Source organism: Mycobacterium sp. E3305 (assembly GCF_001666785.1).
Classification (GTDB): Bacteria; Actinomycetota; Actinomycetes; order Mycobacteriales; family Mycobacteriaceae; genus Mycobacterium.
In genome coordinates, this window is the sequence record NZ_LZJA01000035.1 from 1 (window position 1) to 45,953 (window position 45,953).

Sequence of the window (45,953 nt, forward strand, 5' to 3'; positions counted from 1 at the left end):
TCGCGGCCAACCCCGACGAACGCGATGCCCGGATCCGCATCGTCGACGAGTTCACGCGGCGCCACCCCGACATCAAGGTTCGTCCGGTGCTTTCGGCCCCGGGCGTGATGCAGCAGCTGTCGACGTTCTGCGCCGGCGGCAAGTGCCCGGACGTCTTGATGGCGTGGGATCTGAGCTACGCCGAGTTGGCCGCGCGCGGCGTGCTCCTGGACCTCAACACGATGCTGTCCCGCGATCAGGCCTTCGCGGCCGGGTTGAGATCCGATGGCATCGGGGCGCTGTACGACACCTTCACGTTCAACGGAGGCCAGTACGCGCTTCCCGAGCAATGGTCCGGCAACTACCTGTTCTACAACAAGCGGCTCTTCGCCGAGGCCGGGGTCCCCGCGCCGCCCACTTCGTGGCAACAGCCGTGGGGCTTCACCGAATTCCTGAACACCGCCACCGCGCTCACCAAGCGAAACGGAACCGGGCGAGCCGGCCAATGGGGGTTCGTGAACATGTTCGTGTCGTACTACTCGGCCGGGCTGTTCGCGATGAACAATGGGGCGCCGTGGTCCGCCCCGCTGAAGAACCCGACTCACTTCAATTTCGGTGACGATGCCTTCACGGAGGCGGTGCAGTTCTACGCCGACCTGGCCAACAAGCATAAGGTCGCGCCCAACGCCTCCGAGGTGCAGTCGATGTCGACGCCGGACCTGTTCGCGACGGGCAAGGCGGCCATGGCGATGGGCGGCCACTGGCGATACCAGACCTTCATCCGGGCCGAGGGCCTGGACTTCGATGTCACGTCGTTGCCGGTGGGGCCACGACGGCAGGGGCAGGCCGCTCACTCCAACATCGGCTCCACCGGACTGGCCATCTCCGCCAGCAGTCAACGCAAGGAACAGGCGTGGGAATTCGTGAAATTCGCGGCCGGCCCCGTCGGGCAGGCGTTGATCGGTGAATCCAGCCTGTTCGTTCCGGTGCTGCAATCCGCGCTCAACTCGCCCGGATTCGCCGCCGCACACCGCAACGTCGACAACCTCACCGTGCTCACGCAGGGCCCGGCCTATTCCGAGGGGCTGCCGGTCACCCCGGCGTGGGAGAAGATCGTCGCCTTGATGGACCGCAGTTTCGGGCCCGTGCTGCGCGGATCGCGGCCCGCGACATCGCTGGCCGGCCTGGCGCCCGCCATCGACGAGGTGTTGCGCACCCCATGACATCGGTCGAAACCAGCCCCGCCACCCGCAAACCCGCCCGGGGCGCGGGCCCCTGGCGCCGGCGCGCCTGGGCCGGCCGCCTCTTCGTGGCGCCGAACCTGGCGGCCGTCGCGTTGTTCATGCTTTTCCCGCTGGGATTCTCGCTCTACATGAGTTTTCAGCGGTGGGACGTGTTCAGGCCACCGAAGTTCGTGGGCCTGAAGAACTTTCAGGAGCTTTTTACCTCCGATCCGCTCTTCCTCATCGCCATCCGCAACACCGTCATCTTCACCCTCGGGACGGTCGTGCCGACCATCGTCGTCAGCCTCGTCGTGGCCGGTGTGCTGAACCGCAAAGTCAAGGGCATCGGCATCTTCCGTACCATCGTCTTTCTGCCGCTGGCCATCTCGTCGGTGGTGATGGCGGTCGTCTGGCAATTCGTCTTCAACACCGACAACGGGCTGCTCAACATCATGCTGGGCTGGGTTGGGGTCGGTCCGGTGCCGTGGCTGGTCGAACCCCGCTGGGCCATGGCCTCACTGTGCATCGTCAGCGTGTGGCGCAGCGTGCCGTTCGCCACCGTCATCCTGCTCGCGGCGATGCAGGGCGTTCCCGAGACCGTCTACGAGGCGGCCCGCATCGACGGGGCTGGCGAGATACGGCAGTTCACCTCCATCACGGTGCCGCTGATACGTGGGTCGATATCATTTGTCGGCGTCATCTCGATCATCCACGCGTTCCAGGCTTTCGACATGGTGTACGTCCTCAACGGCGCGAATGGCGGGCCCGAAACCGCCACGTACGTCCTGGGCATCATGCTGTTCCAGCACGCGTTCTCCTTCCTGGAATTCGGGTACGCGTCCGCGCTGGCGTGGGTGATGTTCGCCATCTTGCTGGTGCTGACCGTGGTGCAGCTGCGGATCACTCGGCAACGGTCCTGGGAGACTTCTCGTGGCCTCAGCTGAGCGCCTGTTCACGCGCAACGTCGTCCGCGCAGTGCTGGTCTACACCGCGCTGATCGCCATCGCCTGGTGCTGGTTGTTCCCGATCGCCTGGGCGGTGTCCGGTTCGTTGAAGAGGGAAGGCGAGATCACCGAGCCGAAGCTGCTGCCGGCGCACCCGCGCTGGTCGAACTACACCGAGGTGTTCTCGCTGATGCCCTTCGCGCGGATGTTCTTCAACACCGTGCTGTACGCCGGGTGCGTGACCGCCGGGCAGGTCTTCTTCTGCTCGTTGGCCGGATACGCGTTCGCGCGATTGGAGTTTCGCGGACGCGACACGTTGTTCGTGCTGTATCTGGGCACGCTGATGGTGCCGCTGACCGTGACCGTGATCCCGCAGTTCATCCTGATGCGGACCGTGGGGTGGGTCGACACACCCTGGTCCATGATCGTGCCGGGCCTGTTCGGCAGCGCTTTCGGCACCTACCTGATGCGTCAGTTCTTTCGGACGCTCCCAACCGACCTGGAGGAGGCGGCGATACTCGACGGTTGTTCGCCATGGCAGATCTACTGGCGAATCCTGTTGCCCCACGCCCGTCCCGCGGTCATGGTGCTCGCGGTGCTCACCTGGGTCAACGTCTGGAACGACTTCCTGTGGCCGCTGCTGATGTTGCAGCGCAACAGCCTGGCCACGCTGACACTCGGCCTGGTACGACTGCGGGGGGAATACGTCGCGCGCTGGCCGATCATCATGGCGACGTCGATGCTGATCATGCTGCCGTTGGTGCTCATCTACGCCATCGCACAACGGTCCTTCGTCAGGGGCATCGCCGTCACGGGACTCAACGGATAAGGCATGGCCTCAGTAACTTTCGAGCAAGCGACGCGGCGCTACGCCGGAACGGATCGCCCGGCATTGGACAGCCTCGACCTGGAGGTCGGCGACGGCGAATTCGTCGTGCTGGTCGGCCCGTCCGGATGCGGAAAGACCACCTCGCTGCGGATGGTGGCGGGGCTGGAGACGCTGGACTCCGGCCGCATCAGGATCGGCGACCGCGACGTCACCACCGTCGATCCCAAGGACCGTGACGTGGCGATGGTCTTCCAGAACTATGCGCTCTACCCGCACATGACCGTCGCGCAGAACATGGGCTTCGCCCTGAAGATCGCCAAGACACCGAAGGCAGAAATTCGTGACCGCGTCCTGGACGCGGCCAAACTGCTTGACCTGCAACCCTATCTGGACCGCAAGCCCAAGGACCTCTCAGGCGGGCAGCGCCAGCGGGTGGCGATGGGACGGGCGATCGTGCGGCGCCCGCAGGTCTTCCTGATGGATGAGCCGCTGTCGAACCTCGACGCGAAGCTGCGCGTGCAGACCCGCAACCAGATCGCGGCGCTGCAGCGGAGGCTGGGCACCACCACCGTCTATGTCACCCACGACCAGGTTGAGGCGATGACCATGGGGGACCGCGTCGCCGTGCTGCGCGACGGCGTGCTACAACAGTTCGCCGCCCCTCGCGAGCTGTACCGCAACCCGGTGAACGTCTTCGTCGCGGGGTTCATCGGGTCGCCGGCCATGAACCTGTTCACGCTGCCGATCGTTGATTCCGCTGTGTCGTTGGGGGATTGGCACATCCCGCTACCGCGGGAGCTCGCCGACCCCGCGAGTGAGGTCGTCGTGGGGGTGCGCCCCGAGCATTTCGAGCTGGGCGGTCAGGGCGTCGAGATGGAGGTCGACGTGGTCGAGGAGCTGGGGGCCGACGCCTACCTGTACGGCCGAATCACCGGTTCCGGCAAGGTCATCGATCAGCCCGTCGTGGCGCGTGCCGACGGGCGCCGGCCGCCGGAGAAGGGCAGCCGGGTGCGCCTGCACCCGGAACCGGGGCACCTGCACTTCTTCGGCATCGACGGCCGACGAATCTGCTGAGGGGGGTATGGCTATGCCCGACGTGAGCGCATCCCGCGCCGACCTGGTTTGCGAAGGTGGCGGCGTCCGGGGCATCGGGCTGGTCGGCGCGGTCGACGCGCTGACCCAGGCGGGCTACCGGTTCCCACGGGTCGCGGGCAGCAGCGCGGGCTCGGTCGTCGCGTCGCTGGTGGCGGCGCTACAGGTCGCGGGCGAACCGCTGAGCCGGCTTGCGGAGGTGATGCGGTCGATCGACTACCGGAAGTTTCTGGATCGCAGCGTGATCGGGCGCGTACCGCTGATCGGCGGCGCGCTGTCGCTGCTGGTGTCCGACGGCGTATACCGCGGGGCCTACTTGGAGCGGCTGCTCGAGGGACTGCTCGCCGACTTGGGCGTGCGGACCTTCGGCGACCTGCGCACCGGCGAAGAGCCGCAGCAGTTCGCGTGGTCGCTCGTGGTGACGGCCAGTGACCTGTCCCGCCGTCGGCTGGTGCGCATTCCCTGGGATCTCGGTTCCTACGGCATCGACCCCGACGACTTCCCGGTGGCCCGTGCCGTGCACGCCTCGTCGGCGATTCCGTATGTCTTCCAACCCGTCCGGGTGGGCGGCGCCACGTGGGTCGACGGTGGCCTGCTGTCCGACTTCCCGGTGGAGCTGTTCGACCGCCCGGGGGCGCAGCCGCGCTGGCCGACATTCGGGATCCGGCTGTCCGCGCGTCCGGGGATCCCGCCCACGCATCCGGTTCATGGTCCGGTCTCGTTGGGAATCGCGGCGATCGAGACGCTGGTGAGCAATCAGGACAACGCCTACATCGACGATCCGTGCACCGTTCGCCGCACCATCTTCGTGCCCGCCGAGGAGGTCAGCCCAATCGACTTCGACATCGCCGCCGAGCAACGCGACGCCCTGTACCAACGGGGAGTGCAGGCGGGCCAGGAATTCTTGCGGACCTGGAGCTACCCGGACTACCTGGCGGCCTGCGGCGGCCCGGGGAAGGGCGGGACTGCGCAGAGCCAGAATCCGCGGTGAAGGCTATCCGCGCGCGCAGCGGATCTGATTGAGGCGGTGCTCAATCCGCTCGACATCGGCGGGCAACGGCAATTGGTTGGTGACACGCGTGATTTCCACGCCGATATCAACGGGGTTGATCGGCCAGAATTGGCGTCTCATGAGTTTGGTTGCGATGGCGCGGATCTCGTCGTCGGAAAGTCGCCGGCGAGCCAGGGCCGCCAAGGGGGAATATCCGGTCGTCGGCATGCCGGCGGGGTATCCGGCCCGCACGAAAGCAACGATGCTCGACACCCACAGGGCCAGATCCATCATCCCACCTCGCTCACCGCCGCTTGAGAATTGGCGGCAGATCTTACGACTAGCAACGTACCATCGGCAACGTCATCAGCTCGGTAACGCCACACAGTTAAAACGCACTTTTTACACGCCCGCGAAGTCCGAAAACGAAAAGCGATCTTCGCCACGATGCGCCCTGGCGGGCGCGCCCTAACGACGTTTGACCGCAAGGCTTTCTACTATGGCCGCGTGGCTGATCGCTATGGAACCGATGTCCTTGCCGCGGGCCGGCGCAAGCCCCGCTCGACCGAGCACCCGGCCGAGCTCGGCCTGGTGGTCGAGGACGCGCAGACGGGCTACGTCGGTGCGGTGGTGCGAGTCGAGTACGGGCGGGTCGACCTGGAGGACCGCCGCGGGCACGTGCGTGGCTTCCCTTTGGGCCCAGGCTATTTGCTCGAGGGCCGTCCGGTGATCCTCACGGCGCCACGCCGTGCGGCGCCGGCCGGTTCCACGCGAACGGCGTCGGGCTCGGTGGCAGTTCCGGGCGCCCGCGCACGGGTCGCCCGCGCCAGCCGGATCTACGTCGAGGGCCGCCACGATGCCGAACTCGTCGCGCAGGTGTGGGGCGAGGACCTGCGGATCGAGGGGGTCGTCGTCGAGCACCTCGGCGGCGTAGACGACTTGGTGGACGTGGTGGCGGAATTCGCGCCCGGTCCGGAATGCCGGCTCGGTGTGCTCGTGGATCACCTCGTCGCGGGTTCCAAGGAGGCACGGATCGCCGATGCCGTGCGGCGGGGACCTGGTGGCGCCCACACCCTGGTGGTCGGTCATCCCTACGTTGACATCTGGCAGGCAGTCAAGCCCGAGCGGCTCGGCCTGGCGGGCTGGCCGGACGTGCCGCGCCACATCGAGTGGAAACACGGCGCATGCCAGGCGCTCGGCTTGCCGCACGCGAGCCAGGCGGACATCGCAAGGGCCTGGCGCCATATCCGTTCCCGGGTGCGCGATTGGAATGACCTCGAGCCGGCGCTGATCGGCCGGGTCGAGGAACTGATCGACTTCGTGACTCAGCCGGGCCCGTGACCGACCGGCGTCCGGCCGGGGGAAGACGCTGTCGTGGATTAGCGCTGGCGGCAGCGGCCTTGGTCGTCGCGGCGGCGACCGCCTGCGGTCCGTCCGGTCGCGAGGTGAGCCGCGGGACGCCCGGCGGCCCGAGCGCGGTGAAGGTGACGCTCGCCAACGGGGGCGGCAAAGACGCCTGCACGGTGGACAACGCGAACGTCGCCGCCGGCCCGGTGACGTTCACGGTCGCCAACACCGATGCGCCCGGCATCAGCGAAGTCGAGTTACTCAGGGGTGAGCGGATCGTCGGCGAGAAGGAGGACCTCGCTCCCGGGTTGGCCCCGGTGTCGTTCACCGTGACTCTCGATGGCGGGCCCTATCAGCTGTATTGCCCCGGCGCGGTGGACGAATACCAGACGCTGACGGTCACGGGCCGGGCGGCGCCGGGGCTGGCCGGCGGCGTCGCGGACTCCCTCGACAGCGCCACCAAGGACTACGCGGCGTATGTCGTCCAGCAGATCGGTCAGCTCGGCGACGGGGTCAACGCACTCGACGCGGCGGTGCGGGCGGGCAACATCGACGCCGCGAAAGCCGCTTACGCCAAAGCGCGCCTGTTCTGGGAGCGTTCCGAGTCCGCCGTCGAGGGCTTCATCTTGCTGGGTTTCGCGGTCGGCGACAACGCGGGCCGCCTCGACTATCTGATCGACATGCGCGAGTCCACTCCCGTCGACGCCAAGGTCGGCTGGAAGGGGTTCCACGCCATCGAACGCGACCTGTGGCGGGGCGGAGCAATCACGCCCGGGACGCAGGCCCTCAGTTCCGAATTGGTCGGCAACGTAGCCAAGTTGACCGCCATCGTCGCCCTCCTGCAGTACAAGCCCGAGGACCTGGCCAACGGCGCCAGCGACCTCGTCGAGGAGATCCAGAACACCAAGATCACCGGGGAGGAGGACGCTTTCAGCCACATCGACCTCGTCGACTTCTCCGCCAACGTGGAAGGCGCTCGGCAGGCCTACGCATCGCTGCGGCCCGGGCTGGAGAAGATCGACGGCAATCTGGTCGCCCAGATCGATCGCGAATTCCACACGGTGCTGGCCACTCTGGACGGATACCGCGATCCGTCTGAGTTGGGTGGCTTCCGGACCTACACCGCGGCGCTGCAAGCCACCGACGCCGCCAAGCTGACCGCGGTCATCCAGCCCCTGCACCAGAGCCTGTCGGCGGTCGCCCCAAAAGTGGCTTCGGCGGGCTGACCATGAGCGAGGTCACGGCCAAACCCGATGAAGGCGAGGCGGTTTCGCGTCGGCGTATGCTCGGTGGCGCCGTCTTGGCCGGGCTCACCGGCGTCGCCGGGGGAGGGGTGGCCGGTTACGCGCTGGCTGCCGGACACGATGGCGGCGCGGCCGGCGGCGGCGACGACGACGTCGACTTGCGCCACAGTTACCCCTTCTACGGCCAGCTGCATCAGGGTGGAATCGCCACGCCGCCACAGCGTTACGCCATGTTCATGTCATTTTCGCTGGCCGCCGGAGCCCAGCGCGCGGAGCTGCAAACGCTGCTGGCACGCTGGTCGGCCGCGGCCGCGATCCTGCAGCAGGGAAAGCCGGTCGGCACCGTGCAGCCCCGGGTCGACGTGCAGCCACCTGTCGATACCGGCGAGGCGGTCGGACTGAGCCCGGCCAGCCTCACCGTAACCATCGGGTTGGGACCGTCGCTGTTCGGCGACCGGTTCGGGCTCGCCCTGCGCCGACCCGCCGTGTTCACCGAGTTGCCCCCGCTCAACGGGGACAACCTGGACCCCCGCCTGCGCGGCGGCGAACTGTCCGTCCAAGCTTGCGCCGACGACCCGCAGGTCTGCTACCACGCCGCGCGAAACCTGGCCCGCCTGGGCCGCGACGTCGTCTCGCCGTCCTGGGCGGTGCTGGGATTCGGACGGGCCTCAGCCGGCCCGGGCCAACACACCCCGCGAAACCTGCTGGGATTCAAGGACGGAACCCGCAACGTCGTCACCGATGCCGAGTACGACCGATTTGTCTGGGTCCGCGACAGTGACCAGCCGTGGATGAACGGCGGAACGTATCAGGTGGTGCGCAAGATTCGGATGCTGCTCGAGACATGGGACGTCGACCGCATCGGCAATCAGCAGCGGATATTCGGCCGTACCAAAGAAGAGGGCGCACCCCTGAGCGGCGAGGGCGAATTCGATGCCCCCGATTTTGCCGCCAAGGGCGGCGACGGCAACCCGCTCATCGATCCGATGTCCCACGTCGCCCTGGCCGCCCGCGAGAACAACGACGGCGTCATGATCAGGCGCCGGTCCTACAACTACACCGACGGCCTCGACGCCAACGGCCAGCTCAACGCCGGGCTGCTGTTCGTTTCGTATCAAAAAGATCCGCAAGATTTTATCCGCCTGCAGAACCGGTTGGGCGCCCACGACCTCCTCAACGAATACATCCGCCACATCGGCTCAGCTATCTTCGCGGTGCCACCCGCGCCCGCCGAAGGCCACTACATCGGGCAAAGCCTTTTCGGCTAAGCAAATCTCGCCGAGCGCGGGTCGCCGTCGGGTGGGGCCGCGTTTCGGCTGTGTGAGCAGTCGTGTCGGTCAGGTAAATCAAAACCCTCCGCCGTCACGCATCGGCCGCCGCCGAGCACTAACTCCGTGAAGCCGCAAGATCAGCGAGAACGGAGGGATCACATGACCGACGCGCTAGTCATCGACGCCGAAGGCCTCGACAAGCTGTCGTGTAACGCCAGGGCCAACCCGGAGACCGGCAGGAAGACCCTGAAAGCCAAGACGGTCTGCGAAACCGGATTCCGCAACATGACCTACGTCCGCGACCTGGCGCCGATGCTGGTGGGTGAGCCGCCTGCCCTGCTCGGTGACGACTCCGCGCCCAACCCCTCCGAGACCGCCCTGGCCGCCCTGGGCTCGTGCGTCTCGGTGGGCCTGCTGGCGAATGCGACGCATCGCGGGGTCACCCTGACCAAGATCGAGGTCGAGATGGAGGGCGACATCGACATCTCCGCGGTGTGGGGCGTGGGCGACACCCCCGAGGGGAAGCGCCTCGGCTTCAGCGCGGTGCGCTGCAGGGTGACGCTGGCCGGAGACGCCGACGAGGCGACCCTGAAGGAGATTCACGACAACGCCATCGCCTGGTCACCCGTCGTGAACACGTTCCGCAACCCGGTCGCCGTCGACTCGACGCTGGCCACGGAATAGCCACGGGGAAGCTGCTGTGGCAACGGTATTGACGAAGCCCGCTCTCGCCGAGGCCATCAAGTTGGCCCGCGCCAAGCGCGGGCTGAGCTGGGTGAAAATCGCAGAATCCATCGGCAAGGACCCGGTGTGGACGGTCGCGGCGTTACTCGGGCAGCACCCGATGACGGCCGGCGACGCGTCAACGGTCGCGGCACTGCTCGGCCTCGACGACGAGGCTGTCGCTGTCCTGCAGCTGATGCCGTATCGGGGTTCGGATGCGACCATGACGACAGACCCGACGATCTACCGATTCCATGAGGCGCTGACCGTCTACGGCCCGGCGATCAAGGAACTCATTCACGAGGAATTCGGTGACGGCATCATGAGCGCGATCAACTTTCAGCTGAGCGTGCAGCGGCGCCCGCACCCCGAGGGCGACAGAGTGGTCGTCACTTTCGACGGCAAGTTCCTCGACTACGCGTGGAAGCACTCGGCACAGGAGGTTTTATGACGGCGACGATGAACCCGGCGGCCGGCCAGCTGGATGCCGGACTGTTGGAGGACATTCGGGCCCACGCCGGGGGACTGGACCGGGGGGAGCATCAGTCCCGCCGCAGCTTCACCGCCCTGGGCGCGGCCGGGCTTCTCGGGGTGGGCGCACCCGCCAACGCCGACGGCAGGCTGCCCGAGATGGCCGAGGTGATCCGGCGTATCTCCGGGGAATGCATGAGCACCGGGTTCTCGTTGTGGGCGCACCGAATGGCGGTGGAATACTTGCTCACGGCGGCAACGCCTTTCAGCGTCGACGCGGCTCAGTCACTGCTCGCCGGCACCACGCCGGGGGTGACCGGCATGGCGTCGGCGTTCAAGGAGGCGGCGGGCTGCGGCAGCGTCGAGTTGACGGCCACGCCGATCGAGGGCGGCTACCGGGTGTCCGGTCCGATCAGGTGGGCGAGCAACCTGTACCCCGACTCGACCATGGTGACCGCGGTGCGCACCGATGCGGGCGAGCGGCTGATCGTGGCCCTGCCGTTGAACACGGCGGGGGTGGTGGTGGGCGATCACTTCGAGCTGCTGGCAATGGGTAGCACCGCCTCGTCATACCTGAACCTGACCGACGCGCCCGTGCCCTCGGCCCAAGTGTTGTCCCGAGACTTCGAGGGATTCCTACAGGCGGTCCGCCCGACGTTCCTGGTCCTGCAGTCCGCCATGTGCTTGGGTCTCACCAGGACCGCGGTGGAGCAGGCCAAAGGCGGCCTCGGCGGCGTCAACTCGGTGTTCGCGGCGGAGGTCGACAACGTCGCGGAGAAGCTCGCCACCGCGGAGGCCACCCTGGCGGGTCTGGCCGCGGCGGTGGGCGGGGATGACCCGCCCACCAAGCGGGAGCTGTTGTCGCTGCGCCTCGCCGCGGCCGAGCTGTCCAGCGCCAGTGCCGATCTCGAGATCCGCACCGCCGGCGGCAAGGGCTACGCGAGCAGGACATCGGCGAGCCGCCGCTACCGGGAGGCGGCGTTCATTCCCGTCCAGTCCCCGTCGGAAGGGCAGTTGCGCTGGGAGCTGGCCGCATGCGGCTGAGTGCGAGACGATGGTGACCCCGGTGGCGGTGCCGCCGGGTGGCACCGAATCCGAACGGGCGGTCGGCGGCATCCCGCTGGCTAATCTGGTGCGCGACTTTCACCGGCCGATGATCAATTTCGCGCGCACCATGGTGGATTCGCCGGCGGTGGCGGAAGAGGCGGTGCAGGAGGCGTGGGTGCAGGTCCTGCAGTCCGCGGATTCCTTCGAGGGCCGTTCGTCGGTCGGGACGTGGCTGTTCGGGATCGTCAAGAACACCGCCTCGCGGCACCGGCGCCGGGAATCCCGCATTCGCGACCACGAGGTGCTTTCCGCGGAAGACGTGGACCCCCTGGCGGGCCGCATGCATCCCGCCGGCCATCCCGATGCCGGGCACTGGAGCCTTCCACCGTCCCGGCGCTTCCTGCCGGAGGACCGCACCGTGGAGAACGAGCTCGTCGGTTACGTCCGCACCGCGCTGGACGCGCTGCCGGAGCGGCAACGGCAACTGGTCATCCTGCGTGACATCGTCGGCACCCCGGCCGAAGAGGCCGCCGAACTTCTCGAGCTGACCGCCGAAGGGCAGCGCGCGCTCCTCTACCGCGCCCGGGGAAATCTTCGCAACGAATTGGAAAAGCGGTATCGCCGATGACCGTGCACGACAACACTGTCCCCGCGATCGACTGCGTCGACTTCGTCCGACTGGTGGATGAACTCGTCGATTCCGACCCCCGGCAGTGGGGCCCCATCGTCGCCAAGCACCTCGACGAGTGCCCCCCATGCCTGGTCTACCTGCAACAGATGCTCGACCTCAGGATCCTGCTCAACCACGTCTTCGAAGGGGAGAGGCTCAGCGATGAGCACATCTCGGGGGTCATCAACGCGATCAACGCTTTACGGAAGGACGAGCACCCATGACGATCAATGCGCCGGCGCCGCAACTGGATGGCAAAGCGTCACCACCAAAGCTGTTCGCAGACATCCCGTCTGACACCAAGGCGACGATCCCCGACGATCCGTTCGAGCCGCTGAGCGTGGGCGCCATGGTCGACCGGGTGGCCGCCATGGCGGTCGAGAAGGCTACGCACCCGTGGGCGTTCCTGATGCGTTCCCTGGTCGGCGGCGTGATGGTCGCGTTCGGAGCGCTGCTGGCGCTGATGGTGAGCACCGGGGTCAAGTCCCCGGGCATCGCGAGTTTGCTGATGGGGCTGGCGTTCGGCATGTCCTTCGTCCTGATCCTGGTGTCGGGCATGTCTTTGATCACCGCCGACATGGCCGCGGGATTTCTCGCCGTCCTGAATCGCACGATGAGCGCCGGTAATTATGCCTTCCTGGTCGTCGTGGGCCTCATCGGCAACGTCCTCGGCGCGCTGCTTTTCGTCACCGTTTGCGGCGCCGCGGGAGGCCCGTATCTGGGTGCCTTCGCCGAGCGGGCCGCTACCGTGGGCACCCAGAAGGCCGGCCAGCCCTTCTTGACCGCACTGCTCCTCGCCGTCGTGTGCACCTGGTTTCTGCAGACCTCGATGTGCATGTTCTTCAAGGCCCGCAGCGACGTCGCCCGAATGGCATTCGCGTTCTACGGCCCGTTCGCGTTCGTCATCGGCGGCACGCAGCACGTGATCGCCAACGTCGGCTTCCTCGGTATTCCCCTGCTGCTCAACCTGTTTCACCCGGCGGCCCCCCGCAGCACGATCGGTTGGGGATTCGGCGACCACGGCTTGCTCACCAACCTCGGCGTGACCACCGTCGGCAATCTGATCGGCGGGACATTGTTTGTGGCGTTGCCCTTCTGGGTCATCGCGCAGCTGCAACGGAAAGCCGTCTGACCGGCGAGTGACCGTAGCGTTAAGGGCGCCTTAACGCCACGCCGGTAACAGCCCTCCGTCCCGGTGGTTAGGGACTTAAGCCTCACGACCCACGCCCGTCGGGTTTATAGCGTCGTCGGTGATGGAGGGAGAACGAAATGTCAGCACCTGACCAACAGCGCGGCATCGTCGTCGCGGTCGACGGCTCGACGGCATCGAACGCGGCGGCACGTTGGGCCGCGCGCGAGGCGGCCATGCGGAAAGTTCCACTGACCGTCGTCCACGCGGTGACGACGCCCACCGCCACCTGGCCGCCGGTCCCATACCCCGACTCTCTGGCAGTGCGGCTGGAAGACGAGGGCAAGAAGGCGATCATGCACGCGATCAAGCTCGCCGAGGAGGCGCTAGCGGCGGACCGTGAGATCGCGATCAACCGGGAACTCGTGTATTCCAGCCCCGCGCTGGCCCTGATCAAGATGTCCGACGAGGCGGAGATGGTCGTCGTCGGCACGGCGGGACGCGGGTTACTGGCGCGTGGCGTGCTGGGCTCGGTCAGCGCGACGGTGGTGCGGCACGCGAATTGTCCCGTCGCGGTGATCCATGGGGACGACCTGCCGGACAACGGGGACGCTCCCGTTCTGGTGGGGATCGACGGCTCGCCGGCCTCCGAGCTCGCGACCGCCGTCGCGTTCGACGAGGCTTCCCGGCGCGGCGTCGACCTGATGGCCTTGCACGCATGGAGCGACATCGCGATCAGCGAACTCCCCGAAGCGGATTGGTCGTCACTGGAAGAGGAGGCCCAGCGGAGCCTCGCCGAGAACCTGGCCGGTTGGCAGGAGCGCTATCCCGATGTGACGGTGCAGAGGTTGGTCGAACGCGACGCGCCGGCCCGGCAGCTTGCCGAAAAGTCGGAATTCGCCCAGCTTCTCGTCGTGGGCAGTCACGGCCGTGGCGGCTTGTCCGGCATACTCCTGGGATCGGTCAGCAACGCCGTGCTGCACTCGGTACGGATACCCGTGATCGTCGCCCGGCCGTCCGCGTCCGGCTGACGCTCGCCGGGCGACAGGGCGGTGGCGGTCCACGCGCAAAGGGCGGCCAGGTCGCGCCCGGCGCGCGCCACCGTTCGGTCGGGGCGCACCAGCGCGGCGGTGACGCGACCCCGCCGCAGCCACGTCTCCAGAGCGCTGCCGGGGTCGGCGACCAGCACGGTGACGTCGCGCCGCCGCAGGGCGGCCTCGTCGGAGGCGCCGGGGCGAGTGACGGCGATCAACGCGAAACCGGTGCCGAGGACGTCGTCCACCCGTCGACCGTCGTGCAGCGGCGGGTTGGGGCACAGCGTGCCCGGTAGCTGATGCGGTCGCCGCGATTTACACACCCACGCTGAGCGGTGCAGCGGCGGCGTTGTGGAGTCGACGACCTTGTCGCGCAGGCCGGGGATGAGCCGCAGCCGCGGCAACAGCGCCCGGCGCGCTGCGTTGCCAAGGTGGCCGCCGCCGGTCATCGCCCAGCCGATACTCAGCGCGAGGCGAATCATGTAGCGAGCGTGCGGCTTTCGTTCGCGCTCATAAGTCTCGAGCACGTCCGGGGTAAGGGCGCCGCGGTGGACCCCGGCGATCTTCCAGGCGAGATTGTCGGCGTCGCGCAGCCCGGCGCCCATGCCCTGGCCGATGAACGGGGGAGTGAGGTGCGCCGCGTCGCCGAGGAGGAAGACGTTGCCGTTGCGCCAGCGGTCGGCGATCTGTGCCCGGAACGTGTACTCGGCGACCCGCACCAGGGTGAGCTCGGCGACGGGTACGGTGCTGGTCCATGGTTTGATCAACGGTCGCAACCGCTGGAGCGTGCCGAAGTCCGCCGCGGTTTCGCCGGCGAGCAACTGAAACTCCCACCGGTAGCGGGCCGGCCCGATGCGCATGTACGTTCCCGCGCGATCCGGGTCGCACACTTGGTGCACCCCGTCCCACTGGCCCAGGTCCGCCTCGCTGGCGATGTCGACGACCAGCCAGCGTTGCTGAAAGTTCAAGTCCCGCATGGTCGAACCGATCCGTGCCCGCACCAGGCTGTTGGCGCCGTCGCAGCCCAGCAGGTAGTCGGCGTCGACGTGGTGGCGCCCACCGTCTGAGCGGTCGGTGAACGTGACGCGGATGCGCGTTCCGTCCGCCACAACGTCGGTGACTTCTGCGTTCCCGCGCAGTTCGGCATTGGGATGGCGCTCGAGGTTGGCCCGCAGCAGGGTCTCCAATTCCGGCTGGTCGAACATGTTGGCCTGCGGGAAACCGTGCACGCTGTGCTCGGGGTCGCGGTTGAATTCGGCCAGAGTGCGGAACCGGCTGTCCACCAACCGCAAACCCAGCGTCGGCCGTGATATCGCTGCGAACTCGCCGGCCAACTCGAGGCGGGCGATGATGCGATAGATCTCGTCGTCCAGATGCACCGCTCGTGGCTGGGGGTACACGTCCGTCCAGCGATCGAGCACCAGGCAATGGACGCCGCACTGCGCCAGCCGGGTGGCCGCGGTGACGCCGGTCGGTCCGGCGCCGACGATGACAACGGGTACCCGCCGCGTAGCCGGGGTCGTCATGTGTATCGCACTGGGGTGCGCTGCGTTCCGAGATCGATGGCGCCGTCGTCGGTGGCCACCGACGCCTCGACGATGTCACCGTCGTGCAGGTAATTGCGGTTGGCGGCCTGCCGCGAGAAGAACATCTTCCATTTGAGTCCCGGCGGCAACAGGTTTCCGACGAACTGTACCGGCTTCGGTGGGGCGCTCAGCGCGGTGCCGACCGGGGTGCCGGTGAGCACCAGGTCACCCGGGGCGAGTTCTTGGAACTGCGTGAGCGACTGCAGCGCCTGCAGTGGCCGGTACAGCATGTCGCCCTCGACGAGCGCGTTCTGGCGTTCCTCGCCGTTGACGCTGAGGCGCAATCGCAGGTCACCGAAGCGCTTGAGCTCGTCGGCGGTGAGCAGCACCAGTTCGGGGCCGACCGGGGTGAACGTCGGATACGACTTGGCCTCGTAAAACTGGGTCTGGGGGAGTTGGACGTCGCGCGCGGAGACGTCGTTGGTGACCACCAGCCCGGCGACGAAATCGCCGAGGTTGGCGTCCGAGATGGTGGTGCCGATCGGGACGGCGCGGCCGATCACCAGGCCGATCTCGACTTCGTAGTCGAGCAGCTTCACGTGCGGGGGCTTGACGATGTCGTCGAACGGCCCGGTGATGGAGGCGGACGCCTTGCGGAAGAAGGTGAGGGGGATGGACGCCGGATCCATGCCCGCGTCTTTGACGTGCGACTCGTAGTTGGTCATCTGAGCTATCACCCGGCACGGCCGGGTCACCGGTGAGACCAAGGCGAGGGTGTCGAGGGCGACGGCTTCGGTTTTCGTCGCCGCACTCTCGATGGCGGCCCGGTCGGCCAGCAACGCGGCGGTGGTGGTGGCGGTGGTGTCGATTCTGACTGCGCCCTCGGCGGTTTTGAGCCACCAGGCGCGGTCGGTTTCGGAAGCGGTGTGCAGCACGGAAAGGGTCATGAGGTAGGAACTTTCAGTAGGCCGATCAGGCGGTTGAAATCGAATTCGTTGTGCGAGCGGAGGGCGGTCATCATCGAAACCAGTTCCCGGCGTGCCGACTTGGGGTCGGTTCCGAGGAAATCTCTGCTTGCCGGCGGCCCCCACTGCGCCAACCCGGATGCGGTGAAGGGCGCCCAGCCCGGGTCGAGCGTGTTGTCGAACAGGTCGCCATCGGTGAAGTGTTCGAACAAGTCGCCGTCGGGGTCGCGCCAGTAGTCGAAGATCTGACTGCCCTGGATGTGCCTGCCGATTCCCCAGGACCGGGAATAGCCGTGCGCGCCAAGGTATTCGCCGCCAGCAGCCAGCGCGTCGAGATCGCTGACCTGATAGGCCGAGTGCACGTAGCGGTTGGCCGGCCCCAGGGCCATCGCCAGGGTGTGATGGTCGGCCGGTATCGAACCGCGGTCGCAGCGAATGAAACTCATCGCCGGGCCGCGGTGCCGCTGGCCGGGGAAGTACAGAAAGTCGCTGACGATCATGCCGAGGTTGTCGAGGTACCAGTTGAGGGTCTCGAGGTACTTGGTCGACTGCACCACCAGGTGGCCCAGGCGCTCGACCCGGGCGGGCACCCGCGGGGGACGCTGGCCGGCATTGGTGCGCCGCACCTCGGGGCCGAAGTTGAAGACGTGGGCCTGTTGGCCCGGCAGGTCCGGGAGCTCGTGCATGCCGGCGACGACCCGAACCAACATTCCGCTGGGGTCTGTCAGGTCGACCGACACCCCGCCGATGGCCTCCGGTAGCCGTCGCATCGGTGCCCCGGCGTTGCCCGCCAGCCGGAGCACGTCGGCCTCGTCGCAGGCCCGGAACGCCGCGCCGGTGAACCGGCTGCGCCTGCCGCGACGCAGGATCACGCACGGCGTACCCGCCCGGGTGCCGCGCAACTGCACCTCGCCGGGGCCGTGCTGGGCAGTGTGGAAGCCGAATGCCCGCGCGAACGCCTCGGCGCGCCCCAAGTCTGGCCGCTCGAACTCCAGCCACGCGATGTCGGCGACCCTGATGACGGGGTTGCGCGACCGCCCGGGATGCTCCCCGCGCAGTGCGCCCTGCTCGCTGTGCGCCTCCGGACGTGCGCTTTCGGTCAAATCCATGGTCACTCCCAAACCTAACTGACGAAATCGTCACATACGAGATAACGTTCAGTCAAGAGTCTGACGAAATCCTCATGACTGATGCATAATGCGGGGGTGAGTGCGATGGCGGAGCCGGCCAACCGGCTGGAGCGGCGCAAGCGGCGCACCCGTGCGGCGCTGGTCAAGGCCGCGCAGCAACTGATCGCCGAGGGCAAGGTGAACGTGCCGGTCCTGGAGATCACCCAGGCCGCCGACGTCGGCATGGGGTCCTTCTACAACCACTTCGACAGCAAGGAGCAGCTGTTCGAGGCCGCGGTCGCCGAGGTGCTCGACGTCTATGGGGCGATGCTCGACCGGCTCACCGCGTCCATCGAGGACCCGGCGGAGATCTTCGCCACCAGCTTTCGGATGACCGGCAGGCTGTTCCGCCGCCGCCCGCAGGAGAGCCGGATCCTGTTGGCCAACGGGCTGGAGCTGCTGTCGTCCGAACGTGGTTTGGCGCCGCGCGCCCTGCGTGATATCAAAGCCGGCGTCGCGGCCGGTCGGTTCGACGTCGAGGATCCCGAGTTGGCCCTCGCAATGGCCGGCGGTGCGCTGCTGGGGCTCGGAAACCTGTTGCGGGACAACCCCGATCGAGACGACGCGCACGCCGCCGACCTCGTCACCGAGAACGTGCTGCGGCTGTTCGGGCTTAGCGCCGCCGAGGCGCGGACGATCTGCCAACGCCCGCTTCCCGAGGGCGGATTCCTCGAGGGTTAGCGGTTGCCGACGCTGACCACGGCACCGACCGAGAATGAGACGTTCCTGCCCACGCCGCCGTCGTCCCCGGGGGCACCGGGGCTAGTCCACCGCACCTGTGCGGTCCCGGTGAGGTGCAGGCTCGCACCGGTCCCGAAATCCACGAACAGCAAGGCGGCCTCGTCGTCGACGGCCAGGTTTCCATAACTGTTGAACATGTTGTTCCCGGGGAAGTCCGGCCACCAGAGCCGGTCGGGGGCGTCGACCCGGACGAAGCCGGGTGGGCCTCCGCGGTGCGACGCGTCGCTACCCCGGGTGGGATGGCTCGTGCCCAGAAAGAACGTGTCCGACCTCGCGATCATCGCCTGATCGGACGGGTCAAGCGTTGCGCGTCTCGCGCGCAGTGAAGCGGGTGCGCCGAGGGCGTCGGTGTCGATGGTATGCGGGTGAATGTACTTGGGGCAGTTGCCGTATGACTGGTCGACGCGGACGGCCAGGCCCGCGTCGTCCGAGCCGACGAGCTCGCCGTTCACCCGTAACCGGCGGCGGGTGGCGAAGTCGATCGCGATCAGTCCGACTTGTTGGCCGGCCGGGAGCCGGTGCAGCGGGTCGCCGCTGCGGGGGGATGCCGACACACGCAAGACGTCGTCCCGGCCGCGGAGGAAACCCGGCGCGGCGATCAACGGCGACGTCCACAGCACGCCGTCGTGGTCCCGTCCGGTCAGGGCGGCGAATCGCTGTGCGGCGAGAAATCTTGCGGCGCCGCCGGACAGGCCCGGCGAGTCGAGCATGCCCTCGAGCCGCTTGGCCTCGGCTTCGACGCCCGCTCGCCGCTGTGTCGCGGTCTCTCCTTCGTGGAAGCCCGTCATGGTCATGCACCGCTCAACAACATGACCTCGGGAAAGCTTCCGGGGTATGCGCCGCCGCCGTTCCTACGCGACCGACACGATGCGGGCGACCAGCTTGCCGCCGCGGATGACCTCGATCGTCTGCCCCGCCGCGACCTCATCGAAGTAGCGCCCGGCGCGCTTCCGGAGCTCGTCGAGCTCGATCCCACCCCGGCCATCCGCCGGTGTGGGACTGCTCGCCGCGTCACCGGCGGACACGATCTGCGCCAACAATCGGCCGCCCCGGACGACGCTCAGCGTCTCCCCGGCCGCCACCCGGTCGAAGCACCGGCCGGCGCGGGTGCGAAGTTCGTCGAGGCCGACCCACCCGCCGGTGTCCTGCGCGGCGAGTTTCGCCGAACGCGCCGGGATCGGAGCCACCCGCCAGTCACCGACGGGCAGGATCCGCGCCACCAGCTTGCCGCGACGGATGACGTCGATCGCCTCCCCGGCGGCGACCCGCTCGAGATACGTGCAGGCGTCACTTCGAAGTTGGCCCAGGCCAATGGCTTCCGGCATGTCGCTCCAATCTCTATCGGCCGGTCGACGGCGCCAGCATGTCCTGCCAGCCGTCGTCTCCGGTCTTGTTCGAGTTTTCGACCGCGTACTTGACGCCATCGGGCCCCACCAGTTCGCCGCTCTGCGGGAGGTACACCGCCGGGGGAGGGCCGGCGGGCGTGTACACGCACGGGTTCGGTTGCTGCCCATTGCATTCGACGGTGCCCGATCCCGGCCGTTGCAGCGGATCGCTGGTCGGCGGCGGCGTCCCCGCCACCCGGTCGGAGGGCGCCGGATTGAGGCCGTTGTTGACCGACGGCGCGGGCATCACGAGCCCCGGTTTCACGGGCTGGTCGCAACGCGCGGCCGGCGCAGGACAGGTGACGATCTGGTTGGGGTCGCCGTACCACGGGTTGGTGCCCAACGGCACGTACGGTTTGGAATCGCGGCACTCCCGTGGCGTCGCGGCGCGTTTACCCGGGACGTCGACGCATGGAAGGTTGCGTGCGCCGCGCACGGCGTTCGCGGGGGTGTCCTGCGGGATCTTGCAATAGGTTCCGGACGGCATCGGCGCGAGGCTGGTGTCCGCGGGAGACCGCCACTCGGCCGCCGGGAGGAACCCGGTCAGACACGGCGGGGGCTGGTTGATCGTCAGCGAGGTGCCGAGCGACGCATACCCCGGGAAGGCCGACGTCACGGTTTGGCCCTCCGAGGCGCCCTGCGGGTAGGCGACCAGGAGTTGCTCGACGCCCTTGTGGTAGCGCTTGAGCATGTCCAGCACGATCTCGAGATTCGCCAGGGTCTGCGGCAGCGACTCGCGGACGTCGCCGAACACCTCGTTGACCTGATCGGCGGTCGGGGCCGCCTGGGTCAGGATGCTCTGCACGTGCCGGTCGTTTTCCGCGCTCTGGGCGGCCAGGATGTTCAGATTGTGTGACCACCGCTCGATCGAGTCGCCGGAGTTGACCTGACTGTCGATGACGGGCCCGGAGTTCTGGACGATGTCGTTGATGTCGGAGATGTTGGTCTTGAAGTCGCCGGCGATGGCCTGCGTCGCGTCGACCAGGCGTTGCAGCGCGGGGCCCAATCCGCCTACGGCTTGGGCGGTTTCGTCGAGCAGCGAGGCGATCTTGTCCTTCGGCAGCACGGCCAGCCCGCGGTTGGCCGCGTCCAGCGCGGGCCCGATCTCGGTGGGGATGGTCCCCTTCGTGATCGTCTGGCCGGGCGAGAAGTACTGGCTCGGATTGCCCGTCGACACCAGGTCCAGGTATTGCTCACCGACCGCCGACACCGAATGCACGTTCGCCGACGCGTCAATCGGTATCCGGTAGCGGTCGCCGATGCTCATGGTCACCCGCGCGCCCGTCGCGGTCGGCTCGACGGCGGTGACCGTGCCGATGGTTTCGCCGCGATAGGTGACGTTGGAGGTCTTGTACAGCCCACCCGACGCGGGCAGGTCCGCCCTCAGCGTGTACTGGCCGATTCCCGCCGCGCTGGGAATCTGCAAGTAGTACCAGCCCAGCGCGACCGCCGTGATCGCGGTCAGGATGGTGAACGCGACCAGCTGGCGCTTGATGAAGCGGGTCAGCATTGCCTGTCCGCCCTTTCGACCAGGGGGCCACCCGGAACATCGTTGGGGTTCGGCGTGTACCGGACGTCGGGAATCATCGTTTCGGGGTCGCGGCCCCACGATTGCTCGAGCGCGCGCAGCGCCCCGGAGAATCCGGTCCCGGTGAGGACCGCGTTGTCGACGGCGCTCATGGTCAGGTCGAGCGTCAGCGACAGGTTGAAGTAGTCACCGCGGAACGCCTTGGGCACGGCGTCGATGTCGAACGGCCGCACGAGGATCAGCTTGAGGGCGCGGATGAGGTACGGCGCCGCCCGGCCGAGCTCGCGCAGCGGGCACTGCAGCGACTGCAGGTCCTGGTGGATGTCGCCACGCGCGGCCGACAGGTATTGGTCGGCGACTCCGCTGAGCCGTCCCGTCGCGTCGACGGCGTTGATCAGAAGATTCTGTTTGTCGGCGAAATGCTTGAGCAGTGGCGGGAATTCGGTGAGGACCCGGTCCAACACATCGGAGCGGGGACCCACGTACGCCAGCAGCCGGTTGGTGGAATCGATGGCCCGGGTGATGTCGGCGCGCTGCTCGTCGAGCCGGGCGGTGAAGGTGTCCAGCTTGCCCAGGAAGGCGCGGATCTGGTCGGCCCGCCCGTTGAGGATGTTGTAGACCTCGTTCTGCAGCACTTCGAGGTTCGGGATGCCGCCTCCGTGCAGCACGATGGCGAGGCTGGCCAGCGTCTGCTCGGTGGTGGGATAGGTGGACGCGTTTTTCAGCGGGATGGTGTCACCGTCCCGCAGCGGCTCCGGGGAGGGGTTGGGCGGCGCCGCCAGCTCAACGTGCTGGGAACCCAGCAGGCTGGTCTGGCCGATCTTGGCGGTGGCGTTCCTGGGCAGCTTGACGTTCTTGCCCAGCCGCAGTGTCAGCGTCGCGACCCAGTTCTTGAGTTCGATCGCGCGCACCGTGCCGACGAAGACATCCGCCACCCGCACCCGGCTGTTGTCGTTGAGGGCCAGCGTGTCGGGCATCTGGACATACACGGTGTAGGAGCCGGGCCCGGAGCCCGGACCGCCGGGCATCGGTACGTTGGCGATTCCGTGCCACTTCGCGCACGAGGTAAGCACCGTCGCGGCGGTCAACACAGCAAGCGCCTTCCAGCCCAGGTGGCGGACCCGAATAGCCAAGGTGCGCATCATGATCCGGCTCCCGTAGCGGCGGCCGCCGGTGTCGGCGCGACCGGACCCGGGACCACGCCCGGCCCCGGGGGCGGTGGCGGGATCGGCACCTGCGGCGCACGCAGGCCGATCGGTGGCACGACGGGGTTCTCGTCATAGGCGTTCGGCGGCCCCGGCGGCGTCTGCAAGCCCGGGGGAGGGGGTGGGCCGCCGGGGCCGCCCAGGAGTTCGGCCAGCGATTCGGGGGTCATCAGGCCCCCGGTGACCGGCCCCACCTGGGTGCCTTGCATGCCCGGCGCGGCGACCCAGCCGGGCTGGGTGTTGCGGTGCGAGAACGGAGTGTCGGGCACCCAGATCCCGGGCACCGTGGTGTCTTTGTACCCGTTGGGCGGTTGCAGCCGGGGTTCGGAGTAGGCGACTTCCTTGGGCAGCACCTCGGCGGTGCTGAACAGGTTCAGCCCGAACGGCAGGTAATTGAACTTGATCGCATCGAGGATCGGCGCCAGGTATTGGGCGCACAGTTCGGCGGATTCCTGGTAGCCCAGCCGGCTGCCGGCCTGAATCATGCTGCACATGAACTGCATTGGGTTGGCGAAGTTCGGGATAGCCGGGATGGACATGACGGCGCCGTGGGACGGGTGGTAGATCTGGCTGAGATTCGTCTCCAGCGTCGGCAGGACGTGCAGGGCGGTCTCCAACCCGTTCAGCGGGTCGGGCTGGACCAGCGTGGTGGTCAGGCTGTCGAGGTTGCCGATGTCATGGGCGAGCACCTCGCGGTTCTTGTCCAAGAACGGGCGCAGCGTTGAGAGTAGGCTGTCGAACTGCTGGATAGCGTTGGACAGGTCGCGGTCGGACCCGGTCAACTCGTCGGTGAACTGGGCGAGGTTCTTGTTCAGCGCGACGAATTGCTGGTCGTCTTTGTGCAACGCGTTGACGAACTGCGCCAGGCTGCGCACCACCGCGAAGAAGTCGCCCCGGCCCTCGTTCAGCGCGGTGAGCGACCGCGACAGGCTGTTCAGTGTGGTGTTGATCTGCTTGCCCTTGCCGGACAATCCGTCCGCGAACGACTCGATGGCCTCACCGAACGGGCCCTTGGGTTGCTCGGGCGTCGGGCCGAGTTTGGAGATGATGTTGGCGACGCTTTCGCGCAGTTCGTCCCACTCCGTCGGCATCTGCGTGCGCTCGATCGGGATCACCGCGTTGTTGCCCATCACCGGGCCACCTTTGTAGGGGGGCTCCAGCTGAATGCTCCGCGACGCCACCAGGGTTGGGTTGACGACTACGGCGGACGCGTTGGCGGGCACCTTGTATTTGTTGTCGTAGTGGAACGTCACCTTCATCTTGTCGCCGGCTGGCTCGATCTTGTCGACTGAGCCGACGCGCACGCCCATGATCTGGACCTTGTCCCCGGAATAGAGCGCGTTCGCCGTTGGGAGGTAAGCGATTACGGTGTTGGTGGTCAACTTCTGATAGAGCCGCCAGCCGACGATCCCTGCGACGAGGGCCAGCAGCACCACCACCGCCCCGACGACCGTCCGGCGCTGCGGTTTGCCGATACCGAAGACGCTACTCAATTCTGGTTACCTCCGGTGATACCGCTGCCGCCCGTGCCGCCGGGGTTGATGAACGGCGCCGGCAACTGCTGTCCGGGTCCCGGGGGCGCCGCCGGCCCCGGCGGGAGTCCTGGAGCGAACGCCGACGGTGGCGGGGCGGGGCCTGCGGGTTGCAGGTTCTCGGTGCGCGCGCCCGGCGGGGCTTGGGTGGGCAGTGGCACCGGTACGCCGGGCACGTCGGGAGGCGGGTCGCCGGGCCGCGCGGCGATCGGGATTCCCGGCGTCGGTGGCAGGCCGTTCGGGTTCGGCGGTGACGCCGCGACGTCGATCGGTGCCGGGAAACTGCCGCCGAAGGCGCCGACGTCAACACCCGCGCAGGGCAACGGGTTCCACGGTCGCGGCAGCGCGTCGGCCGGTGGCGTGTACGAGCAGGCCGTTCCCGGCGGCACCGCCGGTCCCGGATGGTCCGGGGTGCCTTCCAGCACCGGGGGCGCGGGCGGCGGCGCGCCGTTGGGGAACCGGGTGCCATTGGGGTCCGGCCACCGGAACTCGGGAAGCCCGGCGCTGCGCCAGAAGTCCTCCGGATCGATGCCGCGCTTCTTGAACGCGGCGTCGACGAACGGTTGCAAGATCCAATACGGCAGCAGGTTGGACAGGACAATCTTGAAGTACGGTCCCGACGCGACCGATTCACCCAGGGAGGCGGCGAATTGGCTGACGTACGTGAGGGTTTGGGCGAGGTCATCCTTACGCGCCACCAGCACGTCGCTGATCGCGCGCAACTGCTCCAGCACGGGGTTCAGATTCGGGTTGTCGTTGATGAATCCCTGCACCTGGGCCGAGAAAGCGGAAACGTTCTGCAGCAGCGCGCCGATGGCGCGGCTGCGCTCGTTGAACGCGACCAGGAGTGTCTTCGCGTTGACCAGCAGCCGGTTGATCTGTTCGCTGCGGTCACCGAGCACGCTGGCGACCTGATGGGCCTGAGCGAGTAGGTGCTTGATCTGGTCGTCGCGTTTGCCGATGGTGTCGGAGAATCTGGTCAAACCCTCGAGCGTGGCACTCAGATGCGGATAGGTCTGATCGATCGTCTGCGACAACACATTCAGCGACTGCTTGACGGTGTCGATGTCCCACCCGGTGGCGGCCTTGGTGACGTCGAAGGCGGCGTCGTAGAGCTGATACGGGGTGGTGCTCTGGCCCAGCGGTAACACGGCCCCCGGCCGCAACGTCTGCGTTCCGCGCGGCTCGATCTCGAGTACCTTCTTGCCGAGGATGGTGTCGGTCTTGATCGCGAGCCGGCTCTCGCTGCCGATGGTGTTGGCGCCGATATTGAACTTGATGCGGACATGGTCGCCGTCGATATCGAACGCCTCCACCTTGCCGACGTTCACGCCGGAGATGCGCACCTTATCGCCCTTGTTGAGTTGACCGGTGTCGGTGAACTGTCCGTAATAGCTCGGGCTGGCGAACATCATCGGGATGCTGGTGAAGCTTTGGCCGACGGCGACGACCAGCACCAGCACGGTGATGCCCATCAGGCCGACCCGGTTGCGGTTGAATTCCGTCAGCGTTCTCATTGCGGCGTGCACCTACCGGTGGGCTGCTGCCAGATCCGGACCGTGCGGACCGGGCCACCGGGCTGCAACCCGTTCCACCTGATGCTGAGGTCGCACAGGTAGAAGTTCACCCAGTCCCCGTAGAGGCCGATGCTGCGTCCGATGAGATTGAGCGCGGTCGGCGTCTTGTGAATCAGGTCGCCGAGTTGATCACGTTGGTCGACGAGCGGCTGCTGCAGAGCCTGCAGGTAGTTGATGGCCTTGTGCAGCAGCGCGCGGTTGTCGGCGAGGAGGTCGGCCACCGTGCCGGCGGCGTTGCTGATGTTCGCGGTCCCGGCCGCCAGCGGGTCGGCGTGGTTTTGCAGGCCGGTGATCAGTCTTTCGAAGTTGTCGACGGTCTGGTCGAACTCCTTGCGATGCCTGACCGTTGTGTCGAGCACGACGTTCAGGTTCTTGATCACCTCACCGATCGCCTGGTCGCGTTCAGCGATGTGCGCGGTCAGCTGCGCGGTCTGATCCAGGATGTCGTTGATGGTGCCGCCCTGACCCTGGAACACCGTGATGATGGCCGACGCGATGGTGTTGACCTTTTCCGGATCGAGCGCCCTGAACAGCGGCTTGAATCCACCGATCAGGGCGTCGAGGTCGAGTGCGGGCGCTGTTCGGGACAGGGGGATGAATCCGCCCGGCGGCAGGATCCGATCGCTGCCGTCACCCTCGCCGCGCTTGAGCTCCAGGTAGCGGTCGGCGAACAGATTGAGATAGCGGATCTGTGCGGTCGTCGTCTGGTAGAGCGGTATGGACCGGTCGACGTTGAAGTCCACCATCACCCGCTGGCCGCCGTCGATCAGCCGCACCGCTTTGACCTTGCCGATCTCGACCCCGGCGGCGCGGACGAACTGGCCGTTCTTGAGCCCGGTGGCGTTCTTGAACTCCGCGGAATAGCTGTTGGTGCTGTTGAAGCGCATCTGGGCGAACACCACGACGATCGACACGGTGATCAGCAGCAGCACCAGTGAGACGATGCCGAGCTTGATGGCGGAGCCGGTGATTTTCATGGGTTGATCGTGTTGTCCCCGACTTGGCGGCCCCAGACGTACTCGATGGCGTACGGTGAGCCGGTTTCCAGATGGTTGTAGGGCGCGAGGCTGGCGCCGGTATCGACCACCAGACTCGGCGCCGGCCACAGGTCATGGGTGATGGCCTGCCAGCAACCGGGCGCACCGCCCGGCCCGCCGCGGGCGTTCACGCGGGGCAGGTTGTCCGGGTACACAAAGGGATTCGGCGCCCCGCCCACCAGCCCGGCCAGGGTCAGGAGCCCCATCGTGGCCGCGGTGCCGGCCAACCCCGGGAGCGTCAACATGCCGCCCAGCCCTGAGGTCAGCTCGGTCATGGTTCTCAGCGCATAGCCGTTGCCGCCGCCGGTGGTGGCATAGGCCGCCGGTTCCTCGTCGTAGTAGTTGCGGATGGTGCAGAAGATCTCGGGGCTGTAGGTGTCGAACAGCTGGGCGGTGGGCACCAGATCGGCGGCGCCGCGCTGCAGGTAGGGCCCGCCGCGCTTGAAGATGTCTTCGCCGGTGTTGCCCAGCCCCGCCGCGGACAACAACGCAGAATCCAGATCGGCCTCCTGCCGGTGCAGGGTGCGCGCCGTAACCACCGCGTTGTTGAGGGAGTCGAGCAGATCCGGCGCGGCTTTGGCGTAGACGTCGCCCAGGGCGCCGAGCTGTTGAATGTCATGCCGGATCTGCGGCATTTGCGGGTTGATGTCGTCGAGGATGGCGTTGGCGTTGACGATCGATTGCCCGAATTTGTCGCCCAACCCGGTCAACGCCTGCGCGGCTGCAGCCAGCGTCAGGTTGAGCTTGACCGGATCCAGCTTCTCCGTTATCGAGGTGAGCGTCTCGAACAGGGTGTTGAACTCCGTTGTCACCGACCTGGCATCGATCACGTGCTGCGACGTGATGCGTTGTGGCGTCGGCTTTTTCGGCGAGGTCAACGACACGTACTTGTTACCGAAAACCGTGGTCGCCTTGATATTGGCGTCCACGTTGGCCGGAATCAGCTCGATCCACTTCGGATTGACGTTCAAGACGAACTTGGCGGCCGGTATGCCGTCACGCTCGATCTCCGAAATGCTGGCCACCCGGCCGATCTCCACGCCGTTGTAGGTGACCTTCGAACCCGGATCCATCACCAAGCCCGCCCGGGGGGCCAACATCGTCAAGCGCGTCGTCGGCGTGAGCTGGCCCCGAAACTGCAACCACACGAACCCCAACACCACCGCGGAGACAATCAGGAACGCCAGCGCCGTCGTCCGGTACGGCGGAATGCGTTGCGGGTTCTCTTTCACCGGGGTCGTCATGGGCGGCTACACGGTGAGGTTGAAGTTGGGGGTCTTGCCGTAGACCGCCATCGCGGTCAGCACGACCACCACGACGATGGTGATCAACGACAACCGCATCGAGCGGCCGACCGCTTCGCCGACGCCGACCGGCCCGCCGGTGGCGGTGTAGCCGTAGTAGCAGTGGGTGGTCATCACGACCACCGCGACCAGGATGACCTCCGCGAACGACCAGCCGACGTCGTTGAGGCGCAGGAACGTGTGGAAGTAGTGGTTGTACGTGCCGATGGACTGCCCGTACAACAACACGGTGGTGACCTGCTGGGACAGGAACGCCATGGTCATCGCCAACCCGTAGAGCGGGACGATGACGATCAGACCCGCCACCACCCGGGTGGACGCCAGAAAGGGGACCGACCGGATGCTCATCACCTCGAGCGCGTCGATTTCCTCGCTGATGCGCATGGCGCCCAATTCGGCCGTGGCACCCGCGCCGACCGTGGCGGCCAGCGCCTGACCGGCGGCCACCGGCGCCACGAACCGCACATTGACCAGGGCGGCCAAGAACCCGGTGAACGCCTCGACACCGATGTTGCCCAGCGTCGCGTAGCCCTGAATGGCGACGAGTGAACCCGCCGACAAGGTGATGAAGCCGACGATGGCGGCGGTGCCACCGACCACCGCCATCGCGCCGGTGCCCATCCCCATCTGGGCAACCATGCGGAGCAGCTCTTTGCGGTAGCGGTGTACGGCGAAGGGGATCTGCCCGACGGCGCTCAGTGCGAACCAGACCATCTGCCCGATCTCGACCAGCGGGCGAGACGGGACGTCCCCGTAACGGATGACGAATGCGCTCGTCCGCGGGAAGCGGACGCGGAGGGCGGCAGCCGTGGACATGTCAGCGCCCCGTCCCGAACCGGACGCCGATGGTGGTCAGCGCCGCGTTGACCGCGAACAGCGCGATGAAGCAGAGCACCACCGTCTCGTTCACGGCGGTCCCGAGGCCCTTGGATCCGCCGCGGACGATCAGCCCGCGGTAGCAGCCGACCAGGCCGGCGATCAGTCCAAACGTCGCGGCTTTGATGAACGCGATCACCACCTCGGGCAGGCCGGTGAGCGCCGTCAACGTGGAGAGGTAGGCGCCGCTCGAGACGTTCTGCAGGTAGACGCTGAACAGGTAGCCGCCCCCGAGGCCGACGGCGACCACGAGGCCGTTGAGCAGCACCGCGACAAGTGTGGAGGCGACGACCCGGGGCACCACCAGGCGGTGGATCGGGTCGATGCCGAGCACCTCGAGCGCGTCTATCTCCTCGCGGATGGTGCGCGCGCCGAGGTCCGCGCAGATGGCGGTGCCGCCCGCGCCGGCGACCACGAGCACCGTCACGATCGGGCCGAGCTGGGTGACCGCGCCGATCGCGGCACCGGCCCCCGACACGTCGGCGGCGCCGATCTCCGCCAGCAGCAGGTTCAGCGTGAAGATGAGCAGCACGGTTTCCGGGATGGACACGGCGATGGTGGGCAGCAGCGATACCCGCATGAGAAACCAGCCGTTCCAGATGAACTCGCGCCATTCGAACGGCTGTCTCAGCGCTTTCCCGGTCAGCACGCACATGCGGAAGAATCCACCGGCCACTTCCGTCCCGGGCCGAATCCGACTGCTCAATTTGCTGGCGGTCAGGTGGGAGGTGGTCATGCGTGCCGTCCCGAACGCGACCGCGCAACGAGGGCTTTCGGTTCCGCCGCTTCGTCAAGCGGGCGATGGGTAGTCGCGGGACGGTCATCGCGTTGGTGATCGTGATCCTGGTTGGCGGGGCGGTCCGCCGCGCGGCCAACCAGTGCAAAGCGCTGCACTACAGAGTGTTTCGAGTGAGGCGGGACGGGGCCGGATTCCTGATTCCTTCGCCGCGGGTCTTGCCGCAAGAGCGGTGGCCCCCATCGGTGGCGTACCGCGCGGGCTGACTCCCGACGCGAGTCGACCCGGTGATCCTCCCGATCGACACTCTGAGATCCCACCCTTCGGCTCCATGCCGCCCTAGTTTGCGCCACGCATCACTATGGCATTAGACCGTACGGTCAGTCAATAACCGCCGGCGGCGGCGAGTATTCGCCGCGCGAGTAATTCGGGGGTGGCCAGCGCCGTGTTGACGTCTTTTTGGTGATTTACAGGGGTTTTGGCGGTAGTCGGTACGCCTGGCGCCACATCGTCGGCCTTTCTTTTGAGAAAAGCCTGCGCACGGAAACCGACCGCGCGTACAGTATTCGGCAGGGCTTTTCGGTGCTTTTCCCGTTCGAACGAGCGTCGGCCAACGCTGACGCGGCGCATCAAGCGGAGCCTCGGTAGGGCCAATTACGGCCCCGCGCAATGGTGTTGGAGGCTAGGCGGCCGGACCCGTGACGGCGGCGAGGCATTCACGCACCACCGAGACGACGTCGGCGGAGGGGCTTGCCCACTTGCCGAGCCCGAGCCGATCGAGCAGTAACCCGCCGAGGAACACGTCGACGAACGCGGCCCCTACCTGTTCCGGGCTGCGGGAATCGGCGGGGCCGAACCACACCCACATCCACTCGAGCGATCCCCACAGCTGCAATGCCGCCAGTTCGATGTCGACGGCTCGGAAGACCCCGCCGTCGATTCCGCTGCGGATCTCCTCAATCGCCAAGCTTTGCAATTGGTTCCGCAGCTTCCGGACTTGCTGCATCGCCGGGTCGTCGGACAACTGGACCACCTCGCGCTGGCTTGCCACCGTCGCCTCACGGGCGACCACCTGGAGCAGCGCGGAGGTGTAAATGATTGCGGCGATGCGTTCCTGCGGTGTACCGAGCCGGGACCATGCCATCTGCACCGCATCGAGTTGTCGGGCGAGGTGGGTTTCCTCGAGCTCCCGCAACATCTGTGCCTTGGTGCCGAAGTGATGAACGATGGTGCCCTTCGACATGCCAAGCTCGTCGGCGATGTCGCCCATATTCGTTCTGTCGTAGCCGCGTTCGGCGACATAGCGGACAAACGCGTCGAAGATCTCGCCACGCCGACCAGGTCGAGGCATCGTGCACCCTTCGGCTCTAACTAACCGTACGAACGGTCCATCATAAGCTTGACGATGTCAAGATCCCCCGAGCCGCGCCACCGGGGCGGCAGACATCGTGCGACGCGTCCGTCAGCCGAAAGCGTGGCGCGTCAGAACCCGCTTGGTTCGGGGCGGCTACACCGCCCTGTGGCCATTCAACCTGTCGGGTGCGGTCACGACATAGGTGTTCGCCTTGGACGCCGGTTTGATTTCACCGGCGGTATACACGGTCATGAGATCTCTGCCATCGCTATCGACGACGCACACATAGGTGTCCGTCTCGGCGTCGTAGTCGAAGCTGTCCCAGGCCAATAGGAACGCCAAGCAGTTGCCGTCGCGATCGGCGACGACGAGCTTGTGCACCCCCGACTTCCGTAGTAGCTCGGCGTCCTGCGCGCGCTGCTGAGGGACCTGGCTGGTGTGGAGCGTGGCGTGTGACATCTGTGTACTCCCTTAGCGAGGATGTCTCCCTGTAGCCTAGGCTCAACTGCTTGGATACTCCGAGCCTTGGCGGAAACGTTTCTCTCCGATCAGGAAGGCGACCAGGGCACTAGGGCCCATCTCAAGGGGCCGTAAGTCGCTTACCCGAGGGGACCGTGTCTCGGGTTTTGGGTCGCACCGCCACCAACACGACCCCGGCGGCGAACAGGGCGGCGGTCGGCCAGGAGAATCGCCCGTTCGGTGCGAAGCCGCCCTGCGCCAACAGATGCAGCCCGGCGGCGGCCAGGACGGTGCCGGTCAGCATGATCGCCTCGGCAAAGCGGTCACCGAGCGGCAGCCCGAACGTGGGCAGCGGAACCGCGAAGACCCGCCGCTGCCACCACAGCAGCATCAGTTCGGCCGCGGTCACCACGCTGAGTATCGTGATCCACTCCAGCCGGACGAGCCACCACGCCACCGAACCCTCGTGCGGTTGCGGGATCAGCCCTGCCGGATAGGCGACGATCGCGACGATGACAACCGGAACCATGTGCCATAGGTAAAGGGCCATCACGTTGGCGTTGGCGGTGGACAACACCCGCTGCACCGAGCGGTGGTGCAGGATCCGGTCCAGTGCCGGCGCCAATGCCATGGCCAGCCCCGCTTGCGTGCACCCGAAGGCCATCATCGCCACCGTCGGCGGCGTCGTGTTCTCGATCGCTTCGCCAGGAACGCCGATCATGCTCACCGGATACGGCCCCACCCGGATCAGCAGCATCAGAGCGACGGCCGAGGCGGCAGCGAGCAGCATCGGCCGGCGGCCGGCCAACAGGCCACCCTGCCAGGCGATCCCGAGCTGGTAGAGCAGGCCCCAGCACAGCAGATAGTTCAGCGTGCCGATATAGGGGACGTGGCCCGCGAGCGAGACGGCGTCGACCAGCACGACTCCCGCGGCCAGTACCAGCGGGACCACGAGGCCCCAACGCCTATGCGCCGCAACGGCAATCGGCGTCAGTGACACGACGAGCACGTACACCGCGAGGAACCACAGGTGCATGGCCACCGCCCAACCCGCGTATTCCATCACGGTGCCGGGCAAATGCCGGGCCCGCAGGACCACCACGATCGCCGAAATCAGTGCGACATAGACCGTGGTCGGTCCGAGCACCCGAGCGAGTCGATGCCGGATCCAGGCCTGGCGCGAGAAGCTCTCGGCGTCGCGGCGGTGAGCCCACGACACGGCCCCGGCATAGCCGGCCACGAAGAAGAACACCGGAACCGCCTGGAAAATCCATGTCAGCCATTGCGTCCATGGCATGTCGAGCAGCGGGTTCTCGCGGCCGAATTGCCCATCGTGGTAAGTCACCGAACCGGCCAGCCAGTGGCCCAGCACGATGAGGACCACGCCCGAGGCGCGGTAGTAGTCGACCGCGAGATTGCGGGCCGGTCGCGCGGTTTCTACGTCGTCCATCGGATCGCGGCGAGATCGATGCGGTGCACTCGCGCAACGGTACCCGCCCCGTCCCGTGAAGTCGCCGGGCGCACAATGACCCCATGAAACAAGCTCGCCTCGCCGACCTGGAAGTCGGCCGCCTGGGCCTGGGCGCGATGGGGATGTCCGTGGCGTACGCAGGCGCAGGCACCGATGATGCCGAGTCGATCCGTACCGTTCAGCGCGCCATCGATCTGGGCGTCACGCTGATCGACACCGCCGAGGTCTACGGCCCGTATGTCAACGAAGAACTGCTCGCCCGCGCGCTGCAGGGCCGGCGGGATCAGGTGGTGTTGGCGACGAAGTTCGGGATGATCTCCCACACGGGGCGCGGCGGGCTGGACAGCAGCCCCGCCAACATTCGCATCGCGGTGGACGGTTCGCTGCAGAGGCTCGGAACCGATCGCATCGATCTCTACTATCAGCACCGCCTCGACCGGGAGACCCCGATCGAAGACACCGTCGGGGCGTTGGCGGAGTTGGTCGCCGCCGGGAAGATTAGGTACATCGGCCTTTCGGAGGTCGGCGTGATGACCATTCGGCGCGCGCACGCGGTTCATCCGGTCACCGCCGTGCAATCCGAATATTCGTTGTGGACACGCGACCAGGAAGACGAGATCTTGCCGCTGCTGCGCGAACTGGGGATCGGGTTCGTCGCCTACTCGCCGTTGGGGCGCGGCTTCCTCACCGGCGCCATTCGCTCCACCGAGGGGTTGCCGGACAGCGACTACCGCAAGACCAATCCGCGTTTCTTCGACGAGAACTTTCAGCACAACTTGAACAGCGCGGACGAATTGCGCAGCATCAGCGCCGATGTCGGGGCCACTCCCGCTCAGGTGGCCCTCGCCTGGCTGTTGGCGAAAGGCCGCGACATCGTGCCGATTCCGGGGACGAAGCGCGTGGCGCGCCTCGAAGAGAACGTCGGTGCGGACGCCGTCGAACTGACCGCCGACCAGCTGTCCCGGCTCGACCGGCTGACCCCGGCCATCGGGGGCCATCACGCCGAGGCGCAGATGAAGTGGATCGACCGTTAGTGGGCGTCGCCAAGAAACTGGTGATCGGGGCGAGCGGCTTCCTGGGCTCGCATGTCACCCGGCAGCTCGTCGCCGCCGGCGCCGACGTGCGAGTGATGTTGCGGCGCACCAGCTCTACCAAGGGAATCGACGATCTCGATGTCGAGCGCTGCTACGGGGATGTCTTCGACGACCGGGCGCTGGCCGCGGCCATGGCCGGGTGTGACGTCGTCTACTACTGCGTCGTCGACGCCCGGATGTGGCTGCGGGACCCGGCGCAGCTGTTCCGCACCAACGTCGAGGGGCTGCGACACGTCCTCGACGCGGCGCTGGGCGCCGACCTCAAGAGGTTCGTCTACACCAGCACCACAGGCACTTTGGCGATCAGTAACGGTAAGCCAGTCACCGAGGACGATCCGCACAACTGGGATCAGGGCGGCCCGTATATCGAGGCGCGGGTGGCCGGGGAAGACCTGCTGCTGTCGTACGCGCGGGACAAGGGATTGCCCGCCGTGGCGATGTGCGTATCCACCACCTATGGGCCCGGCGACTGGGCGCCGACCCCACACGGCTCCTTGCTTGCCCTCGTCGCGACCGGAAGGTTTCCGTTCTATTTCGGCTACTCGGCCGAGGTGGTGGGCATCGAAGACGCCGCAAGGGCAATGCTTCTCGCAGCGGAGCGCGGACGCAACGGCGAGCGCTACATCGTCTCCGACCGCTACATGAGCGTCCGGGAGCTGCATGAGATCGCGGCCACGGCCGTCGGCAGGCGCCCGCCGCGCATCGGTATCCCGATGTCCGTGCTGCGCGCCGGTGCGCGGGTCAACGACGCGGCGGCGGCGCTGCTGGGCCGGGACCTGCCGTTCGCCTACGTCGGAATCCGCATGGCCGAATTGATGTCCCCGCTCGACCACGGCAAGGCCGAACGCGAGCTCGGGTGGACGCCCGGACCCGTCGAGGACTCGATTCGCAAGGCCGCCGTCTTCTTCGCGTCCCTGAAGTGATACGCGGTGGCGACCCGTCCCCGCAAGCGGGGAGATACCCGCAGCGCCCGGCCGGGTAGCTAGTCGACGCCGGCCAGCGCGGCGGTCCCGTATTTCTTTTCGATCAGCGACCACGGGTCGGCGTATGGTCCACGCCCCTCGAGCCGGCGCTGCACCATCAGGACGGTGCGCAGTACCGGGCGCAATACGGGGCTCAGCAGTCGCACGACGGTCCGCAGGCGCCCCTGTGTTTGGGCGATCCACGCCAGGGTGTCGGACCAGTCGTGCTCCTGAAAGTTCAGCAGCGCCTGCGCTTCGGTGGTGTCGTACCAGCCGGTGAAGCTCCAGCCGCGGTCGTCGGTGGGGTCGCCGGGCAGGCTGGCGGACGGGCCCAGGCCACCCAGGCCGACGGCGTCCATGAGTCCGTCCTCGAGGTCGCGCTGGGTGAGCACGTAGGTCTCGTTGCCGCCGATCAGGATCACCTTGCCCGCGATCGCCGACTCACGGTCGACGCCGTTGGCGAAAGCGAGCGCCACATCGCGCGCGTCCACGGCGTGCATGCGGTTGTCGCCGGGCATCGACCGCATCAGCAGCAGCGAGTCGCTGTTGACCGTGGTGTGGGTATCCGGCGAGATGACCCCGCCCAGGCGGAACAGCGCGTACGGCAGGCCACTGTCGCGGATCGCCGCCTCGGCGAGGACCTTGTCCTGACCGTATTGGTCGATGGGGTTCACGGGGGTATCAGGGGTGATCCGCTCCGGCTGGCGGTAGGGGTTGCGCGATCCGTAGACCGCGGCGCTGGACGCCATCAGGAACAGCGGCGGCCGGGGGAGCGCGGCGCAGGCCGCCAAGAGATTCTCGGTGCCACCGACGTTTACCTTGCGGGCCAACGCGGGCTTGCGATACGACAGCGGGGACACGACCGCGGCGAGGTGGACGACCGCGTCGGGCCGATGAGTCGCGGCGAGCCCGCGCACCGCCTCGGCGTCCAGCAGATCGGTGTAGGCCGCAATGAGCGTGCCGGGGTACCCGCCGGCGGCCAGCTCGCGTTCGACGGCGACGGTGTTGTCGTTGCGCAGATCCATTGCGATGACGGTGCGTCCCCGCTCGAGCAGGATCTGAGTGCAACGCTTGCCGACTTGTCCGAACGCGCCGGTGACCAAAACGGTAGAGGCAGTCATGGCTTTGTCATTGTCCCATCAGTCGATTGGCGGCTCTGCCGATCGCGCGTCGGATTCGCTCGGAGACGTAGATCGAGAATACTGGGGTGACGATATCCTCTCGCACGCGAGTTAGCTTGGAGCTCTTGATAAACCACTGACCGTCGACGTTCTCATAGGTCTCGTGGTAGTGGCCGTACCCCACCAAGGTCACGCCTGCTCCGAATCGGACGACGTCTTGCACCGCCCACACCCCGCGGGCGGTGGTCGCCGAAGTGAGCGTGATTTCGGGGGCGTGCACCTGGTGCGCCGTGGCCTGGGCCGGCCGCCCGAGGGCCTTGCGGGTGAACGACACGAACTCGTCCGCGCCCTCGATGACCTTGCCGCCCGCCTCGGCGGTGTCGCTGACGAAGTCATCGGTGAAGACGGTTCGCCACGCCGCCCAGTCCTTGTTGTCGAGGTATCGGCAATAGCGAGCCTTGAGCTGCTTGATCGATTCGATGTCCAGCAGTGTGGCCGCGTCGGCGATCGCGTCGTGCGCGCGCTGTGTCATAGCGGCTCTATTCCTTCGGTGTGCGCCCCTGCGTGACGTTTCACTGGCGAAGTGTAAACCTGTCAGCCCTTGAAGTAGACGACCTGATGCGTGGTCGCCAGCAGCGTGCCCTCCCGCGTCCATACCTGCGCGCTCTGGTCGAAGTAGCCCCGGGAGAAGCGGTTGGCGTGGGCGGTGCACAGGACGAAGTCGTCTCCCAAATGGTCGAGTTGGTGCTGGTCGGCGTGGAAATATGTCGTCAACGAGATGGTCCCCGACGGGATGACGTTGCCGCGGCGCAGGAACACGCGCGGATAGAAGACGTCGCTCAGGGCCGCCAGCGCCGGGTAGTCGACGGGGCGGTGGGCGCCGTCACGCACCCACAGTGTGGTCGTCGAGGATTCGCTCGGTTGCCCGTCCTCCCTGGGAATTTGTCCCTCGACATACCGCATGTCGTAAAGGCTGGTCCATCGAACGATGCCGGGATCGGTGGGCGGAACCTGCTCCGGGTCCGGTGCGCTCGGCGGGCGGCTTTCCGTGTCGCCCCAGCTGTCGCGGCGCAGAGCGAACAACGCGGTCACCGTTGTCTTGACGTCTCCATCCTGGCCGAGTTCGGCGATCCAGTGCTGGTTGCTGCGGTTGGTGCGCGCGGCCCGCAGTGAGATGTCGAAGTCGCCGTCGGCGATGGGGGCGGCGTAGTTGACCGTCAAAGCCAACGGTTCGCCGATGCGCTCGGGGTGCGATTCGATCGCGTGCAGCATCGTCGCGGCGGTGATGCCACCGAAGGGCCCCACCATATTGGCCCATTCCGGATGGGTCCGGCCGCGCCTGGTGTCGGCGTCGATGGTTTGCAGCCGGATGGCGTCGTCGAAGGGGTGCGTCATGAGTCGTCCGCAGACTACCGGCGGGGGACGCGACGCGGCGCCGAGGGCGGGGTCTCGACTGCCTCGGCTCCGCTGCTGTACAGTCGCCCAGCACAAGGTCGACGCTCGAATGAGAGGCCATCCGGTGACTTCCGAGTCGGTCGCAGAATTCCGGAGCCGGGCCAGGGCCTGGCTGGCCGGAAACCTCCCTCGGCTTGATTCCGAAGACGCAATGGCCCTGCAGCGCGACGAGCTGGCTTCGTGGCGCCGCGCGCGTGAATTGCAGAGGAAGCTGTACGACGGCGGATTCGCCGGCATCTGCTTCCCGCGCGAGTGCGGCGGCCTCGGGTTGGGCTACGAATACAAGAAGGCGTTCGACGCCGAGGCCCTGGCCTACGAGACGCCGCTCATGCTCAACGTCCCGTCCTTCGCCATCTGCTGCGCGACGATCCTCGACATGGGCAGCGAGGAACAGAAGCGCACCCACATAGCCGCCGCGCTTCGCGGCGACGAAGTGCTGGTGCAGTTGCTGTCGGAACCCAGCGGGGGATCGGATCTTGCGGGCGTCCTCACCCGTGCCGACCGCAGGGACGGACGATGGATCATCAACGGCGCCAAGACATGGAGCACGTGGGCATTCGCCGCGGACTATGGGCTGTGCCTGGCCCGGACGGACTGGAACGCGCCCAAACACGAAGGGCTGACGATGTTCCTGGTGCCGCTTCGGCATCCCGGCGTCATCATCAACCGCATCAAGCAGGTCAACGGCTCGGTCGAATTCTGCGAGGAGTTCTTCGACGACGTCGACGTCGGTGACGACGCCGTCGTCGGTGAGCCGGGTAAGGGATGGGACGTCGCGTCGCGCCAGCTCTACCACGAACGTCGCAGCATGGGCGACGGGTCGGAGTACACCAGCGGGCCGGGAATCGCCGAGGCCGAGGATGTCTCCGTCGACCTGCTGTCGGTGGTCGAGAAGGCGAAACAAGCCGGCAACGAACGTGTCCGGGAAATGGTCGGGCGAGCTTTGGTGCACAGGGCGGTGCATGGACAACTCAGCGAGCACGTCTTCCACGCCGTGGCCGGCGGTTCGCTGCCGCCCGCCGCGGGATCGATCATCCGGCTCTACATGGCCGAGGTGCACGACGTCGAAGTCGACACCGCGCTGGCCGTCGCCGGACCGGCGGCCGTTATCGACGACGGGACGGGTTTGCTCGACATCGGCACGCGCTACCTGGGCCGCCAGATTGCCAGCATCGGTGGCGGGACCACGGAGATGGCACGCAACGTGATCGGGGAGCGGGTCCTGAATTTCCCGCGCGAGTACGCCGCCGACCGTGGCGTGCCGTTCAACCAGGTGCGGCACGGAAAAGCTTGAAGGAGGCCGGAATTGAGCGACCAGCTTCGTGACATCCGGGAGTTGGCGGGAGACTCCGAGGCATACCGGGACGAGCTGTATCGGCGCTGGACGGGTCTGCTCAGCTACCGCTACATCGGCCGCAAACACTCCTCGATGGACATCGGTGAGGTCGACGACACCGTCACCATTCGCCGTGACATGCGCAACGAGGCCGGTGGAATCATGGTGGCGCCGTTGGCCATCTCGTCCCCCGAAGGATGCCAGACGGACATGGTCGCGGTGCCCAATCCGGTCATCGCGTCGGTGCAGATCATCGACCCGGGCTACGACGTCAGGCGGGTCGAGATCGTGGGTTCGGGCATCGTGCACCAGGGCCGCACCATGGGTTACGGGCGGTGCAAGATCGTCGACGCCGACAATCCGGATCGGGTGATCGCCTTTAACGAGGGGCAGGGAGCGATCATCGGCATTCCGCCGGAAGGCCTGGGCCGGATGGACGTTTCGGGTACGGAATTGGAGATCGAGGACTCGCCGGACCTGCCGCCGCTGTGGCAGGCCTTCGGGGCCAGCAGGCGGGACGATGGCCATTGGGTGCTGCCCGAGCTCAGCACCGAACTCGCTTCGCCGGACGCCGCGCTGCACATCGGCCCGCAGCACGTCGTCCTAGAAACCGCGGCGATCGACCTCGCCGCCGGCGTCGCGGGGACCCGAAAGCTCCAGGTGGTCAGCTGGCACGTCATGTTCATGTCGCGCGGCAAGGTGGGTCCCTTCCGGGTCGAGGGGGTCGCCCACCGCGGCGCCCCCGGCCGCGTCGGCGTGCGCATGCTGCTGCACGACGAGGGGAACGCGGACAAGGCCGTCACCTCCGCTGCGGCGGTCTTCGACGTCCTGGATTCTTGACCGGCCGGTGGGGGACGCCTCGCCTGCCCGGTGCCGCCCATAAACGAACTCGAATATCGGCGTGGCCATCAGGGTCGTGACCACGGCAACCAGAACGAGGATGCTGAAGAGCGTCGGGGTGATGATGCCGGCCTGGAGCCCGATGTTGAGCAGAATGAGTTCGATCAATCCGCGGGCGTTCATCAAGGAACCCAGCGCAACGGCCTCACGAAAAGGGACTTTCCTGAGCCACGCGACCACCGCGCACGAAACGCCCTTGCCAAAGATCGACAGCAGGAGCATTCCCACCGTCACCGCCCACAGTTTCGGGCTGTTCACCAGGCCGATCTGGGTATTCAGCCCCGAGTAGACGAAGAACAGCGGCAGCAACAACGTGGTCACCAACGGCTCGAGCCTGGCGGTGAGTTGGTGGGCGAAGAAGCCGGACGGCATTGCCGCGCCCAGGACGAATGCGCCGAATATCGCGTAGATGCCGATCGCGTCGGTGAACCATGCGCACGTCATGAGCAACACGAGGACGGTGCTGAACGTGGATGTGCTGACCGCGTTGCGGCGCTCGGATCTCGCGCCGAGGGCGGCCAGCGCTTTCCGCCCGACGGTCAGGAGCAGCGCCGTGTAAAGAATGCCACCGGCTATCGCCGTGGCGGCTGTGGTGGGATTGCCTCGATGGATGGCGAGCACGACGGCGAGGATGCACCAGGAGAGCGCATCGTCGATCGCGCCGCAGATCAGGGCGAGCGTACCTAGAGGCGTTCCGGAAAGCCGTTGTTCGAAAATGATTCGGGCCAGCATTGGAAACGCGGTGGTTGCGATCGACGCGCCCAGGAACATCATCGCCAAGGCGAGCGAGACGCCTTTTCCGAACAGCACGCCACTGTTCAGCAGGGGCAGGGCGACAAGCGCACCCAGGGCAAGCGGCGCGAGGATGCCCGCGGCCGACACCGCCGCCGCGGTGCCGGCGCGGTGTTTGACGAGGTTGGCGTCGAAGCTGAGGCCGACGAGGAACATGTACAAGACCAGGCCGATCTGCGCCGCGGTGTAGAGCACCGTGTTCGCCTGCCCGGGCGGAAAGAGATCGTGCTGCACGCCGGGCGCGAGCCGGCCCAGCAGCGAGGGGCCCAAAAGTACGCCGGCAATCATCTCGCCCACGACTTGGGGTTGCCCCAAGCGTTGCGCAACCAGCCCGACGAACCGGCATGTTCCGAGGATGACGGCAAGTTCGAGGAAGAAATGTACGGCGGTTGCTGCCGGCATGATGACGTCCTGAGTGTCTGTGGTCGGCTTGATCAGGGCGCCAAGCGCGACGAACGGTTGAGATCGGCTTTGCCGCAGCGCATCTGGCCGCAATGCCGCCAGCGTCCCGCCACCTCGACGCCGTGGGCTTGCAGGCTTGCGAGAGTCCTCATTTCGTGTAACGTACTTAACTATTAAGTAACTTAATCTCCCTGGCTTTGCAAGAGGTGGACGTGTGGACGTGCGCGCGCAGCTGTCGCAGTTGAGCCCCGAGGCGCGCGAGACGCTGGCGCGAAGGATCAAGGGCCTGTTGGATGCCGACAAGGTCGGCTCCGATCACGACGTCACCATCGTCGGAGGTGGTGCGGCGGGGCTGACCCTGGCGCTGGAGATCCAAACCGCCAGGCCCCAGACCCGCATCGCCGTCATCTCGCCCACCTCCCACCCAGTGCCTGAGATCACCCACACAGTCGGCGAATCGACGGTCGAGGTTTCCGCCCACTACCTCCGTGAACGCATTGGGTTGGCCGAGCACTTGCAGACGTCGCAGATCCGCAAGATGGGCCTGCGAATGTTCTTCTCCCACGGCGGCAACACCGATATCGCCGAGCGGTTGGAACTCGGCAGTTCCTCCTACATCCCCCAGGTGACGTACCAGATCGACCGCGGCAGGCTGGAGAACGAGCTTTACCGACGTTGCCACTCGGCGGGCATCGACGTCCGCCGCGGCCGCGCGGTCTCGGTCGAGTGCGGTTCCGGCGGACACCCGCACACCGTTTCCATCCAGAGCGGTGACACGATCACCCGAACGACGGCGCGTTGGGTGGTGGATTCATCCGGACGAAATCGTGCGCTGGCCCGCCAACTGGGTCTACGGCGCGCCAACGAACACAACTGCAATGCGGTGTGGTTGCGTGTCGCCGCCGAAATAGACGTCGGCCGGTGGAGCGAGGATCCGGCCTGGCAGGCCCGCATCGTCGAGGGTGATCGCGCGCTGTCCACGAATCACTTGATGGGGGAGGGCTACTGGGTCTGGCTGATCCGGCTCGCGTCCGGATCCACCAGCGTCGGCATCGTCGCCGACCCGGCGTTCCACCCGTTCGACCGCTTCAACACCCTCAGCAAAGCTCGGTCGTGGCTCACCGAGCACGAGCCGCAATGCGCGGCGGTGCTGGCAGAACACGAACACCTGATCAAGGACTTCAGGGTGATGAAAAACTACAGTCACGGCGCCACGAAGGTTTACGACGGCCGCGACCGTTGGTGTCTCACCGGAGATTCGGGGATCTTCCTCGATCCGTTGTACTCGTCGGGCCTGGACCTCGTCGCCATCGGCAACGGCCTCATCACCGACATGATTGTCCGCGAACTCGACGGTGAAGACGTCGTCGCGCGGTCGGGAATCAGCGACTCGCTGTTTCGATCCCTCACCGACATGTGGCTCGCCGTGTACTGCGATCAATACGCGCTGATGGGTTCGCCGGCCGTGATGTCCGCCAAGGTGATTTGGGACATCGCCTTCTACTGGGGCTTTGTCGGCTTGCTCTACCGGAACGGGCGGTTCGTCACTGTCGCCGACGATCCACAGGTGGTTCCTCACCTGGAGGGGTTGATCAAGCTCAGCAACCGCACGCAAAGGTTCTTCCGGGAATGGGCCGCGGTCGAGACGGCACGACCGTCGGCCGGGTTCGTCGATTTGTACTCACCGTTGAACTTCATGGTCAGCCTGCACACCGCGATGATCGGCGAAAGCCCGGACATCGCCGCGCAGTTTCGCGCGAACGCCCGCCTCTTGCACCAGCTGGCCGGCCAGCTCGTGGAGACCGTGATCTCGGAGAAGTGCGACCGGTTCTCCGAAGACGGTGTCATGCAGCAGGTGCAGGCGTGGCAACGCGACTCGCTTCTGCGGGAACTGCGAGCCATCTACCGCCACGAGCAGGAAATCAACCCGATCAGCCGGGCGTGGATCCTCGGCGACGCACCCGTACTCGAACCACGTTGACCCGAACACGATTCGCGCACGACCCGGTTCTCACGGTCGAGGCCAGTGAACTCGCCGGCGGCCGGCCAGCGCCTCGGTCGGGCCGGGGCGCGGAGTATCCCGCACAGCGGACGCGGGATGCGCACGCATCGCACTCCTCGAAGGCGATCCGGCGCGGACCGGTGCACGGTCGTAGGGCGAAAGGATGAACATGCGCGCCGCAGCCGGGACTCGTGAACCCTTGGCGATCGTCGGAATCGGTTGTCAGTTCCCAGGCGGTGCGCGGACCCCGGAAAGCTACTGGCACTTACTCTGCAGCGGAACCGACGCCACCGACACCGTCCCCGAATCCCGGTGGAACGCCGCAAAGTACTACGACCCGAACCCCGCCAAGGTCGGCAAGATGGTCACCCGGCGAGGCGGGTTCCTCAGCGAAATCGACCAGTTCGACCCGCAATTCTTCGGAATCTCTCCCCGCGAGGCGCACCTGATCGATCCGCAGCAACGCCTCCTGCTGCAGACGACGTGGGAGGCGCTGGAAGACGGCGGAATATCCGCGGACAGCCTCGCGGGAACCGAGGTAGGCGTCTTCGTCGGCGGTTTCACCCTCGACTACCAACTTCTGCAGAATCGGGGCCGCTCCAGCCGGTACCGATTCAAGGCCCATTCCGCCACCGGAATGATGATGACGATGCTGGCCAACCGGATCTCGTTCGCCTTCGATTTCCGGGGTCCCAGCATGACGATCGACACGGCGTGCTCGAGCTCACTTGTCGCCGTACACCTTGCGGCGCTGAGCATTTGGAACGGCGAATGCGACGTCGCGCTGGCCGGTGGGGTCAATGTCATGATCGGGCCGAACACCGCCATCGCCGAATCGAAGAGCGGATTCCTCAGTCCCGACGGGCGCTGCAAGGCGTTCGACCGTTCCGCCGACGGCTACGCGCGGGGAGAAGGCGGCGCCGTCGTCGTCATCAAGCCGCTCGAGCGCGCGGTGGCCGACGGTGACGAAATCTACGCTCAGATTCTCGGCTCCGCCGTGTCGCAGGACGGCCGCACCGACGGCATCACGGTGCCCCGCGCCGCGGCCCAGGAGGCGGCCATCATTACGGCGCTGCGCAGGGCGGGTATCCGTCCCGACGAGGTCGGCTATGTGGAGGCGCACGGCACCGGCACCCCGGTCGGCGATCCAGTCGAGGCCGGGGCCCTCGGCAGTGTGTTGGCTGCGAACCGGTCACCGGCCGATCCACTGCTGATCGGCTCGGTCAAGACCAATATCGGCCACCTGGAAGCCGGCGCGGGGGTCGCCGGATTGATCAAGGCGGCGCTGGTGCTCAAACATGGGTACATCCCGGCGAACCTGCACCTCAATGATCCGATACCGCTTGCGAATTCGGGTATCGAAATTCCGGCCACCGGTCGTCCGTTTCCGGGCAACGGGCGACGCGTCGCAGGGGTCAACTCCTTTGGCTTCGGCGGCACCAACGCTCACGTCGTGCTCGCCGAGCCGCCGTTTCCCGGTCCAGCCGGCCTAAAGCGGTCGCCGCAGCTGCCGCTGGCCGTGCTGCCGGTTTCGGCGCGTTCGCAAGAGGCGTTAGCCGCGACGGCCCGTCGGCTGGCGGAACACCTCGACGCCCACCCGGAAATCTCACTGCACGACCTCGGCTACACGCTGAGCCGGCGCCGCACGCACCTGACGCATCGCCGCGCGATCGTCGCGGACGGTGTGGCCGACGCGCTGAGTCAGCTTCGAGCCCTGGCGGAAGGGCAGAGCCCGGTCGACCGGACGCCGCCGGCCAAGCCGAAGGTGGCGTTCGTCTGCACCGGGATGGGGCCCCAATGGTGGAAGATGTGCCGGGGGCTGCTTGACGCCTATCCCGCCTTCGCCGACAGCATCGCGCGAAGCGATCGCGAGCTATCCCGTTATGCCGATTGGTCTTTGACCGACGAACTCCGCGCCGACGAAACGGGCTCTCGGATGTCGGAGACGGATGTGGCCCAGCCCGCCAACTTCGCCATCCAGATAGCGCTGGCCGAGCAACTGAAAGAATTCGGCATCATTCCCGACGCCGTGGTGGGGCACAGCGCCGGCGAGGTGGCCGCCCACTACCTGGCCGGCGTCCTCACCTTCGAACAGGCGATCCGCGTCATCTACCACCGAAGTCGTCTGCAACAGCGCACCAGAGGTCTGGGCCGCATGCTCGCTGTCGGCCTCGGCGCCGAATCGCTGATGCAGGCGCTGGAAATCCCAGCGGTCGACGCCATCGGGCCGGGTGTATCCATCGCCGCGGTCAACAGTCCGTCTGCGGTCACCATCGCAGGCGATGGTGACGCCTTGGGCCGCATCGCCCGCCGACTCGACGAGCTCAGGATCTTCAATCGCTTCCTCAACGTGCAGGTGCCGTATCACACGCACTACATGGACGCGGTGAAAGAAGACCTCTTCGGCGCTCTGCAGGGCGTGTCTTCGGGCCCGGCAACCATCCCGCTGTATTCCACGGTGACTGGCGAACGCCTGGAGGGCTACGCCACCGGCGACGCGTACTGGTGGCAGAACACGCGCGCCACAGTACTTTTCGAACCCGCGGTGAGCCGAATGCTCGACGACGGATACACCCATTTCGTGGAGCTCGGGCCACATCCCGTCCTCGCGACGTCGATCGTCGAGATCGCCTCCGCCCAGAAGGCCGAGGTGGTGGTCTTGCCGACGCAGCGGCGCGACGCCGACGATGGCCGCACGCTGATGAATTGCCTTGGCGCGCTGCACTGCGAAGGGCACCTTGTGAGGTGGGAGGCTCTCTACCCCCGGCACGGGGCGCGGCCGCTGAAGCTTCCGCTGTACCCATGGCAGTCCAAACGGTATTGGAACGAAACGCAGGAAGCCGCGGAGGACCTGCACTACAACCCGGTGCATCCCCGAGGAAGGGCAACATCGCGGTGCTCAACTCCGCTTCCCAGGTGGGGTGCACCGCGCCGCTCACCGGTTGCCCGAGCAGGGGATGCACCGGGTTGTAGTGCAGGTCCTCCGCGGCTTCCTGCGTTTCGTTCCAATACCGTTTGGACTGCCATGGG

Annotated in this window: 43 protein-coding genes and 1 pseudogene; 22 read left to right on the plus strand and 22 right to left on the minus strand. The window is 66.9% G+C overall.

What is annotated here, in order from left to right; all coding sequences use genetic code 11:
- The 5 genes from A5701_RS03980 to A5701_RS04000 all read left to right on the plus strand — a co-directional run.
- The coding region (locus A5701_RS03980) for a sugar ABC transporter substrate-binding protein (RefSeq protein ID WP_156669901.1) at window positions 1–1,202 on the plus strand (1,202 nt) is incomplete at its 5' end.
- A complete protein-coding gene (locus tag A5701_RS03985; protein WP_067748825.1) occupies window positions 1,199–2,146 on the plus strand; it encodes a carbohydrate ABC transporter permease in 948 nt (315 codons plus the stop codon). The genes A5701_RS03980 and A5701_RS03985, both read left to right, overlap by 4 nt.
- Window positions 2,133–2,975 (plus strand): carbohydrate ABC transporter permease, encoded by an 843-nt coding sequence (locus A5701_RS03990; protein WP_067748835.1) that lies wholly within the window; start codon window positions 2,133–2,135, stop codon window positions 2,973–2,975. The genes A5701_RS03985 and A5701_RS03990 overlap by 14 nt, the downstream gene beginning before the upstream one ends.
- Window positions 2,976–2,978: 3 nt before the next feature.
- Window positions 2,979–4,049, plus strand: a complete 1,071-nt coding sequence (locus A5701_RS03995) for an ABC transporter ATP-binding protein (protein ID WP_067748838.1) — start codon at window positions 2,979–2,981, stop codon at window positions 4,047–4,049.
- A gap of 13 nt (window positions 4,050–4,062) precedes the next feature.
- Window positions 4,063–5,058: a patatin-like phospholipase family protein gene (locus A5701_RS04000; RefSeq protein ID WP_067748842.1), complete on the plus strand. Its 996-nt coding sequence runs from the start codon at window positions 4,063–4,065 to the stop codon at window positions 5,056–5,058.
- A 3-nt stretch (window positions 5,059–5,061) separates the two neighbouring features.
- Here A5701_RS04000 and A5701_RS04005 read toward each other — a convergent pair whose 3' ends face one another.
- Window positions 5,062–5,349 (minus strand): DUF3349 domain-containing protein, encoded by a 288-nt coding sequence (locus A5701_RS04005; protein ID WP_067748943.1) that lies wholly within the window; start codon window positions 5,347–5,349, stop codon window positions 5,062–5,064.
- Between the two features lie 216 nt (window positions 5,350–5,565).
- On the opposite strand from A5701_RS04005, the gene A5701_RS04010 reads away from it, so the two are divergent.
- The 10 genes from A5701_RS04010 to A5701_RS04055 all read left to right on the plus strand — a co-directional run bounded on the left by A5701_RS04010 (window position 5,566) and on the right by A5701_RS04055 (window position 13,991).
- Window positions 5,566–6,399, plus strand: coding sequence for a DUF3097 domain-containing protein (locus A5701_RS04010; RefSeq protein WP_067748845.1), 834 nt, complete (start codon window positions 5,566–5,568; stop codon window positions 6,397–6,399).
- A gap of 59 nt (window positions 6,400–6,458) precedes the next feature.
- Window positions 6,459–7,631: an iron uptake system protein EfeO gene (gene efeO / locus A5701_RS04015; RefSeq protein WP_082969668.1), complete on the plus strand. Its 1,173-nt coding sequence runs from the start codon at window positions 6,459–6,461 to the stop codon at window positions 7,629–7,631.
- 2 nt (window positions 7,632–7,633) lie between these two features.
- A complete protein-coding gene (gene efeB, locus A5701_RS04020; protein WP_067748847.1) occupies window positions 7,634–8,917 on the plus strand; it encodes an iron uptake transporter deferrochelatase/peroxidase subunit in 1,284 nt (427 codons plus the stop codon).
- 162 nt (window positions 8,918–9,079) lie between these two features.
- A complete protein-coding gene (locus A5701_RS04025) occupies window positions 9,080–9,604 on the plus strand; it encodes an OsmC family protein (protein WP_067748850.1) in 525 nt (174 codons plus the stop codon).
- Window positions 9,605–9,620: 16 nt separating this feature from the next.
- Entirely contained in the window at window positions 9,621–10,094 is a 474-nt protein-coding gene (gene cynS, locus A5701_RS04030; RefSeq protein WP_067748853.1) for a cyanase, read from the plus strand.
- Window positions 10,091–11,158, plus strand: a complete 1,068-nt coding sequence (locus A5701_RS04035) for an acyl-CoA dehydrogenase family protein (protein WP_067748856.1) — start codon at window positions 10,091–10,093, stop codon at window positions 11,156–11,158. Before cynS ends, A5701_RS04035 begins: the two co-directional genes overlap by 4 nt.
- A 10-nt stretch (window positions 11,159–11,168) precedes the next feature.
- Window positions 11,169–11,789, plus strand: a complete 621-nt coding sequence (locus tag A5701_RS04040; protein ID WP_067748860.1) for an RNA polymerase sigma factor — start codon at window positions 11,169–11,171, stop codon at window positions 11,787–11,789.
- The gene (locus A5701_RS04045) at window positions 11,786–12,055 is read left to right on the plus strand and encodes a hypothetical protein (RefSeq protein ID WP_067748863.1); all 270 of its coding nucleotides are present in this window, start codon (window positions 11,786–11,788) and stop codon (window positions 12,053–12,055) included. The genes A5701_RS04040 and A5701_RS04045 overlap by 4 nt, the downstream gene beginning before the upstream one ends.
- Window positions 12,052–12,963: a formate/nitrite transporter family protein gene (locus tag A5701_RS04050; RefSeq protein WP_067748866.1), complete on the plus strand. Its 912-nt coding sequence runs from the start codon at window positions 12,052–12,054 to the stop codon at window positions 12,961–12,963. The genes A5701_RS04045 and A5701_RS04050 overlap by 4 nt, the downstream gene beginning before the upstream one ends.
- A 137-nt stretch (window positions 12,964–13,100) precedes the next feature.
- Window positions 13,101–13,991: a universal stress protein gene (locus A5701_RS04055; RefSeq protein WP_067748869.1), complete on the plus strand. Its 891-nt coding sequence runs from the start codon at window positions 13,101–13,103 to the stop codon at window positions 13,989–13,991.
- On the opposite strand, the gene A5701_RS04060 is transcribed toward A5701_RS04055, so the two are convergent.
- From A5701_RS04060 to A5701_RS04070, 3 genes are read right to left on the minus strand one after another with little or no spacing between them, the layout of a single operon-like run.
- Window positions 13,883–15,520, minus strand: coding sequence for a bifunctional 3-(3-hydroxy-phenyl)propionate/3-hydroxycinnamic acid hydroxylase (locus A5701_RS04060; RefSeq protein WP_067748871.1), 1,638 nt, complete (start codon window positions 15,518–15,520; stop codon window positions 13,883–13,885). The genes A5701_RS04055 and A5701_RS04060 overlap by 109 nt on opposite strands.
- Window positions 15,517–16,467 carry a fumarylacetoacetate hydrolase family protein gene (locus A5701_RS04065; protein WP_067748874.1) on the minus strand — a complete coding sequence of 317 codons (951 nt, stop codon included), beginning with the start codon at window positions 16,465–16,467 and terminating at the stop codon, window positions 15,517–15,519. The genes A5701_RS04060 and A5701_RS04065 overlap by 4 nt, the downstream gene beginning before the upstream one ends.
- Window positions 16,464–17,594: a VOC family protein gene (locus tag A5701_RS04070; protein WP_067748877.1), complete on the minus strand. Its 1,131-nt coding sequence runs from the start codon at window positions 17,592–17,594 to the stop codon at window positions 16,464–16,466. Before A5701_RS04070 ends, A5701_RS04065 begins: the two co-directional genes overlap by 4 nt.
- A gap of 105 nt (window positions 17,595–17,699) precedes the next feature.
- On the opposite strand from A5701_RS04070, the gene A5701_RS04075 reads away from it, so the two are divergent.
- The gene (locus A5701_RS04075; protein WP_369807381.1) at window positions 17,700–18,335 is read left to right on the plus strand and encodes a TetR/AcrR family transcriptional regulator; all 636 of its coding nucleotides are present in this window, start codon (window positions 17,700–17,702) and stop codon (window positions 18,333–18,335) included.
- Here A5701_RS04075 and A5701_RS04080 read toward each other — a convergent pair.
- The 14 genes from A5701_RS04080 to A5701_RS04145 form a co-directional block, all read right to left on the minus strand.
- Entirely contained in the window at window positions 18,332–19,189 is an 858-nt protein-coding gene (locus tag A5701_RS04080; RefSeq protein ID WP_067748884.1) for a pyridoxamine 5'-phosphate oxidase family protein, read from the minus strand. The genes A5701_RS04075 and A5701_RS04080 overlap by 4 nt on opposite strands.
- 57 nt (window positions 19,190–19,246) lie before the next feature.
- Window positions 19,247–19,720 (minus strand): type II toxin-antitoxin system Phd/YefM family antitoxin, encoded by a 474-nt coding sequence (locus A5701_RS28450; RefSeq protein WP_067748887.1) that lies wholly within the window; start codon window positions 19,718–19,720, stop codon window positions 19,247–19,249.
- Between the two features lie 13 nt (window positions 19,721–19,733).
- On the minus strand, window positions 19,734–21,290 hold the full coding sequence (locus A5701_RS04090) for an MCE family protein (protein ID WP_067748890.1): 1,557 nt from the start codon (window positions 21,288–21,290) through the stop codon (window positions 19,734–19,736).
- Complete coding sequence (locus A5701_RS04095) at window positions 21,284–22,453, minus strand: virulence factor Mce family protein (RefSeq protein WP_156669902.1); 1,170 nt, start codon at window positions 22,451–22,453, stop codon at window positions 21,284–21,286. The genes A5701_RS04090 and A5701_RS04095 overlap by 7 nt, the downstream gene beginning before the upstream one ends.
- Window positions 22,450–24,006: a virulence factor Mce family protein gene (locus A5701_RS04100; RefSeq protein ID WP_067748894.1), complete on the minus strand. Its 1,557-nt coding sequence runs from the start codon at window positions 24,004–24,006 to the stop codon at window positions 22,450–22,452. Before A5701_RS04100 ends, A5701_RS04095 begins: the two co-directional genes overlap by 4 nt.
- A complete protein-coding gene (locus A5701_RS04105; RefSeq protein ID WP_067748897.1) occupies window positions 24,003–25,562 on the minus strand; it encodes a virulence factor Mce family protein in 1,560 nt (519 codons plus the stop codon). The genes A5701_RS04100 and A5701_RS04105 overlap by 4 nt, the downstream gene beginning before the upstream one ends.
- The gene (locus tag A5701_RS04110) at window positions 25,559–26,599 is read right to left on the minus strand and encodes a virulence factor Mce family protein (RefSeq protein ID WP_067748900.1); all 1,041 of its coding nucleotides are present in this window, start codon (window positions 26,597–26,599) and stop codon (window positions 25,559–25,561) included. The genes A5701_RS04105 and A5701_RS04110 overlap by 4 nt, the downstream gene beginning before the upstream one ends.
- Complete coding sequence (locus A5701_RS04115; protein WP_067748903.1) at window positions 26,596–27,903, minus strand: MCE family protein; 1,308 nt, start codon at window positions 27,901–27,903, stop codon at window positions 26,596–26,598. Before A5701_RS04115 ends, A5701_RS04110 begins: the two co-directional genes overlap by 4 nt.
- Before the next feature lie 6 nt (window positions 27,904–27,909).
- A complete protein-coding gene (locus tag A5701_RS04120) occupies window positions 27,910–28,779 on the minus strand; it encodes an ABC transporter permease (protein WP_067278674.1) in 870 nt (289 codons plus the stop codon).
- 1 nt (window position 28,780) lies between these two features.
- Complete coding sequence (locus A5701_RS04125; RefSeq protein WP_369804363.1) at window positions 28,781–29,494, minus strand: MlaE family ABC transporter permease; 714 nt, start codon at window positions 29,492–29,494, stop codon at window positions 28,781–28,783.
- 465 nt (window positions 29,495–29,959) lie between these two features.
- Complete coding sequence (locus A5701_RS27910; RefSeq protein ID WP_156669903.1) at window positions 29,960–30,205, minus strand: hypothetical protein; 246 nt, start codon at window positions 30,203–30,205, stop codon at window positions 29,960–29,962.
- A 52-nt stretch (window positions 30,206–30,257) separates the two neighbouring features.
- Window positions 30,258–30,926, minus strand: coding sequence for a TetR/AcrR family transcriptional regulator (locus A5701_RS04135; protein WP_067748912.1), 669 nt, complete (start codon window positions 30,924–30,926; stop codon window positions 30,258–30,260).
- A 156-nt stretch (window positions 30,927–31,082) separates the two neighbouring features.
- A complete protein-coding gene (locus A5701_RS04140) occupies window positions 31,083–31,388 on the minus strand; it encodes a hypothetical protein (protein ID WP_067748915.1) in 306 nt (101 codons plus the stop codon).
- A gap of 121 nt (window positions 31,389–31,509) precedes the next feature.
- Complete coding sequence (locus A5701_RS04145) at window positions 31,510–32,838, minus strand: acyltransferase (protein WP_067748917.1); 1,329 nt, start codon at window positions 32,836–32,838, stop codon at window positions 31,510–31,512.
- A gap of 83 nt (window positions 32,839–32,921) precedes the next feature.
- Here A5701_RS04145 and A5701_RS04150 point away from each other — a divergent pair, with 83 nt between their 5' ends.
- Both A5701_RS04150 and A5701_RS04155 read left to right on the plus strand, forming a co-directional pair.
- On the plus strand, window positions 32,922–33,893 hold the full coding sequence (locus tag A5701_RS04150; RefSeq protein ID WP_067748920.1) for an aldo/keto reductase: 972 nt from the start codon (window positions 32,922–32,924) through the stop codon (window positions 33,891–33,893).
- Window positions 33,878–34,876, plus strand: coding sequence for an NAD-dependent epimerase/dehydratase family protein (locus tag A5701_RS04155; RefSeq protein ID WP_231968960.1), 999 nt, complete (start codon window positions 33,878–33,880; stop codon window positions 34,874–34,876). Before A5701_RS04150 ends, A5701_RS04155 begins: the two co-directional genes overlap by 16 nt.
- 59 nt (window positions 34,877–34,935) lie before the next feature.
- Here the strand turns inward: A5701_RS04155 and A5701_RS04160 are convergent, their stop codons facing one another.
- The 3 genes from A5701_RS04160 to A5701_RS04170 form a co-directional block, all read right to left on the minus strand.
- Entirely contained in the window at window positions 34,936–36,036 is a 1,101-nt protein-coding gene (locus A5701_RS04160; protein WP_067748926.1) for an NAD(P)-dependent oxidoreductase, read from the minus strand.
- 7 nt (window positions 36,037–36,043) lie between these two features.
- On the minus strand, window positions 36,044–36,568 hold the full coding sequence (locus tag A5701_RS04165; protein WP_067748928.1) for a nuclear transport factor 2 family protein: 525 nt from the start codon (window positions 36,566–36,568) through the stop codon (window positions 36,044–36,046).
- A 62-nt stretch (window positions 36,569–36,630) separates the two neighbouring features.
- Window positions 36,631–37,431 (minus strand): acyl-CoA thioesterase II, encoded by an 801-nt coding sequence (locus tag A5701_RS04170; RefSeq protein ID WP_067748931.1) that lies wholly within the window; start codon window positions 37,429–37,431, stop codon window positions 36,631–36,633.
- Between the two features lie 124 nt (window positions 37,432–37,555).
- Here A5701_RS04170 and A5701_RS04175 point away from each other — a divergent pair, with 124 nt between their 5' ends.
- The gene (locus A5701_RS04175) at window positions 37,556–38,785 is read left to right on the plus strand and encodes an acyl-CoA dehydrogenase family protein (RefSeq protein WP_067748934.1); all 1,230 of its coding nucleotides are present in this window, start codon (window positions 37,556–37,558) and stop codon (window positions 38,783–38,785) included.
- Window positions 38,786–38,797: 12 nt separating this feature from the next.
- Entirely contained in the window at window positions 38,798–39,667 is an 870-nt protein-coding gene (locus A5701_RS27915) for a hypothetical protein (RefSeq protein ID WP_067781972.1), read from the plus strand.
- 63 nt (window positions 39,668–39,730) lie between these two features.
- Here A5701_RS27915 and A5701_RS04185 read toward each other — a convergent pair.
- A pseudogene (locus A5701_RS04185) lies at window positions 39,731–40,921 on the minus strand (cation:proton antiporter); the annotation flags it as partial.
- A gap of 214 nt (window positions 40,922–41,135) precedes the next feature.
- Here A5701_RS04185 and A5701_RS04190 point away from each other — a divergent pair.
- Both A5701_RS04190 and A5701_RS04195 read left to right on the plus strand, forming a co-directional pair.
- On the plus strand, window positions 41,136–42,902 hold the full coding sequence (locus tag A5701_RS04190; RefSeq protein WP_156669904.1) for an NAD(P)/FAD-dependent oxidoreductase: 1,767 nt from the start codon (window positions 41,136–41,138) through the stop codon (window positions 42,900–42,902).
- Window positions 42,903–43,092: 190 nt separating this feature from the next.
- Window positions 43,093–45,953, plus strand: a 2,861-nt coding sequence (locus tag A5701_RS04195) for a type I polyketide synthase (RefSeq protein WP_156669905.1), incomplete at its 3' end; no start/stop codon positions are given.

What these genes read in the sequence shown, in the direction of transcription:
- A5701_RS04000 (WP_067748842.1), top strand. Translation starts at nt 4,063, where the DNA reads ATGCCCGACGTGAGCGCATCCCGCGCCGACCTGGTTTGCGAAGGTGGC.
- A5701_RS04095 (WP_156669902.1), bottom strand. Translation starts at nt 22,453, where the DNA reads ATGATGCGCACCTTGGCTATTCGGGTCCGCCACCTGGGCTGGAAGGCG.
- A5701_RS04060 (WP_067748871.1), bottom strand. Translation starts at nt 15,520, where the DNA reads ATGACGACCCCGGCTACGCGGCGGGTACCCGTTGTCATCGTCGGCGCC.
- A5701_RS04125 (WP_369804363.1), bottom strand. Translation starts at nt 29,494, where the DNA reads ATGTGCGTGCTGACCGGGAAAGCGCTGAGACAGCCGTTCGAATGGCGC.
- A5701_RS04005 (WP_067748943.1), bottom strand. Translation starts at nt 5,349, where the DNA reads ATGGATCTGGCCCTGTGGGTGTCGAGCATCGTTGCTTTCGTGCGGGCC.
- A5701_RS04160 (WP_067748926.1), bottom strand. Translation starts at nt 36,036, where the DNA reads ATGACTGCCTCTACCGTTTTGGTCACCGGCGCGTTCGGACAAGTCGGC.
- A5701_RS04040 (WP_067748860.1), top strand. Translation starts at nt 11,169, where the DNA reads ATGGTGACCCCGGTGGCGGTGCCGCCGGGTGGCACCGAATCCGAACGG.
- A5701_RS04110 (WP_067748900.1), bottom strand. Translation starts at nt 26,599, where the DNA reads ATGAAAATCACCGGCTCCGCCATCAAGCTCGGCATCGTCTCACTGGTG.
- A5701_RS04090 (WP_067748890.1), bottom strand. Translation starts at nt 21,290, where the DNA reads ATGCTGACCCGCTTCATCAAGCGCCAGCTGGTCGCGTTCACCATCCTG.
- A5701_RS04070 (WP_067748877.1), bottom strand. Translation starts at nt 17,594, where the DNA reads ATGGATTTGACCGAAAGCGCACGTCCGGAGGCGCACAGCGAGCAGGGC.
- efeB (WP_067748847.1), top strand. Translation starts at nt 7,634, where the DNA reads ATGAGCGAGGTCACGGCCAAACCCGATGAAGGCGAGGCGGTTTCGCGT.
- A5701_RS03995 (WP_067748838.1), top strand. Translation starts at nt 2,979, where the DNA reads ATGGCCTCAGTAACTTTCGAGCAAGCGACGCGGCGCTACGCCGGAACG.
- A5701_RS04140 (WP_067748915.1), bottom strand. Translation starts at nt 31,388, where the DNA reads ATGTCACACGCCACGCTCCACACCAGCCAGGTCCCTCAGCAGCGCGCG.
- A5701_RS04065 (WP_067748874.1), bottom strand. Translation starts at nt 16,467, where the DNA reads ATGACCCTTTCCGTGCTGCACACCGCTTCCGAAACCGACCGCGCCTGG.
- A5701_RS27910 (WP_156669903.1), bottom strand. Translation starts at nt 30,205, where the DNA reads ATGCGCCGCGTCAGCGTTGGCCGACGCTCGTTCGAACGGGAAAAGCAC.
- A5701_RS03985 (WP_067748825.1), top strand. Translation starts at nt 1,199, where the DNA reads ATGACATCGGTCGAAACCAGCCCCGCCACCCGCAAACCCGCCCGGGGC.
- A5701_RS04025 (WP_067748850.1), top strand. Translation starts at nt 9,080, where the DNA reads ATGACCGACGCGCTAGTCATCGACGCCGAAGGCCTCGACAAGCTGTCG.
- A5701_RS04045 (WP_067748863.1), top strand. Translation starts at nt 11,786, where the DNA reads ATGACCGTGCACGACAACACTGTCCCCGCGATCGACTGCGTCGACTTC.
- A5701_RS04055 (WP_067748869.1), top strand. Translation starts at nt 13,101, where the DNA reads ATGTCAGCACCTGACCAACAGCGCGGCATCGTCGTCGCGGTCGACGGC.
- A5701_RS04165 (WP_067748928.1), bottom strand. Translation starts at nt 36,568, where the DNA reads ATGACACAGCGCGCGCACGACGCGATCGCCGACGCGGCCACACTGCTG.
- A5701_RS04135 (WP_067748912.1), bottom strand. Translation starts at nt 30,926, where the DNA reads ATGCCTCGACCTGGTCGGCGTGGCGAGATCTTCGACGCGTTTGTCCGC.
- A5701_RS28450 (WP_067748887.1), bottom strand. Translation starts at nt 19,720, where the DNA reads ATGCCGGAAGCCATTGGCCTGGGCCAACTTCGAAGTGACGCCTGCACG.
- A5701_RS04080 (WP_067748884.1), bottom strand. Translation starts at nt 19,189, where the DNA reads ATGACCATGACGGGCTTCCACGAAGGAGAGACCGCGACACAGCGGCGA.
- A5701_RS04120 (WP_067278674.1), bottom strand. Translation starts at nt 28,779, where the DNA reads ATGTCCACGGCTGCCGCCCTCCGCGTCCGCTTCCCGCGGACGAGCGCA.
- A5701_RS04150 (WP_067748920.1), top strand. Translation starts at nt 32,922, where the DNA reads ATGAAACAAGCTCGCCTCGCCGACCTGGAAGTCGGCCGCCTGGGCCTG.
- A5701_RS04145 (WP_067748917.1), bottom strand. Translation starts at nt 32,838, where the DNA reads ATGGACGACGTAGAAACCGCGCGACCGGCCCGCAATCTCGCGGTCGAC.
- A5701_RS04035 (WP_067748856.1), top strand. Translation starts at nt 10,091, where the DNA reads ATGACGGCGACGATGAACCCGGCGGCCGGCCAGCTGGATGCCGGACTG.
- A5701_RS04115 (WP_067748903.1), bottom strand. Translation starts at nt 27,903, where the DNA reads ATGACGACCCCGGTGAAAGAGAACCCGCAACGCATTCCGCCGTACCGG.
- A5701_RS04170 (WP_067748931.1), bottom strand. Translation starts at nt 37,431, where the DNA reads ATGACGCACCCCTTCGACGACGCCATCCGGCTGCAAACCATCGACGCC.
- A5701_RS04075 (WP_369807381.1), top strand. Translation starts at nt 17,700, where the DNA reads ATGGCGGAGCCGGCCAACCGGCTGGAGCGGCGCAAGCGGCGCACCCGT.
- A5701_RS04050 (WP_067748866.1), top strand. Translation starts at nt 12,052, where the DNA reads ATGACGATCAATGCGCCGGCGCCGCAACTGGATGGCAAAGCGTCACCA.
- A5701_RS04105 (WP_067748897.1), bottom strand. Translation starts at nt 25,562, where the DNA reads ATGAGAACGCTGACGGAATTCAACCGCAACCGGGTCGGCCTGATGGGC.